The 57,671-nt window shown below is 60.6% G+C and carries 52 protein-coding genes and 2 pseudogenes (1 of these 54 running past the window's edge); 37 read left to right on the top strand and 17 right to left on the bottom strand.

Translation table 11 applies throughout. The features are described 5' to 3' along the window. From VSR34_RS25820 to groL, 6 genes are all read left to right on the top strand, one after another. Positions 1-751 carry the 3' portion of an alpha/beta hydrolase gene (locus VSR34_RS25820; protein WP_342963938.1) on the top strand. The gene continues 1,097 nt to the left of window position 1, outside the view, so 751 of the gene's 1,848 nt are visible here — the last part of the coding sequence; its start codon lies off the left edge, out of view; it ends in the stop codon at positions 749-751. Continuing rightward, positions 748-1,569, top strand: a complete 822-nt coding sequence (locus VSR34_RS25815) for a class I SAM-dependent methyltransferase (protein WP_342963937.1) — start codon at positions 748-750, stop codon at positions 1,567-1,569. The genes VSR34_RS25820 and VSR34_RS25815 overlap by 4 nt, the downstream gene beginning before the upstream one ends. A gap of 153 nt (positions 1,570-1,722) precedes the next feature. Beyond that, on the top strand, positions 1,723-2,250 hold the full coding sequence (locus tag VSR34_RS25810) for a flavin reductase family protein (RefSeq protein WP_342963936.1): 528 nt from the start codon (positions 1,723-1,725) through the stop codon (positions 2,248-2,250). A gap of 89 nt (positions 2,251-2,339) precedes the next feature. Then, a complete protein-coding gene (locus VSR34_RS25805) occupies positions 2,340-3,623 on the top strand; it encodes a glycosyltransferase family 87 protein (protein ID WP_342963935.1) in 1,284 nt (427 codons plus the stop codon). 632 nt (positions 3,624-4,255) lie between these two features. Beyond that, a complete protein-coding gene (locus tag VSR34_RS25800) occupies positions 4,256-4,546 on the top strand; it encodes a co-chaperone GroES (protein WP_028213162.1) in 291 nt (96 codons plus the stop codon). A 45-nt stretch (positions 4,547-4,591) separates the two neighbouring features. Further along, complete coding sequence (gene groL, locus VSR34_RS25795) at positions 4,592-6,232, top strand: chaperonin GroEL (protein ID WP_028213163.1); 1,641 nt, start codon at positions 4,592-4,594, stop codon at positions 6,230-6,232. 166 nt (positions 6,233-6,398) lie between these two features. Here the strand turns inward: groL and VSR34_RS25790 are convergent, their stop codons facing one another. Further along, entirely contained in the window at positions 6,399-7,244 is an 846-nt protein-coding gene (locus VSR34_RS25790) for a hydroxymethylpyrimidine/phosphomethylpyrimidine kinase (protein ID WP_342963934.1), read from the bottom strand. Between the two features lie 292 nt (positions 7,245-7,536). Here VSR34_RS25790 and VSR34_RS25785 point away from each other — a divergent pair, with 292 nt between their 5' ends. Then, positions 7,537-7,707, top strand: a complete 171-nt coding sequence (locus VSR34_RS25785) for a rubredoxin (RefSeq protein WP_025527884.1) — start codon at positions 7,537-7,539, stop codon at positions 7,705-7,707. A gap of 114 nt (positions 7,708-7,821) precedes the next feature. Here VSR34_RS25785 and VSR34_RS25780 read toward each other — a convergent pair whose 3' ends face one another. Continuing rightward, complete coding sequence (locus VSR34_RS25780) at positions 7,822-8,022, bottom strand: hypothetical protein (RefSeq protein WP_342963933.1); 201 nt, start codon at positions 8,020-8,022, stop codon at positions 7,822-7,824. Here VSR34_RS25780 and VSR34_RS25775 point away from each other — a divergent pair. The 6 genes from VSR34_RS25775 to VSR34_RS25750 all read left to right on the top strand — a co-directional run bounded on the left by VSR34_RS25775 (position 8,007) and on the right by VSR34_RS25750 (position 14,079). Further along, complete coding sequence (locus tag VSR34_RS25775) at positions 8,007-9,500, top strand: hypothetical protein (protein WP_342963932.1); 1,494 nt, start codon at positions 8,007-8,009, stop codon at positions 9,498-9,500. The genes VSR34_RS25780 and VSR34_RS25775 overlap by 16 nt on opposite strands. A gap of 239 nt (positions 9,501-9,739) precedes the next feature. Beyond that, on the top strand, positions 9,740-10,318 hold the full coding sequence (locus VSR34_RS25770; RefSeq protein WP_028213166.1) for a YqgE/AlgH family protein: 579 nt from the start codon (positions 9,740-9,742) through the stop codon (positions 10,316-10,318). Further along, positions 10,315-10,749, top strand: a complete 435-nt coding sequence (gene ruvX, locus VSR34_RS25765) for a Holliday junction resolvase RuvX (RefSeq protein WP_342963931.1) — start codon at positions 10,315-10,317, stop codon at positions 10,747-10,749. The genes VSR34_RS25770 and ruvX overlap by 4 nt, the downstream gene beginning before the upstream one ends. 152 nt (positions 10,750-10,901) lie before the next feature. Beyond that, positions 10,902-11,921: an aspartate carbamoyltransferase catalytic subunit gene (locus VSR34_RS25760; protein WP_342963930.1), complete on the top strand. Its 1,020-nt coding sequence runs from the start codon at positions 10,902-10,904 to the stop codon at positions 11,919-11,921. A 39-nt stretch (positions 11,922-11,960) separates the two neighbouring features. Continuing rightward, on the top strand, positions 11,961-13,250 hold the full coding sequence (locus VSR34_RS25755; protein ID WP_342963929.1) for a dihydroorotase: 1,290 nt from the start codon (positions 11,961-11,963) through the stop codon (positions 13,248-13,250). A 55-nt stretch (positions 13,251-13,305) separates the two neighbouring features. Beyond that, positions 13,306-14,079 (top strand): lysophospholipid acyltransferase family protein, encoded by a 774-nt coding sequence (locus VSR34_RS25750; protein ID WP_342963928.1) that lies wholly within the window; start codon positions 13,306-13,308, stop codon positions 14,077-14,079. Positions 14,080-14,116: 37 nt separating this feature from the next. On the opposite strand, the gene VSR34_RS25745 is transcribed toward VSR34_RS25750, so the two are convergent. Continuing rightward, on the bottom strand, positions 14,117-14,956 hold the full coding sequence (locus VSR34_RS25745; RefSeq protein WP_342963927.1) for a symmetrical bis(5'-nucleosyl)-tetraphosphatase: 840 nt from the start codon (positions 14,954-14,956) through the stop codon (positions 14,117-14,119). A 370-nt stretch (positions 14,957-15,326) separates the two neighbouring features. Between VSR34_RS25745 and rfbB the strand changes: the two genes are divergently transcribed. The 15 genes and pseudogenes from rfbB to VSR34_RS25670 all read left to right on the top strand — a co-directional run. Then, complete coding sequence (gene rfbB / locus VSR34_RS25740; RefSeq protein WP_342963926.1) at positions 15,327-16,388, top strand: dTDP-glucose 4,6-dehydratase; 1,062 nt, start codon at positions 15,327-15,329, stop codon at positions 16,386-16,388. Between the two features lie 11 nt (positions 16,389-16,399). Next, positions 16,400-17,293, top strand: coding sequence for a glucose-1-phosphate thymidylyltransferase RfbA (gene rfbA, locus VSR34_RS25735; RefSeq protein WP_342963925.1), 894 nt, complete (start codon positions 16,400-16,402; stop codon positions 17,291-17,293). Further along, entirely contained in the window at positions 17,278-17,829 is a 552-nt protein-coding gene (gene rfbC / locus VSR34_RS25730) for a dTDP-4-dehydrorhamnose 3,5-epimerase (protein WP_028213173.1), read from the top strand. The genes rfbA and rfbC overlap by 16 nt, the downstream gene beginning before the upstream one ends. A gap of 7 nt (positions 17,830-17,836) precedes the next feature. Next, positions 17,837-18,721, top strand: coding sequence for a dTDP-4-dehydrorhamnose reductase (gene rfbD / locus VSR34_RS25725; RefSeq protein WP_342963980.1), 885 nt, complete (start codon positions 17,837-17,839; stop codon positions 18,719-18,721). 65 nt (positions 18,722-18,786) lie between these two features. After that, entirely contained in the window at positions 18,787-19,986 is a 1,200-nt protein-coding gene (locus VSR34_RS25720; RefSeq protein ID WP_342963924.1) for a sulfotransferase family 2 domain-containing protein, read from the top strand. A gap of 212 nt (positions 19,987-20,198) precedes the next feature. After that, positions 20,199-21,644, top strand: a complete 1,446-nt coding sequence (locus tag VSR34_RS25715; RefSeq protein ID WP_342963979.1) for a mannose-1-phosphate guanylyltransferase/mannose-6-phosphate isomerase — start codon at positions 20,199-20,201, stop codon at positions 21,642-21,644. Then, on the top strand, positions 21,644-22,438 hold the full coding sequence (locus VSR34_RS25710) for an ABC transporter permease (RefSeq protein WP_342963923.1): 795 nt from the start codon (positions 21,644-21,646) through the stop codon (positions 22,436-22,438). The genes VSR34_RS25715 and VSR34_RS25710 overlap by 1 nt, the downstream gene beginning before the upstream one ends. Then, positions 22,438-23,658 (top strand): ABC transporter ATP-binding protein, encoded by a 1,221-nt coding sequence (locus VSR34_RS25705; RefSeq protein ID WP_342963922.1) that lies wholly within the window; start codon positions 22,438-22,440, stop codon positions 23,656-23,658. Before VSR34_RS25710 ends, VSR34_RS25705 begins: the two co-directional genes overlap by 1 nt. After that, positions 23,658-25,142 carry a methyltransferase domain-containing protein gene (locus VSR34_RS25700; protein WP_342963921.1) on the top strand — a complete coding sequence of 495 codons (1,485 nt, stop codon included), beginning with the start codon at positions 23,658-23,660 and terminating at the stop codon, positions 25,140-25,142. The genes VSR34_RS25705 and VSR34_RS25700 overlap by 1 nt, the downstream gene beginning before the upstream one ends. Next, a complete protein-coding gene (locus VSR34_RS25695) occupies positions 25,142-28,852 on the top strand; it encodes a glycosyltransferase (RefSeq protein WP_342963920.1) in 3,711 nt (1,236 codons plus the stop codon). Before VSR34_RS25700 ends, VSR34_RS25695 begins: the two co-directional genes overlap by 1 nt. A 14-nt stretch (positions 28,853-28,866) precedes the next feature. Next, a complete protein-coding gene (gene gmd, locus VSR34_RS25690) occupies positions 28,867-29,901 on the top strand; it encodes a GDP-mannose 4,6-dehydratase (protein ID WP_342963919.1) in 1,035 nt (344 codons plus the stop codon). Positions 29,902-30,049: 148 nt separating this feature from the next. Further along, positions 30,050-31,204, top strand: coding sequence for a glycosyltransferase family 1 protein (locus VSR34_RS25685; protein ID WP_342963918.1), 1,155 nt, complete (start codon positions 30,050-30,052; stop codon positions 31,202-31,204). Next, positions 31,192-32,307 carry a glycosyltransferase family 1 protein gene (locus VSR34_RS25680; RefSeq protein ID WP_342963917.1) on the top strand — a complete coding sequence of 372 codons (1,116 nt, stop codon included), beginning with the start codon at positions 31,192-31,194 and terminating at the stop codon, positions 32,305-32,307. The genes VSR34_RS25685 and VSR34_RS25680 overlap by 13 nt, the downstream gene beginning before the upstream one ends. Continuing rightward, a complete protein-coding gene (locus VSR34_RS25675) occupies positions 32,304-33,494 on the top strand; it encodes a glycosyltransferase (protein ID WP_342963916.1) in 1,191 nt (396 codons plus the stop codon). The genes VSR34_RS25680 and VSR34_RS25675 overlap by 4 nt, the downstream gene beginning before the upstream one ends. A 373-nt stretch (positions 33,495-33,867) precedes the next feature. Beyond that, positions 33,868-34,275: pseudogene (locus tag VSR34_RS25670) on the top strand (ATP-binding protein); the annotation flags it as partial. A 170-nt stretch (positions 34,276-34,445) separates the two neighbouring features. Here the strand turns inward: VSR34_RS25670 and VSR34_RS25665 are convergent. Next, on the bottom strand, positions 34,446-36,173 hold the full coding sequence (locus tag VSR34_RS25665) for a sugar translocase (protein ID WP_342963915.1): 1,728 nt from the start codon (positions 36,171-36,173) through the stop codon (positions 34,446-34,448). Positions 36,174-36,248: 75 nt separating this feature from the next. Beyond that, complete coding sequence (locus VSR34_RS25660; RefSeq protein ID WP_342963914.1) at positions 36,249-36,503, bottom strand: hypothetical protein; 255 nt, start codon at positions 36,501-36,503, stop codon at positions 36,249-36,251. 87 nt (positions 36,504-36,590) lie between these two features. On the opposite strand from VSR34_RS25660, the pseudogene VSR34_RS25655 reads away from it, so the two are divergent. Continuing rightward, a pseudogene (locus VSR34_RS25655) lies at positions 36,591-36,973 on the top strand (transposase); the annotation flags it as partial. Positions 36,974-37,193: 220 nt separating this feature from the next. On the opposite strand, the gene VSR34_RS25650 reads toward VSR34_RS25655, so the two are convergent. From VSR34_RS25650 to rfbF, 8 genes are read right to left on the bottom strand one after another with little or no spacing between them, the layout of a single operon-like run. Next, a complete protein-coding gene (locus VSR34_RS25650; protein WP_342963913.1) occupies positions 37,194-38,186 on the bottom strand; it encodes a glycosyltransferase family 2 protein in 993 nt (330 codons plus the stop codon). Next, positions 38,183-38,635, bottom strand: a complete 453-nt coding sequence (locus VSR34_RS25645) for a GtrA family protein (RefSeq protein WP_342963912.1) — start codon at positions 38,633-38,635, stop codon at positions 38,183-38,185. Before VSR34_RS25645 ends, VSR34_RS25650 begins: the two co-directional genes overlap by 4 nt. Continuing rightward, positions 38,610-39,539: a transketolase C-terminal domain-containing protein gene (locus VSR34_RS25640; protein WP_342963911.1), complete on the bottom strand. Its 930-nt coding sequence runs from the start codon at positions 39,537-39,539 to the stop codon at positions 38,610-38,612. Before VSR34_RS25640 ends, VSR34_RS25645 begins: the two co-directional genes overlap by 26 nt. Further along, positions 39,536-40,342: a transketolase gene (locus VSR34_RS25635; RefSeq protein ID WP_342963910.1), complete on the bottom strand. Its 807-nt coding sequence runs from the start codon at positions 40,340-40,342 to the stop codon at positions 39,536-39,538. Before VSR34_RS25635 ends, VSR34_RS25640 begins: the two co-directional genes overlap by 4 nt. Beyond that, positions 40,339-41,352 carry an NAD-dependent epimerase/dehydratase family protein gene (locus tag VSR34_RS25630; RefSeq protein WP_342963909.1) on the bottom strand — a complete coding sequence of 338 codons (1,014 nt, stop codon included), beginning with the start codon at positions 41,350-41,352 and terminating at the stop codon, positions 40,339-40,341. Before VSR34_RS25630 ends, VSR34_RS25635 begins: the two co-directional genes overlap by 4 nt. Before the next feature lie 41 nt (positions 41,353-41,393). Beyond that, positions 41,394-42,707 carry a lipopolysaccharide biosynthesis protein RfbH gene (rfbH, locus tag VSR34_RS25625; protein ID WP_342963908.1) on the bottom strand — a complete coding sequence of 438 codons (1,314 nt, stop codon included), beginning with the start codon at positions 42,705-42,707 and terminating at the stop codon, positions 41,394-41,396. 11 nt (positions 42,708-42,718) lie between these two features. Continuing rightward, complete coding sequence (rfbG, locus tag VSR34_RS25620; RefSeq protein WP_342963907.1) at positions 42,719-43,789, bottom strand: CDP-glucose 4,6-dehydratase; 1,071 nt, start codon at positions 43,787-43,789, stop codon at positions 42,719-42,721. Beyond that, on the bottom strand, positions 43,789-44,559 hold the full coding sequence (gene rfbF / locus VSR34_RS25615) for a glucose-1-phosphate cytidylyltransferase (RefSeq protein ID WP_342963906.1): 771 nt from the start codon (positions 44,557-44,559) through the stop codon (positions 43,789-43,791). The genes rfbG and rfbF overlap by 1 nt, the downstream gene beginning before the upstream one ends. 357 nt (positions 44,560-44,916) lie before the next feature. Here rfbF and VSR34_RS25610 point away from each other — a divergent pair, with 357 nt between their 5' ends. The 3 genes from VSR34_RS25610 to VSR34_RS25600 all read left to right on the top strand — a co-directional run bounded on the left by VSR34_RS25610 (position 44,917) and on the right by VSR34_RS25600 (position 49,112). Further along, complete coding sequence (locus VSR34_RS25610) at positions 44,917-45,900, top strand: NAD-dependent epimerase/dehydratase family protein (RefSeq protein WP_342963905.1); 984 nt, start codon at positions 44,917-44,919, stop codon at positions 45,898-45,900. Beyond that, positions 45,897-46,919 (top strand): glycosyltransferase family 4 protein, encoded by a 1,023-nt coding sequence (locus tag VSR34_RS25605; RefSeq protein WP_342963904.1) that lies wholly within the window; start codon positions 45,897-45,899, stop codon positions 46,917-46,919. The genes VSR34_RS25610 and VSR34_RS25605 overlap by 4 nt, the downstream gene beginning before the upstream one ends. 309 nt (positions 46,920-47,228) lie before the next feature. Further along, positions 47,229-49,112 (top strand): nucleoside-diphosphate sugar epimerase/dehydratase, encoded by a 1,884-nt coding sequence (locus VSR34_RS25600; RefSeq protein ID WP_342963903.1) that lies wholly within the window; start codon positions 47,229-47,231, stop codon positions 49,110-49,112. Between the two features lie 39 nt (positions 49,113-49,151). On the opposite strand, the gene cysC is transcribed toward VSR34_RS25600, so the two are convergent. Further along, positions 49,152-49,850, bottom strand: a complete 699-nt coding sequence (gene cysC, locus VSR34_RS25595; RefSeq protein WP_342963978.1) for an adenylyl-sulfate kinase — start codon at positions 49,848-49,850, stop codon at positions 49,152-49,154. Positions 49,851-49,977: 127 nt separating this feature from the next. Between cysC and gmd (VSR34_RS25590) the strand changes: the two genes are divergently transcribed. Together gmd (VSR34_RS25590) and VSR34_RS25585 are read left to right on the top strand one after the other, a co-directional pair. Further along, the gene (gmd, locus tag VSR34_RS25590; protein WP_342963977.1) at positions 49,978-51,015 is read left to right on the top strand and encodes a GDP-mannose 4,6-dehydratase; all 1,038 of its coding nucleotides are present in this window, start codon (positions 49,978-49,980) and stop codon (positions 51,013-51,015) included. Then, positions 51,015-51,902 (top strand): NAD-dependent epimerase/dehydratase family protein, encoded by an 888-nt coding sequence (locus VSR34_RS25585; protein ID WP_342963902.1) that lies wholly within the window; start codon positions 51,015-51,017, stop codon positions 51,900-51,902. The genes gmd (VSR34_RS25590) and VSR34_RS25585 overlap by 1 nt, the downstream gene beginning before the upstream one ends. A gap of 147 nt (positions 51,903-52,049) precedes the next feature. Here the strand turns inward: VSR34_RS25585 and galE are convergent, their stop codons facing one another. Beyond that, positions 52,050-53,081: a UDP-glucose 4-epimerase GalE gene (gene galE / locus VSR34_RS25580; protein WP_342963901.1), complete on the bottom strand. Its 1,032-nt coding sequence runs from the start codon at positions 53,079-53,081 to the stop codon at positions 52,050-52,052. A gap of 32 nt (positions 53,082-53,113) precedes the next feature. After that, positions 53,114-54,232 carry a glycosyltransferase family 4 protein gene (locus VSR34_RS25575; protein ID WP_342963976.1) on the bottom strand — a complete coding sequence of 373 codons (1,119 nt, stop codon included), beginning with the start codon at positions 54,230-54,232 and terminating at the stop codon, positions 53,114-53,116. A 248-nt stretch (positions 54,233-54,480) separates the two neighbouring features. On the opposite strand from VSR34_RS25575, the gene VSR34_RS25570 reads away from it, so the two are divergent. The 3 genes from VSR34_RS25570 (at position 54,481) to VSR34_RS25560 (ending at position 57,082) form a co-directional block, all read left to right on the top strand. Beyond that, entirely contained in the window at positions 54,481-54,852 is a 372-nt protein-coding gene (locus tag VSR34_RS25570) for a CidA/LrgA family protein (RefSeq protein ID WP_342963900.1), read from the top strand. Beyond that, positions 54,849-55,595, top strand: a complete 747-nt coding sequence (locus VSR34_RS25565; protein ID WP_342963899.1) for an LrgB family protein — start codon at positions 54,849-54,851, stop codon at positions 55,593-55,595. Before VSR34_RS25570 ends, VSR34_RS25565 begins: the two co-directional genes overlap by 4 nt. Before the next feature lie 443 nt (positions 55,596-56,038). Next, positions 56,039-57,082, top strand: a complete 1,044-nt coding sequence (locus tag VSR34_RS25560) for a class I SAM-dependent methyltransferase (RefSeq protein WP_342963898.1) — start codon at positions 56,039-56,041, stop codon at positions 57,080-57,082. Between the two features lie 328 nt (positions 57,083-57,410). On the opposite strand, the gene VSR34_RS25555 is transcribed toward VSR34_RS25560, so the two are convergent. Next, positions 57,411-57,671, bottom strand: a 261-nt coding sequence (locus VSR34_RS25555) for a hypothetical protein (protein WP_342963897.1), incomplete at its 5' end; no start/stop codon positions are given.

Below are 57,671 nucleotides of genomic sequence, written 5' to 3'. Positions count from 1 at the left end.
GGAATCCTGCTCGGATGCGGCGGCCGGCGCGGACTGGCTCGTCGCGCGCGGCCACGCGCGCGTGGTCGTGTTCGGCGTGTGCGGAGGCGCGTTCGTCGGGCTGCACGCGTGTGCCCAGCATCCGCATATCGTAGGCAGCTTTGGCGTGAACCTGCAGAAGTTCATCTGGGACGGCGCCGATCGCACGCCCGGAACGATGGGCCTCGCGTGCAACAGGGTGCTGCGCCAGTCGGCGCTCAGCCTCGAGAAATGGAAGAAGGTATTGCGTGGCGAGACTTCGCTGTCGCGCGTGGCGCGCGGGCTCTCGCAGCGCCTTGCCCGAACACTGACACGCCGTGTGGCGGACTTCGTCGACGCGACGACGGGCTGGTCGTTGGCCCCGAGCGAGGCGCGCCGCCTGATGCAACGCATCCACGCGAAGGGCGCCGAAGTGCGGCTCGTGTATGGCGAATACGATCTCGGCCTCGACGAACTAAAGATCCAGTTCGGCGCGCAGATGGGCGGCTTGCGCGCCTTTACGCGCGTGCGCGCCGCGGCGTTGCCGAAGCTCGATCATGCGCTGTTCACTCAGGCTGCGCGCGAAGCGGCGATGGCCGACGCGCGCCAGTGGTACTTCGAGCGCTTTTGCCAGCCGCAGTCGCAGGCGGAAGCAGCGTGGCACGGCCCGGTGCCGGTTGCGCGGCCGCGTGTGGCGGCCGAACGTGCAAGCCAGGTTACGTGCAGTTCTCATCTTGATGGAGCGCATCAATGAACTTCGAGCTTCCGCTTGACCAGATCAACCAGCGCGCGTGGAACTCGCAGGATGCGATGCGTGAATTCACGATGGGCAAGACGTTTACCGACCCTGGCGAAGAAGCCGCGTTCGACTGGGTCTACGCCGAGTGCGCCGGCGAGCCGATCCTCGACATCGGCATTGGCGCTGGCCGCACGATTCCGCTGATGATGCGGATTTCGCACAAGTACACCGGTATCGACTACACGCTGAAGCTGCTGGAACAGGCGCGTGCGCGCTTTCCGGGCCTCGATCTGCGCCACATGGACGCGCGCGACATGGCGGATCTCCCGTCGGACCACTTCGCACTCACCGCGTTCAGCTGGAACGGCATCGACTGCGTCGACTATGAAGACCGCGTTCGCATTCTCAAGGAGATGTACCGCGTCACGCGGCCCGGCGGCCTCGTGCTGTTCTCGACGCACAACCGCGAAGGCCCGGGCTTTCAGGAAACCATCTGGAAGCTGCTGCCGCGCTTTTCCCTGAATCCGTTGCGCTTCGGCTGGCGCATGCTGCGTTCGCTGCGCCTGTTTCCCGTTGCTGCCTACAACTACCTGCGGCACGTGCGATTTCATCGCGACTATCCGGGATATTCGATCAAGACCGCTGGCGCGCATTTCTTCGGCATTGTGATCGTCTATACGACGCTGCCCGAGCAGCGGCGCCAACTCACATCGCTTGGCTTCGAGATCGACGCGGTGTTCGGCAGCGGTGACGGCTTGCGCATTCCGGCGGAAAAGACCACCAGCGACGCTTTCTGGTTTCATTTCATCGCGCGCAAGCCGAGAGCGCACTAATGCCTCTGCTGCGCTGGCCGATCCGTGGAAGCACGCACAGGTCGCCACAGCGGCGCGGATCCATTGCGACTGAGACGTTGCACAATGGGAACGTTGCGTAGCGCCTGGAGACCACGGTTCGGCGATGATTGCAGCCGTATTCGGGAGAGCAACATGCACGCGAGCGTAATGCGCCACGCTGGGAGCTCCACGTCCTGTGGCGAACTGGACGAGCGGCGCTTGCGCAACGCGCTGGGCCGCTTCGCCACGGGCGTAGTGGTGATTTCCACGGGCACGGGCGACGAGTTGCATGCCATGACGGCGAACGCGTTCATGTCCGGGTCGCTCAGGCCGCCGCTGATTGTCGTGTCGGTCGGCCATCGCGCGCGCATGCACGAACGGTTGATGAGTACTCACCTCTTCGGTGTCAGTGTGCTTTCGGAGGAGCAGGAATCCCATAGCCGGCACTTCGCGGGCGAGCCGCAGAGCTGGCTGGCTCCGCGCTTCATGGAGGTCGAGGGGCTGGCCGGCGTCGCACTGCTGCATCGCGCTCTCGCCCGCTTTGCCGCGCGGGTCGTCGACCGGCACCCTTGCGGCGACCATACGCTGTTCGTCGGCGAGGTGCTTTCGTTCTCGCTGGAGGAGGACGCGCCGCTCGTGTTCTATAGCGGCCGCTATGCTTCGGTGGCGCAGGGGCGCTGAATGAGGCCACCCGAGCCTGTGTGTATCTGTACGTTCCGCACGCCAGGTCGGCGTCAGGCTCTCCGTGCACCGAGCGGGGAAGCGCAGCGATGAGTTCAAGGCTGGACCTCGAGCGCAATGACGGACGTTGGGCCGAATGGTTCGGCTGGCCGCGCAACAGGCGGTGGCTGCTGTTCAGCCTGCTTGCGCTCGCCTGTTTTGCGCTGAAGGTATGGATGACGGTGCAGAATTTCGCGCGGCTCGGCCTCTTGCACGATCAGCCGGACTTCAATTTTTTTTACTTCGCATTCGATACTGTCCACAATCATCTTACCGACATCGGGCGGCTATACGACCGGGGCTATCTGTTCGACCGTCTCGATGCGCTCGGCGTCGGCATCGACCGGCGCCGTCACGATATCTACGGGTATCCGCCGCAGTTCGCGGTGCTGCTGTCGCCGCTCGGCGCGCTGGGCCTCGGGGCCGCGAAGATCATCTGGCTCGTCTCGGGCGGCGTGCTCTTCATTGCGTCGCTGTGGATGCTCGCGGCGATATTGATGCCCGACGACCAGGCCGATGCGCGCCGGCGGTTTTTCCTGTTCTCGCTTGCGATTGGCGCGCTTAGCCACCCGCTCTATCTGGAACTGCAGTTCGGGCAATCGAACCTGCTGATCTTTTTTCTCGCGGTATCGACGTTCTATCTGCGCTATGAACGCCGCAACAGCTGGCTGGCCGGTGTGCCGATCGGCATTGCGATCATCCTGAAGATGAGTCCAGCCGCGATTGCGCTCTTCTTTCTGCTGCGCAAGGACTGGCGGCTCAATCTCTCGGCTCTGCTCGCCGCCGTAGCGGGCACCTTGCTGACGGCGGCGGTAGCGGGCTGGGATGTGCTGCTCCGCTATCCGTTCGAGTCGCTACCGGCGATGATGAAAGTCGCCGCGCGATTCGGCCCCGCGCCATGGAACAGCTCGTTTCGCGGTGTGCTCGAACGCGTGCTGGCCGACCTCGGGCTGGCCGTGCCGCACGCGCTGGTGTCGGCGGTGGTGGGCCTGTACCTGCTGCTGGTGCTCTGGGCGTTCGCGTCGGTCACCTGGAACACAAGAGCCGACCGGCATCGCGATATTGCGTGCGCCGCGTTGCTGCCTTTGATGGTGTCGCCGGTCGTCGAACGCACGCATGCGATGCTGTTGATCGTGCCCGTTCTTGCGATGACAGCGCTGGTGTGGAATCGCCCCTTGCCCGGGCCTTCCGGTCCGGAACGGGTCTGGCTCACGCGACACGTGATCGGGATCGGTGTCGTGGTGGCGATCGTCGCGATCAACCCGATATGGGTTTCTTATTATCTGGGTATCCTGGCGATGTTTTTTGTCATCGTGCGCGCACGGACATATTGACTCCCGATTGCCGTCGCACAAGGCGTGAAGAAACGCGACGAGCAGGACCTGGCATCTTGCTTGAGCGCATGATCGCGCCCGGGGCGCCTTCAGGTAGCCCTCGGCTGGCCGGCGGCCGCGGGCAGCGATGCATGCTGGCCCAACATTCGATTGGACTCCCCGAACGGGCTCTGGGCGCTGAGTCGCTGAGTGGGCGATGGCCGCGGCAAGTCTGACCCTTGAATCGACTGGCGCGTTATAGCGGCGATTGGGGATTTCACCAGGAGGCGACGGGTGCCTCCGCGCGCGGGTATTTGCTTCTCTGAAACGCTTTTCCACCTGACGTAGCGCGTCTGCAGGGCGAAGCCTTGGTGGTGGGATAGTGCATTGTTTTTATTAAAGAATTCTGCGGTTTTGCAACCCCGTTCCGGGCGCCCTGAAAGCGGCCAATGTTGCGGGTTGAACCGTTCTCGACACATCCATTTCCCCGTTCCGCCCCCCTCCTTGAATTTGTCACACCCCGTCCATATAATTAGCACTCACCGCACGAGAGTGCTAACAACTCTGGTGCTAACCGAATCTCTGGCTGGCGGTTACCGGCAGCCAGGTTTTCTTGAGTCTCTTCAAGTCCTAAATCAAGAGAGGATCTATCCATGAACCTTCGTCCTTTGCATGATCGCGTGATCGTCAAGCGCCTGGATCAAGAAACCAAGACCGCTTCGGGCATCGTGATCCCGGACGCAGCGGCAGAAAAGCCGGATCAAGGTGAAGTCCTGGCCACGGGCCCGGGCAAGCGCGACGACAAGGGCGCCCTGATCGCGCTCGACGTGAAGGTCGGCGATCGCGTCCTGTTCGGCAAGTACGCTGGTCAGACCGTCAAGGTCGACGGCCAGGAACTGCTCGTGATGCGCGAAGAAGACATCATGGCCGTGGTGAACAAGTAAGTTCAGACCACCGCACATTCATCAAGAATCCCAAGGAGTTAGAAGATGGCAGCTAAAGACGTCGTGTTCGGCGATTCCGCCCGTTCCAAGATGGTTGAAGGCGTGAACATTCTCGCCAACGCAGTGAAGGTCACGCTGGGTCCGAAGGGCCGCAACGTGGTTCTCGAGCGCTCGTTCGGCGGCCCGACGGTCACCAAGGACGGTGTCTCGGTCGCGAAGGAAATCGAGCTCAAGGACAAGCTCCAGAACATGGGCGCGCAAATGGTCAAGGAAGTCGCTTCCAAGACCAGCGACAACGCCGGTGACGGCACGACGACGGCTACGGTTCTGGCCCAGTCGATCGTCCGCGAAGGCATGAAGTACGTTGCATCGGGCATGAACCCGATGGACCTGAAGCGCGGCATCGACAAGGCCGTCTCGGCAGCGATCGAAGAGCTGCGCAAGATCAGCAAGCCGTGCACGACCAACAAGGAAATCGCGCAAGTCGGCTCGATCTCGGCAAACAGCGACACGTCGATCGGCGACCGCATCGCTGAAGCGATGGACAAGGTCGGCAAGGAAGGCGTCATCACCGTCGAAGACGGCAAGTCGCTGCAAGACGAGCTGGAAGTCGTCGAAGGTATGCAGTTCGACCGCGGCTACCTCTCGCCGTACTTCATCAACAACCCGGACAAGCAAGTCGCCGTCCTGGAAAACCCGTTCGTCCTGCTGTTCGACAAGAAGATCTCGAACATCCGCGATCTGCTGCCGGTTCTGGAACAAGTCGCCAAGGCTGGCCGTCCGCTCTTGATCATCGCTGAAGACGTCGAAGGCGAAGCGCTCGCAACGCTGGTCGTCAACAACATCCGCGGCATCCTGAAGACCGTTGCCGTCAAGGCTCCGGGCTTCGGCGACCGTCGCAAGGCCATGCTGGAAGACATCGCGATCCTGACCGGCGGCCAGGTCATCGCTGAAGAAACCGGCCTCACGCTCGAAAAGGCATCGCTGAACGAACTCGGTCAAGCGAAGCGCATCGAAGTGGGCAAGGAAAACACGACGATCATCGACGGCGCAGGCGAAGCCGTGAACATCGAAGCGCGCGTGAAGCAAATCCGCACGCAGATCGAAGAAGCGACGTCGGACTACGACCGCGAAAAGCTGCAAGAGCGCGTTGCCAAGCTGGCAGGCGGCGTGGCAGTGATCAAGGTTGGCGCTGCGACCGAAGTCGAAATGAAGGAAAAGAAGGCACGCGTGGAAGACGCGCTGCACGCAACCCGCGCTGCCGTTGAAGAAGGCATCGTCCCGGGCGGCGGCGTCGCGCTGATCCGTGCACGTACGGCGATCGCCAGCCTGAAGGGCATCAACGCCGATCAGGACGCAGGTATCAAGATCGTCCTGCGCGCCATGGAAGAGCCGCTGCGCCAGATCGTCACGAACGGTGGCGAGGAAGCGTCGGTCGTCGTGGCAGCGGTTGCAGCTGGCCAGGGCAACTACGGCTACAACGCAGCGACCGGCGAGTACGGCGACCTGGTGGAAGCCGGCGTGGTCGACCCGACGAAGGTCACGCGCACCGCGCTGCAAAACGCAGCTTCGGTTGCCGGCCTGCTCCTGACGACGGACGCAGCTGTTGCTGAAGTGCCGAAGGAAGATGCCCCGATGCCCGGCGGCATGCCCGGCGGCATGGGCGGCATGGGCATGGACATGTAAGGACGGCTTCGGCCCAATTACATCGACGTGCAGGAAACACACCGCGAGGTGTGTTTCCGGGCCCGAAGAAAAAGAGAAAACCCGCAGGGGCGCAAGCCCGTGCGGGTTTTTTCGTCTGTGCGTCTTTTGCGCAGCCCGGAATCCGGACGTAACGCTGGCTCTTGGCTTATTGCTGCACTTCCCCCGGCGATGCCTCGCCGTTATCCGCGTCATTGCTGCGCGCCCAGAAGAACCGGTCCGGCAGCCAGGCGCCCATGCCTGGGCGGAACGCGTTCTGCACCGCCTGATACACGTACTCCTGCGCTTCGCGCACGGCCTCCGGCACTTCCTGCCCGTTCGCGAGCAGCGCGGCAATTGCTGCGCCGAGCGTGTCGGTCAGGCCCATCATCGGCTGCGTGGCGCGGTCCCACAGGTCCTGGCGCAACTGGCCGTCTTCGCAATAGAGCGTGTTGACCACGCGATGCGTGCCCGTCTCCATCGCCAGGATGTATTCGCAGCCGGTGGCGAGCAGGTGCGCAATGGCGGCGTCGACGGTGGGCGCGTCCGCGTCGCCGTCCGGCTGGGCGAGCGCGATCAGCACCGAGGCGTCGGCGACGAGCAGCGTGGTCTGCGGCACGAGCAGGTCCGCCATGGTCTCGCGCAGCTCGTCGGCGGCGAGCACGTGTTCGTCGTCGAGCGTAAAGTCGGGGGCGAGGATGAGCGGCACGTCGTCGTAGTCGGCGACCACTTCGGCGATCGCGCTCACGACTTCGGCGCGCGCGCCCGCGCCCACCTTGAACGCGGCGATCGGCATGTCTTCGAGCAGCATGCGCGCCTGGGTGGCCACGGTTTCGGGATCGAGCCCCGTCACCTCGTCGCAGCCCGCGGAATCGCGCACGGTGTAGCCGGTCAGCACGGTAACGCCGTGGCAGCCCATGCTGGCGAGCGTGAGCAGGTCGGCCTGGAGTCCGCCGCCGCCCGTCGGGTCGGAAAGGCCGAAGGTGAGAACGATGGGAGGGGTGTCGCTGGGCATGAACGTGGCGAGATGGAGTGGACGTCGGCTGCGGCGCGCCGCGCCGTCGTATGAGATGCGTCAATTATGCGGCTTATCCGTGCATCCGGGGGACGGATGCCGTCGGCGGCCGAGGGTTTTTGTGCGTCGCACGAGCCGCCAGCGCCAGCCGGTCTCACTTGATCTTTTGCAGGCCAGGTCTCCTCTTGCTAGGCATGGAAACGGCAACAAGGTACCATCATGGCTCTCGATTTCCCCGAGTTTTCTCCGATTTTTTCCCGATTGGTTTCGGACTTTTCGACGCGGCATAAGAATGGAATATAGAAGCTGGATGTGCCTGATCTGCGGCTGGATTTACGACGAAGAAGCCGGTTTGCCAGAGGAAGGCATTGCGCCGGGCACGCGCTGGGAGGATGTCCCGATCAACTGGACCTGCCCCGAGTGCGGCGCGCGCAAGGAAGACTTCGAGATGGTCCAGATCTGAGGCCGCGCTAGCATCGGCTGGCGCGCCTCGGGGGCCGGCGCGCGGTCTGATGGCAGTTTCCTGAAGGATCGTGGGCGGAAATGGCGGTGCGGGCAAGGCGGGTACCGCAATTGCTCACGCCGCGAGCGGCCGCGCAGTCGGGCTGCGCTCCAGCGTTGCACCCGTCGTCGCTTTCGAGTCGCTGTCGTTGGTGTTTTCGTCGGTGTCGCTGTTGTCGATCCATCCGTCGACGCTGTTGTCGCGCTGTTGTCGATCTCCCCCGATCTGGTCGGCCCGCAAATTGTTCCCGGCGCTGCCCCATGAGCCTTCGTTCAACCACTGTTGTGCGGTTCGAAGCGTTGCCCAATCCGCGCGGCGGCCAGGTGCCGTTCGCGCACGGTGCGCTCGCCCAGGCGCTTGCCGCCCTAGACGACCAGCGCGACGTCGCCCGGCCGCTGCGCCAGGCGGCCCGCACGCTGCACGACGCCGGCTGGCTCGCGGCCGCGCGCTTTGCCGACACGCTGCTCGTTGCATCGCCACTCGCGTTGGCGGCGCCCGTTGCAGTCGAGCCGCCGCCCGGCATGCCGGCGCGCCCGCTCCATGCGCCCGAGGAGCCGGAGGGGGCCGCAATTCGCCCACTGTTCCGCGAGGCGCTAGGAGCGCTCAGCGGGGCGCTGGAGCGGCGCAATCTGCGCGAGCAGGCGTGCTCGCCTGCGCTTTTCGCGCAGCAGCACGCGCTCGTGGCCGCGCTTGCGGAGCACGTCCCGGGCATTACGCTGGCCTACGAGGACGTGGCGCTGCAAGGCCGGCCGCTCGCGCCCGCCACACTGCATCCGCAGCCGGCGCAGCGCTTTGGCCAGGTGCGAGCGCGTTACGAAGAAGCGCTTTTGCATGCGCTCAAATCGCGCCTCGGCAATGCCAGCCGCGCGGCCAATGCGCTCGCGCTCGCGGCGTTCGACGAGATGGACGCCTGCATGGCCGAACTCTCGAGTTCCGATCCCTACGACTTCTGGCGGCTTGCCGCGGCGTGCGGACGAACGCTGCGCCGCGGCGTGGCGTCATGGGGCGATGAAGAAGTGCGGCGCCTCTACGCGCGCTGCAATCTGCTGATCGGCGAGCATGCGCGCGGCCTGCGCTTCGCGCCGCAAACGCTCGTGCGCTCGACGCTGGCCTTGCTCTGGCGCGACTACGCGCTGTTCGGGGCCGCCGCGGAAGACACCGCCGATGTCGAACTGCTCCACGATCACGGATTGACCGTGGAATGGCATGTTGCCGGCACACAGGCGTCCGAGGCGCTCTGGGAAGCCGGCAGCGAGCAGGCGGTCGCCCTTGCGGCGCGGGTGGCGCCCACGCGCGAGCTCGGCGCGCTGGTGGTGAACGGCAACGCGTATGAAGATTTTCTGCAGACCGCCGATGCGTCGATGGTCGCGCTCGGCACGCACTCGCGCACGCTCGCGTTGCGCGGCGAGGGCGCGATCGCCGAGCCCGCCGAAGCGCTCGTCGCGGCTGAGGCGGCATACCGCATCGGTGCCGCCGCGTGGGCGCTCGGTCTCGGGCATGTCGGTCAGCTTGCCGACGCGCTAGGCCTCGCCTGGCGCCGCACCGCACACGCCGCGACGCTCGCGTCGCCCGCCGCGCGGGGCGCGCCGTCCATCACGCCGCCCGGCGCCGAGGCAATCGAGTACGCGAGCGAGGCGCTGCGGGCGATGCTGCACAAGGTCGCAGCGGGCGTTGCGCAGCCCGACGCGACGCCCGCGGTGCGCGCGCTGGCGGCGGCGATCACTGTCAGCGCCGTGCAAGGTGTGGCGCACTGAATACATTTGAGCTTCGAATCCGCGCGCCGGGCGCGCGGACGGTGCCGCGGTTGCGCCGGGCATCGCGCTTGCAACGCTGCCGATTGCCTTGCGGGGGCATCGTTCGCGCGTGGTAGAGTGAGCCATTCATGCAATGCGCAACGCGCAGCGTCTGGCAAGGGCGAGGCAGCCATCGGGCGCCCGCCGTTTGGCCGGTCAGCGCGCCGCCATTGCGCATCGTCTTTGCTAGAATTCAAACCATGTCCAAGAGTAACGATCGCATCAATCTGACCAACCAGTTCCTGATCGCCATGCCGAACATGGCGGATCCCACGTTTTCAGGAACGGTGGTCTACCTTTGCGATCATTCGGAGCGCGGTGCGCTCGGCCTCGTCATCAATCGGCCGACCGACATCGATCTGGAGGCGCTCTTTTCCCGCATCGACCTCAAGCTCGAAATCGAGCCGCTCCTGCATGTGCCCGTGTATTTCGGCGGCCCCGTGCAGACCGAGCGCGGCTTCGTGCTGCATGCACCCGCCCAGGGCACGAGCTATACGTCTTCCATGACGGTGCCGGGCGGGCTCGAGATGACTACCTCCAAGGACGTGCTCGAAGCCGTCGCCAACGGCAACGGCCCCGAACGCTTCCTGCTCACGCTCGGCCATGCCGGCTGGGGTGCGGGCCAGCTCGAGGACGAAATCTCGAAGAACGGCTGGCTCACGGTCGAAGCCGACCCGAAGATCGTTTTCGACGTGCCCGCCGAAGAGCGCTTCGAGGCGGCGCTCGCGCTGCTCGGCATTTCTTCGTCGATGCTCTCCGGCGAGGCGGGCCACGCATGAGCGTGGCTGTTGGGCGAGGGGCCGGCGAGGCCACCTTGCTTGCGTTCGATTACGGCGAGAAGCGCATCGGCGTGGCGCTCGGCAACGCGCTCACGCGCAGCGCCCGGGCGCTCACCGTCATTCCCAACAAGAGTCGCGATTATCGCTTCGAGGCGATCGGCGTGCTGCTGCGCGAGTGGCAGCCCGATCTGCTCGTGGTCGGCCTGCCGTGCCATCCTGACGGCACGCCGCACACCATGACGCAGCAGGCCAGGCGCTTCGGCAACCAGCTCAATGGCCGCTTCAATCTGCCGGTCGTGTGGGTGGACGAGCGCTATTCCTCAGTCGACGCCGAAGCGCGGCTGCGCGAGCGCGGTGCACGTGCCGAGCATGTGGACGCCGAAGCGGCCTCCGTGATTCTCCAGCAGTATTTCGACGAACTTCCGCTCTGACTTTCCCTCGAGTTGGCCGCGCATCGACCCATGAACGCCCCCGACGCTGAAAGGCTCTACTGCGCCCTGCTCGATGGCAGCGGTAGCGGCAGCGACGCATGCGCCCGGTGCGTCCCGCGTCGACACCGTCCATCACATCCAGAATTCACCCGATGAACAAACAGCCCATGCCCGCAGCGTCCCCAGCGGACGACAAGCGATTTCGATACGGCTTCCTGAAGGGCAATCCGCAGCTCACGAAGAACGGCGAACTCAAGCATCTCCTGTCGATCGAGGGCCTCTCGCGCTCGATCCTCACCCACGTTCTCGACACGGCCACGCAGTTCGTGAGCGTGACGGACGGCGACGTTAAGAAGGTGCCGCTGTTGCACGGCAAGTCGGTGTTCAACCTGTTCTTCGAGAACTCCACGCGCACGCGCACCACGTTCGAGATCGCGGCCAAGCGTCTTTCGGCCGACGTGCTCAACCTGAACATCAACGCTTCATCGACGAGCAAGGGCGAGTCGCTGCTCGACACCATCGGCAACCTTTCGGCGATGCACGCCGATATGTTCGTCGTGCGCCACGCGTCGAGCGGCGCGCCGTACCTGATCGCCGAGCACTGCGCGCCGCACGTGCACGTGATCAACGCCGGTGACGGCCGCCACGCGCACCCGACGCAGGGCCTGCTCGACATGTACACGATCCGCCACTACAAGCGCGACTTCACGAACCTGCGCGTGGCGATAGTCGGCGACATCCTGCATTCGCGTGTGGCGCGCTCGGACATTCATGCGCTGACCACGCTCGGCGTGCCCGAGGTGCGCGCGATCGGCCCTCGTACGCTGCTGCCAGGCGGCCTGGAGCAGATGGGCGTGCGCGTGTTCCATAACCTCGACGAAGGGCTCAAGGACGTCGACGTCATCATCATGCTGCGTCTGCAGAACGAGCGCATGAGCGGCGCGCTGCTGCCTTCGGCGCAGGAGTATTTCAAGAGCTGGGGCTTGACGCCCGAGCGCCTTGCGCTCGCCGCGCCCGACGCGATCGTCATGCATCCGGGGCCGATGAACCGCGGCGTCGAGATCGACTCGCAGGTCGCGGACGGCCCGCAGTCGGTGATCCTCGACCAGGTGAGCTTCGGCATTGCGGTGCGCATGGCGGTGATGGGTATCGTCGCCGGAAATAACGACTGAAGCAGACGATTGAAGCGGCGATAACAACCAAGGCAGCGCATGAAGATCCATATTCAACGCGGCACGCTGATCGATCCGGCGGCCGGCACCGAAGAGCAGCACGACGTGTATATCGAAGCGGGCAAGATCGCCGCGATCGGTGCGCCGCCCGCGGGCTACCAGGCAGACAGAACGCTCGACGCGCGCGGGCTCATGGTCGCGCCGGGTCTCGTGGACCTCAGCGCGCGGCTGCGCGAGCCGGGCTACGAGCACAAGGCCACGCTCGATTCGGAGATGAGCGCGGCGCTCGCGGGCGGCGTGACGGCCCTCGTGTGCCCGCCCGACACCGATCCCGTGCTCGACGAAGCAGGGCTCGTCGAGATGCTCAAGTACCGCGCGGGCAAGCTCGCGCGTGCGCACGTGCATCCCCTCGGCGCGCTCACGGTGGGCCTGCAGGGGCAGGTGATCACGGAGATGGTGTCGCTGACCGAGGCGGGTTGCATCGGCTTCACGCAGGCCGACGCGCCGATTACCGATACCCAGGTCCTGCTGCGCGCGCTGCAGTATGCGAGCACCTATGGATACGCCGTGTGGCTGCGGCCGCAGGACGCCTGGCTCTCGAAGGGCGGCGTGGCCGCGAGCGGCGCGCTGGCGTCGCGCCTTGGCCTCTCGGGCGTGCCGGTGAGCGCGGAGACGATCGCGCTTAATACGCTTTTTGAGCTGATGCGCGTGACGGGCGCGCGAGTGCACGTGCAGCATCTATCGTCGGCGGCGGGCGTGGCGCTCGTGCGCGCCGCGAAGGCCGAGGGTCTGCCCGTGACCTGCGACGTGACCGCCAACCACCTACATCTGATCGACATGGACATCGGCTATTTCGACGCGCAGTTCCGGCTCGATCCGCCGCTGCGCCAGCAGCGCGATCGCGAGGCGCTTCGCGCGGGCCTTGCCGACGGCACGATCGACGCGATCTGCTCGCAGCACACGCCCGTGGACGACGACGAAAAGCTCCTGCCTTTCGCCGAAGCGACGCCGGGGGCGACGGGCCTCGAACTGTTCCTCTCGCTCACGGTGAAATGGGCGCAGGAAGCGCGCGTGCCGCTCGCGAAGGCGCTCGCCCATGTGACGTCGGCGCCGGCCGCGGTGATGCAGCGCGAGGCGGGGCGCATCGCCGTGGGCGCGAGCGCGGACCTCTGCGTGTTCGATCCCCATGCGCATTGGCGCGTCGAACCGAGCGCGCTGAAAAGCCAGGGACACAACACGCCGTTCCTCGGCTACGAACTTCCCGCTGTGGTGCGCGCGACGCTCGTGGCGGGGCGGGTGGGGTACGAGCGTGGCTTCGAGCGTGCGTGACAGATTTGTGTCATGTGTGTCTGCTAGCATCGTGCGATTCAGCTATTCGTAGACCATGAGCCTTTTCATCCGCAAGACCCGTCTGCTCGCGCATATGCTGCGCGGCGCCTGCATCGTGGCGCTGCGCTTTCCGCGTGCCAGCGCCGATCAGCGCCACGCCATGAACCGTGCATGGTCGCTCAAGATGCTCGAACTGTGCGGCCTGAAGCTCGTCGTGCACAACGACTCGGCACGGCTCGACTCGGGCGCGCTCGTCGTGAGCAATCACATTTCGTGGATCGACATCTACGTGATCAACGCGTGGCGGCCCACGCCGTTCGTCTCGAAGGCGGAGATCCGCAACTGGCCGCTGATCGGCTGGTTCGCGCAGAGCCTCGATACGGTGTTCGTCGAGCGCGAGAAGCGCAGCGACGCGAAGCGCATCATGCACGAACTGGCCGATCGCCTCACGCGCGGTGAACTGATGTGCGTGTTTCCTGAAGGCACGACGACGGACGGCCGCGCGCTCAAGCCGTTTCACGCGAACATGTTCCAGGCGGCGGTATCGGCTGGAAGGCCTGTGCAGCCGCTGTGCATTTTGTATGAGGATGCGCAAGGGCGGCAGTCGGTGGCGCCGGCGTATATCGACGACGTGTCGCTCAAGCAGTCGCTCGACGCGATGCTAAAGGCCGGGCCGCTGACCGCGCATGTCTATGTGGGCGAGGCGATCGAGGCTGGGGACGATCGGCGCAAGCTGGCGGCGCGTGCGCAGGAAGCGGTCGGGCAGGCGCTGGAGGTGATGCGGGGTGAGGGGGCGTCGTCCCGGGAGGCAGTAGCACAGGCGACATGACGCCAGGCGGGCCGCGTCTGCGCGCCCGCGAGTGGCGCTAGCCGTTCGTTGCGCGACAGCTTTCGCAAGGCACTTGCGTGAGGATGCGCTCCTGCGGGTCGGAGACGAGGTGCACTGCGGAGAGTTGCTCGCCCCAAACGCAGCCCGAGTCGAGCCCGATCAGGTTCTTGCGCAACGTGAGGCCAAGCGCGGCCCAATGACCGAACACGATGGTGACGTCTTCCGTTTTGCGGCCGGGCACGTCGAACCAGGGCATGTAGCCCGGCGGCGCGGAATCGAGGCCGCCGCTCGTGCTGAAGTCCATCATGCCGTCGCGATTGCAAAAGCGCACGCGCGTGAGCGCGCTGCAGGTCACGCGCAGCCGGTCGATGCCCTTCAGGTCTTTGGACCAGCGGTTCGGCTCGTTGCCATAGAGGCCCGCCAGCGTCTCTCGCCAGTTGTCGCGGCGCAACGCCTTTTCGAGTTCGTGCGCGAGTTCCATCGTGAGATCGACGTCCCATTGGGGCAGCACGCCCGCATGCACCATCAGCATGCCGTTGTCGTAGTGCGCGATCGGGCGGTGACGCACCCAGTGCAGCAAGTCCTCGGCGTCGGGCGCGTTCAGGATGTCGTCGATGGTGTCGTCTTTCTTCGACTTGCGAATGCCTGCCGACACCGACAGCAGATGCAGGTCGTGATTGCCCAGCACCGCCACGCCGCGATCGCCGAGTTCGATTACCTCGCGCAGCGTCTCCAGCGACGCCGGACCGCGATTGATCAGGTCACCCGCGAACCAGAGCGGCGTGTCCGGCGAGGGCGCGGCCTTGGCGAGCAGCTCGCGAAAAGGGGAGAGGCAACCCTGAAGGTCGCCGAAAGCGAGAGGGGCGAGATGCGGCATCGTTGGGTTGGGATGGATTGCAGTGCGGCGTGGAACAAGAGCCTGTGACGGTATCACAGGAATAGCATCGACGCGCGATCGCGGAAATGTGATGAAAATTCTTTAAAGCTCGAGCGGTCTGACCCCAGCATGGCATGAAATATGCGGTCCAACGATTTTGTCAAGCTGTTTCAAGATGTTAGGGGGGTGGCGTTCGCGCTGGCGATCCTTATAATCTCTACGGATAAAATGAGAGCCAGAATATGCGGCGTGGATCTTTGAAAAAATTTGTCGCGTAACTGCCCACGCTGATCTCGCGTGCAACCTTCGTCGAAGCGTCTGGCGCTGGGATCTCAACAGTGAGTTTCACCACGCGCTAAACAGGAGTTCCATGATTCTGGTTACGGGCGGCGCCGGCTTTATCGGTGCCAATTTTGTGCTTGACTGGCTGCGTCAATCAGACGAAGCCGTGTTGAATGTCGACAAGCTGACCTACGCGGGCAATCTTGGGACGCTGAAATCGCTGCGCGATGACCCGAAGCATGTGTTCGCGCGCGTGGACATCTGCGACCGTGCAGCGCTGGATGCGCTCTTCGCCGAGCACAAGCCGCGCGCGGTGTTGCATTTCGCTGCCGAGAGTCACGTTGATCGTTCGATCCACGGTCCGGCCGACTTCGTTCAGACGAATGTCGTGGGTACCTTTACATTGCTCGAGGCGGCACGCCAGCACTGGAGCGCTCTACCCGAAGATGAAAAGGCCAGGTTCCGTTTCCTGCACGTCTCGACGGACGAGGTGTTCGGTTCGCTTTCCGCCACGGATCCGCAATTCTCCGAAAGCACGCCGTACGCCCCCAACAGCCCGTACTCGGCGACCAAGGCCGGTTCCGACCATCTCGTGCGCGCATACCATCACACGTATGGCTTGCCTACGCTGACGACGAACTGCTCGAACAACTACGGCCCGTACCAGTTTCCGGAAAAACTCATTCCGCTGATGATTGCCAATGCGCTGGCCGGCAAGTCGTTGCCGGTATACGGCGACGGCCAGAACGTGCGCGACTGGCTCTACGTGGGCGATCATTGCAGCGCGATCCGTGAAGTGCTCGCCCGCGGCAAGGTTGGCGAAACCTATAACGTCGGCGGCTGGAACGAGAAGAAGAATCTCGAAGTCGTGCACACCCTGTGCGACCTGCTAGACGAATTGCGCCCGAAGCCAGTCGGCTCGTACCGCGATCAGATCGCGTATGTGACGGATCGTCCCGGTCACGATCGCCGTTATGCGATCGATGCACGCAAGCTCGAGCGCGAACTCGGCTGGAAGCCCGCCGAGACGTTCGAAACCGGGCTTGCGAAGACTGTCCGCTGGTATCTCGACAATCAGGCCTGGGTGGAAGACGTCGTGTCTGGCGACTACCGCAAGTGGGTCGAGACGAATTATGCGAAGCGCGGGTGAGGGACAAGGCGATGGCACGTAAAGGCATCATTCTCGCGGGCGGCTCCGGAACGCGGCTGTATCCGATCACGCACGTCGTGTCGAAACAGCTGCTGCCGGTGTACGACAAACCGATGATCTACTATCCGCTGTCGACGATGATGATGGCGGGCATTCGTGACGTGCTGATCATCTCGACACCGCAGGACACGCCGCGTTTCGAGGCGATGCTCGGTGACGGCGGCCAGTGGGGCATGAACATCCAGTATGCAGTGCAGCCCTCGCCCGACGGACTCGCCCAGGCGTTCATCATCGGCAAGGATTTCGTCGGCAACGATCCCTCTGCGCTCATCCTTGGCGACAACATCTTCTACGGTCACGACCTCGCAAAGCAGCTCGAGCGCGCCTGCGCGCAAGAGACCGGCGCGACGGTGTTCGCCTATCACGTGCACGATCCCGAGCGTTATGGCGTCGTCGAATTCGATCAATCGTTCCGTGCGCTGTCGATCGAAGAAAAGCCCGCAAAGCCGCGCTCGAACTATGCGGTCACAGGGCTGTACTTCTACGACAATCGCGTGTGCGACATCGCGGCCGACATCAAGCCGTCGGCGCGCGGCGAGCTCGAAATTACCGATGTGAACTCGCGCTATCTCGCCGACGGCACACTCGATGTGGAGATCATGGGGCGTGGGTATGCCTGGCTCGATACCGGCACACACGATTCGCTGATCGAGGCGGCGACGTTCATCGCCACGCTGCAGAAGCGCCAGGGCCTCGTGGTCGCCTGTCCCGAAGAGATCGCCTATCGCAGGCAATGGATCGATGCAGAGCAGGTGCTGAAGCTTGCAAAACCGCTGGCGAAGAACAGCTACGGACAGTACCTCCAGAACATTCTCACCAATCAGGTCGCATGGCTATCCAGGTAACGGCTACGGCATTGCCCGAAGTCAAGATCATCGAGCCGAAGGTGTTCGGCGACGCGCGCGGGTTCTTTTACGAGAGCTTCAACGCGCGCGAGTTTGCCGAGCACGTGGAGAAGGGTGTCGAGTTCGTACAGGACAATCACTCGCGTTCATCGAGGGGGGTGCTGCGCGGACTGCATTATCAGATCGCTCATGCGCAGGGAAAACTCGTGCGCGTGGTCGAGGGTGAAGTGTTTGACGTGGTGGTCGACATTCGCAAAAGCTCGCCGCGTTTCGGCAAGTGGGTCGGCGTGAACCTGTCGGTCGACAATCACCGGCAATTATGGGTGCCGCCCGGATTTGCACACGGCTTTCTCGTGTTGTCGGAGTCCGCGCAGTTTCTGTACAAGACGACCGACTACTGGTATCCGGAGCACGAGCGCACCATCGTCTGGAACGATGCGGAGATCGGGATCGACTGGCCGATAGAGCGCGAACCCTTGCTGGCGGCGAAGGACGCTGCGGGTGTGCGTCTGGGCGTCGCTGAAGTCTACGCTTGAGGCGGATATGAGTCGGGAATTGACGATCCTCGTTACGGGTGTGAACGGCCAGGTTGGGTTCGAATTGTTGCGCTCGCTCCAAGGGCTCGGCCGAGTGGTTCCGTGCGACAGGTCCATGCTCGATTTGTCCGATCTCGAGCGCGTGCGAGCCTTCGTGCGGGAGCTGAAGCCGTCGCTGATCGTGAATCCCGCTGCCTATACAGCGGTGGACAAGGCCGAGACCGATGTCGAGGCTGCGCGACGTTTGAATGTCGACGTGCCGCGCGTTTTCGCGGAAGAGGCCGCGCTTGGCGGCGGCGCACTGATTCACTATTCGACCGATTACGTGTACGACGGTACGAAATCGGGCGCGTACGTTGAATCTGACGCTACGAATCCGCAGAACGTGTACGGGCAAACGAAGCTCGAAGGCGAGCGTGCGATTGCAGCGGCAGGATGCCCTCACTTGATCCTGCGTACGAGCTGGGTGTATGGCCGACGCGGCAAGAATTTCTTGCAAACCATGCTGAAGCTTGGCAGCGAGCGAACGGAATTGCGAGTTGTTGCGGATCAGATTGGCGCGCCGACCTGGGCGAAGACGATTGCCGCCGCTACGTCGCATATCGTCGCACAAGGTGCCGCGGCGAATGACAAGGACTGGTGGGCGCGTCGTTCCGGCGTCTACCATCTGTCGTCGGCCGGCGCCACGTCCTGGCATGGCTTTGCAGAAGCGATATTCGCGACCGCGATGGGTTCGCACGCGCCGACGGTCGTTCCGATTCCCTCGAGCGACTATCCGACGCCAGCGAAGCGGCCGGCAAATTCCAGAATGTCGCTGGACAAGCTGGCCGAGGTGTTCGGTTTGCAGATGCCCGATTGGGGCGATGCGATGCGGCTGTGTTTGGGTGAGTAGCCTGGGAAGCGTGGTTGCGAGCGTTGCGCTCGAAATCTCGAAGTTTTATGAACATGACTAGCTGAATGACGGATCCTCTTTACTACCTCCATATTCCGAAAACGGGGGGAACTTCGCTTATCTCCTTCCTGGACGATCAGTTCGCTCAGGAAGAGATCTGTCCGGCGCAATTGCTCCCGGACCTGTTCGAGCTCCCGCTGGAATCGATGGAGCGGTACAGACTGTTTCGCGGGCATCTTTGGCACGGCTTGGGCTCGTATATTGGGCAAAGCCTGACCTATATCACGATGCTGCGCGATCCGGTGCAGCGCACCGTTTCGTGGTACCTGCATGCTATGCGAGACGAAAACGCGTACAGGCACGAGCAAATGAAAACCGGGCGATGGTCGCTGCTGGATTTCGTTCGGGATGCGGAGACGAACTGGGATATCGTCAATACGCAGACGCTGTTTCTGGCGGCGGACCTTGACTATCAAAAACTGTCTCGCGATCCGGTTGGTTACGGACGCGTGGCCGTCAAGGAATTGGCGGCACGTGGAAACGATCGAAAATTGCTGGACCTCGCGAAAAAAAGGCTTGAATCATTTGCGTTTTTCGGTATCACCGAGCGAATGCGCGATTCAATGAGTCTTCTTGCGCACGAACTGAGGTTTTTTCCGAACTTCTGCGTACCCAGATTGAATACCTCGTCGAATCGATCAGGAATTGACACGTTGTCGGCGGCAGAGGTCGAAGCAATTCGCGAACTGACAGCGCTCGATCAAGAATTGTATGTTTGGGCTTGCCAGCTCTTCGAGGAGCGCATGGGCGAGATGATGAGCTCGCTGTTGATGGAGCGTTATCGATCGGAGGCATCGGTCAAGAAGTCGTGGCTCGAGCCTGTTGCCGAACAAGCCCGAACGCAAATCGGCGTGACCGTGCTTTCGGCGCCGTCGAGCGTGGCTGCCAATGAGCAGTTCTTCGTCCAGGTCGGATTGCGCAACCCGACGCACTACCAGGTTGCCAGTCGAACGCCCAATCCGGTGTACGTTGCCTATCACTGGATAGATGCGGACGATCGCCGGACCGTGGTATTCGACGGAGAGCGAACAAGCCTGCACGGATCGCTGCTGCCGGGCGACGAGCGGGAAATGCAGGCGTTCATCGTGGCGCCATCGAGCAGTGGGCGATATGTTCTGCGGGTGACCCTGGTTCAGGAAGGTGTCGCGTGGTTCGACGACAGCGATTCAAGGGCCTTTAGCGAAGTTGAAGTAATCGTCAGGTAAGTATTTACTTTCAGTCGTGACAGGTCGTTGTCAACCGGGCTTCACGGGCAGGGCGAACATTACGTCCCGTCGCGGGCGGCGGTAGTTCGCCGGATATAATTCGTGCCCAGCCCGGTTTGGCTTGCCGACGTTAAATTGGCGGTTCATCAATATCAATATAAGTGGCGGAGGGGCCTCCTTCGCACGCGGATACTGAATCTGGAGTGAATGTGATGTTAATCCCCGTCATCTTGTCCGGTGGTGCCGGCACCCGACTTTGGCCGGTTTCCCGTGAAGGGCATCCGAAGCCGTTCATGAAGCTCGCCGATGGCGAGAGCCTGCTCCTGAAAACGTACCGTCGCGCGGCGGCGGTGGTCGGCGGCAATGTGCAATCGCAACGCGGCGAGATCCTGACGGTAACCAATCGCGACTACTACTTCATGAGCAAGGACGAGTTCGCCAACGCGAAACTTGGCGAACTGCAGTCCGGCACGTTCATGCTCGAGCCAACAGGCCGAAACACGGCGCCTGCTGTGGCAATGGCGGCGCGTTATGTGGCGGAAAAGTACGGGCGAGATGCGCTGATGCTGGTTCTTGCGGCCGATCATCTGGTTCAGGACCAGGAGGGCTTTGTCGCTTCCGTTGCGAGCGCAGTCGAACTGGCGAATCGGGGCAAACTGGTGACTTTCGGCATCGTACCGACGAGCCCGGACACCGGCTTCGGCTATATCGAGGCAGGCGAGAAAATCGGAGATGGCCGTATTGCGCTGCGCTTCGTCGAAAAGCCGGACGCGGTGAAGGCCGCCGAATACGTTGCTGCGGGCAACTACCTGTGGAACTCGGGGATGTTCTGTTTCAAGGCGGGCGTCATTCTGGACGAGCTGGCTCGTTCTGCCGCTGACGTTGCACAGGCAACGGAGGCATGCTGGGCTGCGTTGCAGGCCAGCATGCCGTCGGCGCAGATGCTCGAAATTCCCGCCGAGTCGTTCCAGGCGGTTCCCGACATTTCGATCGACTACGCGGTGATGGAGCGCTCGTCTAACGTGGCGGTGGTGCCGTCCACCTTCGGTTGGAGCGACATCGGCTCGTGGGGCGCGATTCGCGATCTGGTCGCTCCGGACCAGGACAGTAACCGTGCCGTCGGCGACGCAATCTTCGTCGATACTCACAATACGTACGTGCAAAGCCCGGATCGCCTGGTGGCGGCCGTGGGCGTGGCTGACCTCATGATCATCGATACGCCCGATGCCTTGCTGGTTGCGCATCCTGATCGTGCGCAGGATGTCAAGCAGGTGGTGGCTTGCCTCAAGAAGCAAAATCACGACGCTTACAAACTTCATCGGACCGTTAGCCGTCCGTGGGGCACCTACACGGTGCTGGAAGAAGGCCCCCGCTTCAAGATCAAGCGCATCGAGGTCAAGCCGGGCGCGAGCCTGAGCCTGCAGATGCATCACCATCGCAGCGAGCACTGGATCGTCGTGTGCGGGATGGCGAAGGTCGTCAATGGCGATAAGGAAATCTTCGTTCGCACAAACGAGTCGACTTACATTCCTGCCGGGCACAAGCATCGCCTCGAGAACCCGGGCGTACTGGACCTCGTGATGATCGAGGTTCAGAGCGGGGAGTACCTGGGGGAAGACGACATCGTTCGCTTCCAGGACGTCTACGGGCGGGCTTGATGCAGGGAATGCTACGAGCTCTTTGGGCCTACCGCGGGTTCATTCTGGGAAGCGTCAAGCGGGAGTTTCAGTCCAAATACCGCAACTCGCTGCTGGGTGCGGCATGGACGGTACTCAATCCGCTTGCGATGATCGTCGTCTATACGGTGATTTTTTCCCAGGTGATGCACGCCCGGTTGCCGGGTGTAGATAGCACGTTTGCCTACAGCATCCACTTGTGTGCCGGTGTGCTGCCATGGGGCATGTTCGTCGAGATCGTCAGTCGCGCACAGAATACGTTCATCGAGAACGCCAACTTGCTAAAGAAGTTGAGCTTTCCCCGGCTCTGTCTGCCGGTGATCGTCGTGGTCAATGCGCTGGTCAATTTTGCGATCGTCTTCGGCTTGTTCACCGTCTTCGTGCTTATCACCGGCAATTTCCCCGGGTTGACGTACCTGGCCATCGTTCCCTTGCTGCTGCTGCTGATGCTGTTCGCCATCGGACTCGGCATTACGCTAGGGGTACTGAACGTATTTTTCCGTGACGTCGGACAGTTCTTCGGCATCGCGCTGAATTTCTGGTTCTGGCTGACGCCGATCGTCTATGCCATCAACATTCTGCCCAAGCGCGTCCAGACAGGCATGCAATTCAACCCAATGGCACCATTGATCGAAGCTTTCCAGGTCGTGATGGTTCAAGGCCGTTGGCCGGAATGGCCGCAGTTGTGGCTGGTTACACTATTGGGCGTTCTGCTGTGCCTGGCCGGCTTCAGCTTGTTCCGCAAACATGTGGGCGAAATGGTGGATGAACTCTGATGGGCACCATTACCGTTACCAATCTCGGCAAGGCATACAAGCAATACCCGACGCGCTGGTCGCGCCTTATCGAGTGGATCGACCCGCGCAACAAAATGCATCATACGCCGCACTGGGTGCTGCGGGACGTGAACTTCTCCGTCCGATCCGGCGAGGCGCTCGGCATCATCGGTATCAACGGTGCAGGCAAGAGCACGTTGTTGAAGATGATCGTTGGAACCACGCAGCCGACGATCGGTAGCGTGACCATGACGGGGCGCGTCGCCGCGTTGCTGGAACTGGGGATGGGGTTTCATCCCGACTTCACCGGGCGTCAGAACGTTATGATGGCCGGCCAGCTGCTTGGTCTTGGCGTTGACGAACTTCTCGCGCTGATGCCTGAGATCGAGGCATTCGCGGAAATCGGCGAGTACATCGACCAGCCCGTGCGCGTGTATTCGAGCGGCATGCAGATGCGTCTCGCATTCAGCGTCGCGACCGCCCGCCGCCCGGATGTGCTGATCGTCGACGAAGCGCTTTCGGTCGGCGACGCCTATTTCCAGCACAAGAGCTTCGACCGCATCCGGGAGTTTCGCAAGCAAGGCACGACACTCTTGATCGTGGCGCATGACAAGGCGGCGATTCAGGCAATATGCGATCGTGCAATTCTGCTGAATGCCGGGAGGCTGGAGATCGAGGGGCCCCCCGAAGAGGTCATGGATTACTACAACGCGATGTTGGCTGATCGCGCTAATCACTCCGTCAAGCAGGAAACCTCTGACGACGGAGCGGTGCAGACCATTTCCGGTACGGGCGAGGCCGTGATCGACGAAGTCGCGTTGCTGGACGAGTCCGGTCAACCCATCGAAGTTGTCGGCGTCGGGCAGCCAGTCGCGTTGCGCGTCAAGGTCAAGTGCGTGCATGCGATCCCCGAACTGGTGGTCGGGTACATGATCAAGGACCGCCTTGGGCAGACGGTGTTTGGGACGAATACCTATCACCTGAAGCAGGTGCTGATCGATCTGGCCCAAGGGCAGACGGTGGAGTTGTATTTCGACTTCACGGCCAACATTGGTGTGGGTAGTTATTCGGTCGCTGTGGCGTTGCATACCGGAGATATCCATCTCGCCAACAACTACGAATGGCGTGACCGGGTGTTGATGTTCAACGTCGTCAATATGAAAGTGGAAGATTTTGTCGGCGTAGCCTGGCTACGGACGACGGTGAGGAGTTTGCCGTAGTGGATAGCTTTTATCGTGCGTTTGAAGATCGCCATCGCGGCTCAAGAGATCTGATTAAAGGTCGATTGAGGAAGTACTCGCCGTTCGTTCAACCGCTGGCGGCGTTATACCCAGGGGCGAAGACATTCGATGTCGGCTGTGGCCGCGGCGAGTGGCTTGAGCTCATGGGCGAGGCCGGTTTTGCCGCGACGGGTTTCGATCTCGACGCCGATATGCTCGAAGCCTGCCGGGAGCGAAACCTGTCAGTGTTTCAGGGTGATGCGATCGAGCATCTCGCGACGCTCGAATCAGGTAGCCATGCATTGATTTCGGCCTTTCATGTCGTCGAACACGTGAGTTTCGAGCAATTGAAGAGGCTCGTAACCGAAGCTCTGCGCGTGTTGAAGCCCGGTGGCCTTCTTATTCTCGAGACGCCGAATCCAGAAAACATCTCTGTCGCGACCTGTAACTTCTACGTCGATCCATCGCACCAGAAGCCGGTTCCGCCGCTGTTGCTTTCTTTCGTCGCAGAATATGCGGGGTTTGATCGTGTCAAGGTCGTGCGCCTGCAGGAGCCCGCTGGGCTAAGCGATCCAAAGGCGGAGATTCACTTTCTGAATATCCTCGAAGGCGTGAGCCCGGACTATGCAATTGTCGCGCAAAAGGACGTCGGCTCAACCCATGGCGAATTTGACGCCGCATTCGACGTCGACTACGGACTTACGATCGATGCCTTGGCGCGTCGATATGAAGCACGGCTTGCGACGAGTGTTGCTCTTGTAGAGGCAAGACTGAAGACGGCGGAGGACGCGATGCAGCAATCCGAATATCAGTGGGGCAGGCTGACTGACCGGCTTCATTCGGTGACGGAGCAGTTGCAGATCGCCGAGGAGCAATACCGGCACTTTGAGGAGCGATGCCAACGCTCCGAGGAACGATACCAGCGGTCCGAAGAACGATACCAGCGCTCCGTGGAGCGATACCAGCGCTCCGAGGAACGATACCAGCATTTTGAGGAGCAATATCAGCACTCCCTGGAGCGATACCAGCTTGCCGATGCACAGCGCAAAGAGGTCGAAAGCCGGGTGCTGGAAATGCAAGCACGACTTCAGCAGGCCGAGGCCATGCTTCATCAAGCGCACACACAATTGCACGAGGTCTATGCAAGCACGTCCTGGCGAATTACCAGGCCGGTTCGAATCGTGGGGCTCATGCTAAAAGGGCAAGGGAAATCAGTTGGCAAGATCGCAATTAGGCGCTCCATCCAGCATGCCGCAAAGTTCGGGGAAAGCCATCCCTGGTTCAGGCGGCTCTCCGTATTCGCACTTGATCGGGTTCCCGGCGTCAAGCAACGATTGATTCCCATTGTTGCGGGCTCCGTGCGTCCGTATCCCAATCACGCCCGGCATGCTATGTCGCCAGAGGGATTGAGCCCGCGTGCACAACATGTCCATGCCGCATTGGCTTTTGCGGCGAAGAGCTACAAAAAGAAGGAAGAGGCTTGATGCGGATTGTTATCGATATGCAGGGTGCGCAGAGCACGGGTTCGCGCAATCGAGGCATTGGCCGCTATAGCCAGGCCATTGCCAAAGCGCTGGTGCGCAATCGCAGGGGCCACGAAATTGTTCTGGCACTTAGCGGCTTGTTCCCGGAGACGATCGAACCTGTTCGCGAGGCTTTTGCGGAGCTGCTGCCGTTCGAGAACATTCGGGTCTGGCACGCCGCCGCACCTGTGGCGCATGTCGAGCATTCCAACGATTGGCGGCGGCATACCGCAGAACTGACGTTTGAGTCTTTCCTGTGTGCATTGAAGCCTGACTTCATTTATGTCACAAGCTTGTTCGAAGGGCTTGAAGATGATGCGGTAACCAGCGTCCATCGCTTGCAACACGAAATTCCGGTTGCCGTCACGCTTTATGATCTGATTCCGTATATCAATCCCGACCCGTATCTTCAAAATCCGGTTGTTAAGTCATGGTATCTGCAGAAAATCGGGCATTTGCGCCGGACTGATCTGCTGCTCGGCATTTCGGAGTCCTCGCGACAGGAAGGCATTGCGCATTTGGGGCTATCGGCGGATTGGTCGGTCAATATCGGCACCGATGCCGATGATTCATTTCAGGCCATTGATGTTTCCCCGGAACGGGAATCGGCCTTACGCAAGCAATACGGACTGACGAAACCGTATGTGCTCTACACGGGTGGCATTGATCACCGCAAGAACGTGGAGGGCTTGATTCGAGCCTATGCGCTCCTGCCTGAAGAAGTGCGACGCGGCCACCAGCTGGCGATCGTGTGCTCGGTCCAGCCTGCTAGTCGGCAAGAACTCGAGCGCCTGGCGCAGCAACAAGGCCTAGGTAAAGGGGAGGTCGTGCTCACCGGCTTCGTGCCGGACGAAGATCTGCTGTTTCTTTACAACCTGTGCAAGTTGTTCGTGTTCCCATCGTGGCACGAAGGTTTTGGCTTACCCGCATTGGAGGCTATGCGCTGCGGGGCTCCCGTCATCGGCGCCAATACATCCAGTTTGCCGGAAGTCATCGGTTGGGATGACGCTTTATTCGATCCGCATTCCGACGTGGCCATTGCAGAGGCGATACAGCGTGGCCTGACTGATGCTGTCTTTCGTGAGGCACTCGTGCAGCACGGGAAAGAGCAGTCGCGTCGGTTTTCGTGGGACGAAAGCGCACGGCGTACGATTACGGCCATGGAGCAATGGCATATCCAGGGTAAGCAGCCGGCGTCTCAAAGCGAGTCGCGGCGCCTAAAGCTGGCTTATGTCTCTCCGTTGCCCCCTGCCCGTACGGGCATCGCAGACTATAGTGCAGAGTTGCTGCCCGAACTCGGGCAGTTTTACGACATCGATGTGATCGTTGACCCGGACACTGCAGGAAATCCCCAGTACAACGGGGTGACGGTGAGGTCTCATCAGTGGTTTCTGGAGAATGCCGATCAATATGATCGAGTGGTTTACCACTTTGGTAATTCACCATTCCATCGTTATATGTTCCCGCTCCTGGATGTCATACCTGGAGTGGTGGTTCTGCATGATTTTTTCTTGTCGGCCGTTGTCGCGGATATGGACGTCCAGGGATGGTTTCCGGGCTGCTGGTCGCAGGCGTTGTATGAGAATCACGGCTACGCGGGTTTGGCGGAGCGCCATCAAACAGCGGATACTGCCGATGTCGTCTGGAAGTACCCGTGCAGCTTGGGTGTCATTCAGCAGAGCCTGGGTTTGATTGTCCACTCCGATAATTCGAAACGCCAAGCCATGCGATGGTATGGCGGCGACGTCGAAGACTGGGTCGAGATTCCGCTTATGCGTGCCGTCGATGTCGATATCGACAAGGCTGCCGCGCGCGCAGCACTTGGTATTGGAGAAAATGACTACCTGGTCTGCGCCTTTGGACTGTTGGGCCCAACAAAGCTGAACCTTCAACTGCTGAGGGCTTGGTCTTCTTCGCCGTTGGCGAGGGACTCGACTTGTCATCTGGTTTTTGTTGGCGAGAATGATCCGGCGCAGTATGGGCAGGAGGTGTCTCGCCTGATACGTGAACTCGGTTCGAATGCCAATGTGCGGATTACGGGATGGGCGGATATTTCGGTCTTCCGTCAGTATCTGGCGGCCGCCGATGTCGGTGTGCAGCTCCGAACGCTGTCTAGAGGTGAAACTTCCGCAGCTGTGCTCGATTGTATGAATTACGGTAAGGCTGTCATTGTCAATGCCAATGGCAGCATGGCCGATCTCGACGAGGGCGCCGTCTGGAAATTGCCAGACACGTTTACTGAGCAGCAACTCATAGAAGCTCTCACCACCTTGCGTTCCGATGTCGGGTTGCGTACGAACATGGGGCGTATCGCAAGGCAGATCATTTTGGATCGCCATTCTCCAGCTTTGTGCGCCAAGCAGTATCGGGATGCGATAGAGCGGTTCCATAAGGCGGGATCGTCTCATCCCGGGCTACTGGCGCGCGCGATTGCGACGCAGGCAGGGGCGGCGGATGACGGGCAATTGCAGCAAGCCGCGGCGGCCATGGCCAAGAATGTTACGCCGCGCAATGGCAGGCGGCAGCTTCTGGTGGATATTTCGGTGCTTGTTCAGCACGATGCGAAAACCGGCATCCAGCGCGTGGTCCGCAGCCTGGTCAAAGAATGGTTGACGAATCCGCCCGAGGGTTTCAGGGTAGAACCGGTCTATGCGACAACTACGCAGTCCTATGCCTATGCACGGCGCTTTACGGCGCAGCTGATGGGATTTGAAGATGCGTGGCTGCAAGACGCGCCTATCGACTACGGGCCTGGAGACGTCCTTCTTGGCTTGGACCTGACGGCACATCTCGCGTCTGCGCAACGGATGTTTTACCAGAAGCTCAGGTTTCAGGGTGTGCAAGTCAAGTTTGTCGTGTATGACCTCCTGTGCATATTTCTGCCTCAGTATTTTGCACCCGGCCTCGCTGAAATGTTTGGTGAGTGGCTGGAGGTCGTCGCTGAAAGCGACGGCGCCTTCTGCATTTCCGAGTCAGTCGCGGGCGATCTTGCCAAATGGATGGGGCAACATGCTCCAGAACGCAAATCCCGCTTCGCTATCGACTGGTTCCACTTGGGTGCGGATATTCAAAATTCGATTGCTTCGACGGGAGTCCCTGCCGACGCCCCAGGTCTGCTCGCGAAGCTGCGAAAATCTCCGTCTTTTTTGATGGTCGGGACGCTGGAGCCGCGCAAAGGTCATGCCCAGATCCTGGATGCATTCGAGGAGCTTTGGCGAAAAAATGAACACGTCAACCTCGTCCTGATAGGTAAGCAAGGGTGGTTGGTAGACGATTTGGTCTCGCGGTTGAAGGGACACCGAGCACTCGGCCGTCACTTGTTTTGGCTGGAGGGTGTTAGCGACGAATATCTGGAGAAGATTTACGCCGCGTGCTCATGCCTGATCGCCGCCTCATACGGAGAAGGTTTCGGTCTACCTTTGATCGAGGCAGCTCAACATGGCATTTCTATCATTGCGCGAGACATTCCTGTGTTCCGGGAAGTCGCGGGCAATCATGCTTATTATTTTTCCGCTGAGACTGGCCAGGATCTGGCCGTTGAAATCAAGGCCTGGTTAGAGCTTAAAGACATCGGACGGGCGCCTTCGTCCGAGGGCATGCCTTTCTTGACCTGGGCACAAAGCGCGCAAGCGTTGGCGGAGCTTTTCACAAAAAGCGCATCACATTCGTAAGGAAAGAGCACACTATGAAGACAGCCATTATCACCGGCATCACTGGCCAGGACGGCGCCTATCTTGCGCAACTCCTTCTTGAAAAAGGCTACACCGTTTACGGCACCTACCGCCGCACGAGTTCGGTGAACTTCTGGCGTGTCGAGGAGTTGGGTGTTGCGAAGCACCCCAACCTCCATCTGGTCGAATACGACCTGACGGATCTGTCGTCGAGCATCCGCCTGCTGCAAACTACGGAAGCGACCGAGGTTTACAACCTCGCCGCGCAAAGCTTCGTCGGCGTATCCTTCGACCAGCCTGCCACCACTGCGGAAATCACCGGCATCGGCCCGCTGAACCTGCTGGAGGCCATCCGCATCGTCAACCCGAAAATCCGCTTCTATCAGGCGAGCACGTCCGAAATGTTCGGCAAAGTGCAGGCTATTCCGCAGACCGAGTCGACGCCTTTCTACCCGCGCAGTCCCTATGGTGTCGCGAAGCTTTACGCACACTGGATCACGGTGAATTATCGCGAGAGCTACGACATCTTCGGTTGCAGCGGCATCCTGTTCAATCACGAATCGCCCCTGCGTGGCCGCGAGTTCGTCACGCGCAAGATCACCGACTCCGTCGCCAAGATCAAGCTCGGCCAACTCGACGTGCTTGAACTGGGCAATATCGACGCGAAGCGCGATTGGGGTTTCGCGAAGGAGTACGTCGAAGGCATGTGGCGCATGTTGCAGGCCGATGAGCCGGATACCTACGTCCTCGGGACGAATCGTACGGAGACCGTGCGCGACTTCGTGCGCATGGCGTTCAAGGCAACCGGCGTAGACCTCGAATTCAAGGGCCGTGACGAGAACGAGACCGCGATCGACGCTGCGACCGGCAAGACGCTCGTCAAGATCAACCCGAAGTTTTACCGCCCGGCCGAAGTGGATCTGCTGATCGGCAATCCGGAGAAGGCAAAGAAGCAATTGGGCTGGGAGCCGAAGACCACGCTCGAGCAGTTGTGCGCGATGATGGTCGAGGCCGACTTGCGCCGCAACGAGCGCGGCTTCTCGTTCTGATGTGCCTCGGTCGCCGGCGACGGCTCGCCGGCTGCATGGGCCGTGATTTCGCACGGTCGTTTGCGGCAGCGGGTGAGCCGGCCGCCGAGCAGCTCAAAAAAATAATGCGGGAAGACACGCCGCGCTGGATGCACAACGAGGGGCAGGGGTGAAGGTAGGTTTCGGTACGACGGCATTGGCCCGTAGCATTGCGCACGGCGGGGTGGACGGCATTGGCTCGTACACGCGGGAGCTGGGGCGAGCACTGATTGCCAGGGGCGGGGTCGATCTCGTCCCTGCTGGCTATCGCACGTTCGTCGGCGATGACGTGTTGCCGGGCGCCCTGCCGCCCTTAAATCTCGGTCGTCATGCGGTCATGGCGACGCTGGGCGCTGTGGGCCCGTGGAAGTGCGCGGCCGAGGAGGAGCTTGTCACGGCGCACATCGACGTGTTCCATGCAACGGATCACCTGATTCCAAAGCTGTCTGCGATACCTGTTGTCGCGACATTGATGGACGCGATCCCGTTGTCGAATCCCGAATGGACGACCATGAAGCTGGCCACGCTGCGCCGTTGGCTGTTGCGGCGCTCGGGCGCGTGGGCGGATCATGTGATCACCATCTCCGATTATTCGAAGCGCGCGATTGCCGAACATTTCGACATCGCGCCGGAACGCATCTCCGTCGTGCCCCTTGGTGTGCACCCACGATTTTTTGAACAGATCGACCAGACGGCACGCGACGAAGTGCTGAAGCGGTTGAGCCTGCCCGAGCGGTTCTTTCTGTGCTTAGGGACCTTGCAGCCGCGGAAGAATCTCGAACGGGTCATGGATGCCCACGCCAGTCTGCCGGCCGCTTTGCGCCGCGAAGTACCACTGGTTGTCGTCGGACGGGCCGGGTGGGGGTGTGAAAGCCTTGTCGCCCGCCTGCGAGCGAGCGAAACGGAAGGCAGTGCCCGGTGGTTGCAGTATTTGCCGGACTTCGACGTGCGCGCCGTGATGCAATCGGCCAGCGCGCTGGTGTTCGCATCGCTGGGCGAGGGCTTCGGACTTCCGGTCGTGGAGGCATTCGCGTCGCGTCTGCTGGTGATTGCGTCCAATACCACCTCTGTGCCCGAAGTGGCGGCCGATGCCGCCATTCAGGTCGACCCCTGCAACGCAGGTGAGATCGCCGAGGCGATGCGCCTCGTGATCGAGGGGCCTCGCGAAGCTGACGTGCTCCGCGAAGCGGGGCTGGCGCGAGCGCGCGAGTTGACCTGGGAGGCATGCGCCGCGAAGACTGTGGCGGTCTATCAATCCGTTCTGGATGGTTCATGTCGCTTCTGACTCAATCTGCCTCGAGGCAATGCGGCGTAAAGTTGGGCGTGGATGTCACCTGGATGGTTGGCAACTACCGCGGCATGGGACGATTCGCGCGTCAGCTGATCGAGCCGGTTAATGCGTCCGTGCTGGGTCTCGCACCGAGCGGCGTGACGACGACGGACTGGCCATGCGTCAGCGATGGCCGCGGTTTCTTTCCATGGTGGGAGCAGGTCGAGTTGCCGCGCCTGTGCAAGGCGCAGAAGCTGGATTACCTGCTGTGTCCGTACAACACGGGACCATTGCGATCGACGGGCAGGACGCGCCTCATCTCGGTCATATACGACCTGATCTATCTGCAACCATGGCGAGTGCTGCCTCCGTCGCGATCCCTGTATCAGACGTTCGGGCGCGTGTACAGACGGCATGTCGTGCCACGGCTGGCTCGTCGCGCCGACGTCGTGCTGACCGTGTCCCGATTCACCCAGCGGGAGCTGGTGGATCAGTTCGGACTGTCGGAAGAGGACGTGCGCGTCATTCCGTGTTCGATTCCGGACGACTGGTTCGCACCCCCGCTCAGTCAGGCAGATCGCCAACCCTATCTGTTTACCGTGGCGGGCGAAGTGCCCAGCAAGAACGTCGATCGCCTCCTGCAAGCGTTCGCTTTAGCGCGGCCGACGCTGGACGAGGACGTCAGGTTGCGCATTGCCGGAATTAAATCGGCGCATCACGATCATTTTTTACAGCGGGCAACTGCACTGGGACTTGCGGGTCGTGTCGAACTGCTCGGGTATGTTTCCGACCAGGAGCTGAAGCTGCACTATCGCCAGGCTCGTGCGTTCATCTTTGCTTCGTTGTTCGAAGGGTTCGGCATACCGCTGCTGGAGGCGATGGCGTCGGGTACGCCTGTCGCGTGCAGCAACACGACGTCGATGCCCGAGATCGTGGGTGGGACCGGTCTACATTTCGACCCCTTCTCGGTTGCCGATATGGCCGAGCAGATCAGGAGCATATGCAGCGGTGGTGATACGTTCGAGACGAGGGTCCGCAGCGGAGTGGACCGCGCGCGTCTTTTTTCGGAATCGACCGTCGCTCCGGCGATTCAGCAATTCTGGGATCAGTTGTCGTGACCACAGACAGGAAAAAACTGCTGGTGCTGACGCCCAGACTTCCCTACCCCGTGATCGGCGGCGACAAGCTGAGGATCTATCATCTTTGCAAGGCGTTGTCGCGCCAATATTCGCTGACGCTGCTGAGCCTGTGTGACACGCGCGAAGACATGGACTGCGAACTGCCCGACGACGGCGTATTCGACCGGATCGAGCGAGTCTTCCTTTCGAAGGCGCATTCGTACATCAATACGCTGCTTGCGCTTCCCACGCGTACGCCGTTGCAGGTCGCCTATTACCGGAGTCGGGCATTTGCCGCCGCGGTTGAACGAATGATGCCGTCGCATGACGGCGTACTCGTCCATCTGGTGCGCTGCGCCGAGTATGTCCGCAAGTCGGACAAGCCGCGGGTTCTCGAAATGACCGACGCGATCTCGCTGAACTATAGCCGGGTCAAGCAGCTCAAGAATGCGCGGGGCCTCAAGTCGCATGTGCTCAGTCTCGAGGCGAAACGCCTGGGCGACTACGAGCGCACCATCGTCGACGACTTTGATTTGTCCGTGCTGGTTTCGCAGACGGATAAGGATTATCTGTTTCCCGGCTCGCGCGCCGAGAATGTGATGGTGTGCTCGAATGGGGTCGATCTGTCCGGGTTGCCTTATTCGGTGCGTAGCATGGCAAGTCGGGTGCTGATTTTCATCGGCGACATGCGGACGGTTCAGAACGAGGACATGTGCCACTTTTTTGCGCAAGAGGTGCTGCCGCTGCTGCGCAAGCGTGCGGATTACCGGTTCAGGATCGTGGGCTCGATTTCTCCTGCACTTGCCGAGCGGTTCAGGGCTTATGACGGTGTCGAGGTGACAGGGCGGGTTGCGTTGGTGGCGGATGCGGCCAAGGATGGCGCCATCGGCGTGTGCCCCATGCGAATCGGGGCGGGCGTGCAGAACAAGATTCTTGAGTATATGGCGCTGGGGTTGCCTGTTGTGGCGACTTCGTCCGGACATGAGGGCCTGCATGCCGAGGCTGGGCGAGATCTGGTGATCGCGAATACGCCGGAGGAATTTGTCGTTCGGATCGAATGGCTCGTGGTCAACGAGGCCGCGGCCGTTGAAATGGCGGCGCGTGCAAGAAGGTTCGTCGAGCAGGAGCACGGTTGGGGGCGAATGGTTGACCCGCTTCTTGCGCGGTTAGGAACTCTGCTCGCATGAGATGCGGCGCGCTCATCCTTGATGGACTAGCGCCAGCATCCTGAAATTTGTGAACCTGGTCGTTAGCAACATTGCCAAGTAGGCCGCTAGTCTACCAAGGGCAAAATGGGCGAATCGCATCGAGGCTGCGGGCGTGCTTCGGCACGTCGCACACTGGCAAGCCGGATACATGCATGGGTATTCGGTGTCCCCCAACGGGCAGCCTGGCTTCAATGAAACAGATGTTCGCCAGGCGGCCCATATGGCTGTTGTGTGATCATGACACTGCTTCGATCCACAGCCGCTGGAAGTCAATTGCGAGCATCCGGGTATCAGGGCTTAATCCGAGTGCGCTTGGCAGCACTGGCTGCGGCGGGCGAAATCTCGATGCATGCGTGCCGAGAATTTCTTGCTGCTCGGGCCCAGTGGTGTGGGCAAAACCCATCTTGCTGTGGCACTCGGATATCGGGCAACGCAGGCTGGGTTTCGCACCCGCTTCATCACTGCCGCCGATCTTCTGATGCAAGTGACGACGGCGTTGCGGCGTAACCAACTTGAGGAAGCCATCAAGCGGGTCACCAAGCCCTACAAGCTGATTATCATCGACGAAATGGGCTACCTTCCGATGGATCGCGAGCAGGCAAATCTGCTGTTCCAGGTGGTGGCCAAACGATATGAGAACGGCAGCCTGGTCCTGACGAGCAAATTGCCATTCGGCCAGTGGGACCAGACCTTCGCCGACGACGCCACGCTCACGGCGGCACTCCTCGATCTGCTGCTTCATCACGCACGGCTGTTGCGTCGCTTTTGGCGAAGAGAGCGTCGCGCGGCAGCGGCCGCCGAGTGTTCTAATATTCCACCCACGAACAAACTAGTGGTCAACTTTCCGCAGCAAGCCCGTTCAGATCGCGATTCTCGTCGGATCGCTCGTCCTCATCGAATGTGCGTGGAAGTTCGTGGGATCGTTTCCGCTCATCCCCTAGCCCCGACGATAAACAGCACCTGATTGCCATTGGGGCTGACGAGCGCGGGGCCGTGACCGAGCGCTTTCGCCAGATCTGCCTCGATCTGTGCGCCATGGTCAGCGTATCCGCGGCGGTCGACCCACACGGCTGAGAAGTCCTTATCGCGGATGGTCGCCACCTGCTGGTCGATGGGCTGCGTCGACAGTTGGCGCAGGAACAAATCGCCTTCCCTTCCCTTCATGCCGCCATAGCTCCAGCGAATCGCCTTCGTATTGAGGTAGCCAGCAAGCTGATCGTAGGCGTCGAGTTGATGCAGCGGCGGAATCTCCGGATAAGCCATATACGGGAGCTGGTAGACCATGCTTCCGGTAGGAAGGGCGCGCTCGACAGCCGCTCCGAAAGCCTTGTCACTCTCGTAGTTGGCACGGTAGGTATCAATCGGCGCAACGGGCGATGCCGGCGTCTGATCCCAGATGACCAGCGCGCACAACAAACCAGATAGCGCCATCGTGTGCGGTCGCTTCCATCCCTGTATCGCTCTCTGCAGCAGGAGCATAGCGGCTGAGATCGCGAAGAAAGCGACGAAGACGCTCGCGCGGTTCCACGCCCGTATCTTGGCCGACACCAGCATGGCAAAGAGGGATGACAGGCCGCCGATCGAGCAGAACAGGACAAAAATCAGCGCGAGCGCGGCGAGTAGCGAAACGGGCTCATGCCGGCGCGGTCCGATCAGCGTCAGCATGAGCGCGATAAATCCGACGCTGCCGATCATCCCCAGCGCGCCAGTCTGGTTTTCGTTGACGAGCGGGAACGTTTGCATGTACCGGTTCGTTATCCCGGCCAGAGTCGCAGAGCGGTGAGCCTGCCATGGAAGCAGCAATTGCGCGATCTTCATGCCGTAGGTCTCGGACTCTGACGGAATGCGATCAGCGACCTCACTGTTCATTCCGTGTGCGCGCTCATATGCAAGCGTAGGCGCGACGTTGGCCACGACGCCAGCAAGGAGGATGGCGCAGGCGATGATGCCGGCGCGGCCTGATGCGACGGATCGGGAGGCCAACACCCGGACGAGAGTTGCGGCGGCGATCGTCATTGCACCGAAGAATGCGTAGTAGACGCCGAAGCACGTCAGCACAAGCATTGCGGCTGCATGCATCAATCCCCTGCGGCCGGAAAACTTCAGGTCGCCCCGGTATGCCTTGCGCGCGTACCACGTGAAGATAGGCGCCACGAAATACCAGGTGTAGAACAGATGCATGACGCGCATGAAGTGGAACGGCAGCATCGTGAAAGCGAACGCGCCGGCAAAGCTCAGGGAGCGCCCCACTTTCAGGTAGCGCAGCACCGCATAGGCGAAGACAGCGTTGAGCGCAAACCCAGCGAGATAGAAGATGTTGTAAGCTGCGCCGGCACTATGGAATAGCTTGCCGATGGTCTTGAGCGCGAGCAGAGTGCCGGAGTCGGGAACCGGGTAGTCGTAGAGAGCCGAGCCAAAAGGGGCACCGAGCCTCGGCGAGACATACACCCAGCCGCCCTCGATGATGTGCTGGATCGTGCCCAGGATAAGCATCCCGTCGCCACCGTAGTAGAACGGGCTCCCAAGGATGTGCAGTGCCCGGCCTCCCGCAAAGTGCCAGCCAAGAATCGATGTGGCCAGCGCCAGCGCGACGCCGACCACGATATCGGGCCTGATATTCGATTTCTTGAGGGAAGCCACCCTTCCGATGCTAGCCATGTCCGATCCGGTTGCCAATGAGAGATCGGTATTCTAACTGACGATAGCCGGGCCATCTTTGGGCAAGGTGCCAGATCAATAGTTGTTCTTCTGGTTACATCCGGTCGTGGTGTGAGCAGAAGTCACCAGCCTGTTATTCGAGATGATGCGGGAGGTGTCGGCAGCGTTATTGATGTAAATCGTCGTGGCTTGCAGCGTGTTCCCATACGCCACCACGTTCGAAGCCCCGGAATAGTTAATCGAGATCCCGGCGTTGAAAATGGTGGAAGTGGAACCGATCGCGTTCCCCGAAATAATCGTCTGGAGTGGAGCTACGGCATTCGTGGACAAAATGCCGGTTCCACTACTCGGGGTGTAGTTGTAAATCGTAAGCCGCGGGAATGCTGACCACTACACCACTGGCGTTCGATCGCTGCCGCCATCAACGTGCACGACATCAATGCAGCCGAAGCGTTGTTGCACGGCCAGGAAAAAGGATGTGTACTCTGACGCCGGATATCAGGGGATTGAAAAGCGATGTCAGGCGAACCCGGTACGCTGGCATGTCGCGATGCGAGCGGGCAAGCGTCGACACTGGACCTGACCAATCGTCTGGACGCGACATGCAACCAGATTGAGCGCCTGAAGGCTGGCGTGCGCGCTAACGTTGAACATCCGTTTCGCGTGCTCAAGCAGCAGTTTGGTTATACGGTTATACGAAGACCCGCTACCGAGGATTGGTGAAGAACACCGCGCAGATCACGACCCTGTTTGCGCTGGGCAACCTCTGGATGGCGCGCAAGGCTTTAAGCAAAGCGTAAAACGCCCTGCGCATCAGGCCGTGAGTCTCGGCAAACGAAGGTCATCCTGCTTCAAAAGCCGGACGACCAACGTGCTAGCAGACTCTGCGGCCGATACGCCCAACCTGAAAAAAGATCGGCGCTCCGAAAACATGTTGTGCAAATCTTCCCTAGCTTTTATTAGTGAATGGGTAGCCGATGTATCCTTTACGGTGAGATCTGTCATGGAATTCAATTCAGGTTAGGCTGCAGGCGCAATAGAGTCCGATTCTTTAGTAGCGACCGAATCTGCATCGGCAGACCCGGTGCCGTTGATCCTCTCTCGTTCGATCACTAACGGTCGTTTCTGCGCATAAGTCAGAATTGCGCCGACGTACTCACCCAGCAAGCCGATGAAAAACAGTTGAACCGAGGAAAAAAAGAACAACCCGATGAGCATCGGGGCGCTTCCCATGCTGAAACTATTCCAGTACAGCAACTTCAACACCAGGTAGACGAGCGACAAACAAAGGCTTACGCCCGACAGGAAAAACCCGCCGATCGCTGCAAGCCTGAGCGGCACCTTCGAATGCGAGGTGATGCCAAGCATTGCTATGTCGTACAGCGTATAGAAGTTGTTCTTCGAAATCCCGCGTTTGCGTCGCGGTTGCACGTACGGCAACTGAATCACATCGAAGCCGATCTCGCAGATGAGCCCCCGGAAATACGGATAGGGATCGTCGATTTTCCTCAGGATTTCAATAATTTTCCGATCATAGAGCCCAAACCCCGTGAAATTTTGAATGAGCTTGACGTTTGCAATGCGCGTGACTAGACGGTAGTACATGCGACGCAGAGCAAAAAAGAGCGCGGACTCTTTCGACTCAGGCTTCACTCCGATCACGATCGGCGCGCCCGCAAGCCACTTCTCGACAAAGTCACGCATCAAATCGGGAGGGTCCTGGAGATCGGCTACGAGGAGAATGACGGCGTCGCCCTTGGCCTGCATCAGTCCATACATCGGAGAGCGAATATGGCCGAAATTTCGCGCATTGACGATCACGCTGACGGCCGGGTCAGTCGCGGCGATGTTGCGCAACTTGCTGACAGTCGAATCGGTGGATGCATTGTCGATGAACAGGTGGTCGTATGTCACACCAGGAATCGTCGAGAATACTCGGCGAGCCTCGTTGTAGACCGTCTCCACGTTCTCTTCCTCGTTGAAACAAGGGGTGACGACCGTAACATGCTTCATGGGAAATTGAAAACAAACTGACGGTTAAGGATGAATGCAAGCAGGCTGAGCGGAATCAGCATAAGCGCGTTTGCGACGTAAATGCCGGCGCCATGATCGAGCAGCAAACGTACGCCGCCGAGATTCACCAGATAGACGACACAGTAGACGCCCACGAAACGCCAGAAACGCGAGCGGGGAGCGCCGGAAAAAACCAGTCGCCCAACGCTCTGGAAGTTGAACATCACGCCACCGACCGTTGCGAGGCCAATTGCGATTGGGTAAACGACACCAACATAGGTGAGTAGGGCGAACAACGTGTATCCGAACGCGGTGTTGAGTCCGCCAACAATCAGAAAGCGAACAAGCTGAATGGCCGTGTTTCGCATTGGCTCGCCAGCGAGACGACGCTCGCTTCCCGTCCCGGCTACAAAATCGTCAGGCTTACTGTTGGAGTTGGGCGCTTGCATCAAGTGCCTTTCTGATCCGTTTCTCGACTGTCTCAGGGGCCAATCCGTGGCTCTCCATCAGATACGCATAGTTACCGCATATCTCGCTGAAACGATCCTGAATGCCGACCCGCACAAATGTTCCCAGATAATGCCCCATGAGCGTTTCAGCGACGAGTCCGCCAAGTCCGCCGTAGATCGAATGCTCCTCGAACGTGACAATCGCCTCTCGGCCTTTTGCCAGTCTGCGAAGTGACAATTCCGGGAACGGCTTTAGACAAGGTACGGAAACGACGTCTGCATTGCCCAGCGTTGCTGCCACTTTTTGCGCAAGCTTGAGGCCAGAGCCAGTACCAACAAACAGATAGGGAGCGTCGGTGTTAGTCGCCGCAATCAAATCGCCGTTTGACCAGTTGATGAGCGGCGCACTATGGATGTCACCGAGATCTGCCTTGCCGATCCGAAGGTAAGCGGGACCCGGATTGCGCATGATGCGTTCCGCGCATGCAGTCAATTCGAATCGGTCGCCAGGCGAATAAATCGAAATGTGGGGTATGGCACGCAACGCGGCGATATCTTCGGTGGACTGATGGCTTGTGCCAAGCTGAGCGTAAACGACTCCAGCCCCGTCGCCGATAAAGGTAACAGGCAAATTCTCATAGCAGACATCAATCTTGATCTGCTCGAGCACGCGGATCGGTACGAACGCTGCCAGGCCATAAACGATCGGGCGGAACCCCGCCTTCGCCAGCCCGGCCGCGACGCCAACCATATTTTGCTCGGCTATGCCGCAATTCAGATACTGATCGGGGCACGCGTGTCGAAATGCATCGAAGAGCGCGTAACCGTGGTCGCCTGTCAGCAGCAATACCTTGGGGTCTTGTTTGGCTGCAGCTACCAATGCGTTCGAGAATGCATCTCTCATTGCCGGCCTCCCAGCTCAGACACGGCAGCTTCATACGTCTGTGGTGTAAGCCGTGTGTAGTGCCAGATGTTGTCGTGTTCCATGAACGAGACGCCTTTCCCCTTAACCGTCTTGGCGATTAGCGCCTTTGGGCGGCCATTCTTCTTATCTTTGAATTGCTGGTAGGCGGCGCCGATCGCAGCTTCGTCGTGGCCGTCGATGCTCAATGTGTCGAATTCGAAAGCCGCGAACTTCGCGGCGATGTCGCCGAGTCCAATGACCTCGTCGGTCGAGCCCATGGCTTGAAAACCGTTCACGTCTACGATTACGACGAGGTTGTCCAGTTTGAACTGCGCAGCGAAAAGGGCCGCCTCCCAGATCGTCCCCTCGTTCAATTCGCCGTCTCCAACAAGCGCGTAGCACATTTGCTCCGACTTGTTTCTCTTCGCACCTAAAGCGAGTCCGACACCAACAGACAGACCATGCCCCAACGAACCGGAAGTGACTTCGATACCCGGCACGTGTGCATCTGCCAGCCCCTTAAGGTGGGTGCCATTTCCGAAATACCGGGCGATGTCCTGAGCCGCTAGCCAGCCGATCTCATGCAGGCAGGCATATTGCGCCATAACGCCGTGCCCCTTACTGAGCACCATGTAGTCGCGCTGTGCGGCGCGTGGGTCGTTCGCATCGAAGCGCAGATGGTCTCGATAAAGCACAGCAAGCAACTCCACGATCGAAAACGCGCATCCGATATGGACTGTCGAGCCCGCAAATGCCATGCCCAGTATGGTCTTGCGCAGGTGAGTTGCATCGAATTTCTTCATGCTGTGACCGCCATGCGGTTCCAGTTGATCGTCTTGAGTAAGGCGCGTTCGAAGGGCGTTATTTCTTCGACATCGAGGGCGCTGCGCGCCTTTGCCGTAGCCGGAACGTACCTCGGGGCGGGAGCGTCTGTTGGAGGTATGCGCGGTATCGCACGGGTGTTGGATCCGCACAGCGACTCGATCATACGTGCCAGATCAATGATCGAAATTTCGCGTTCGGATCCTACGTTATAAGCATGGCCGCATTCGCCGGAATGCAACATCCGAAGGAGCCAAATGCAGGCGTCAGCCATATACAGATAACTGCGCACCGGGCGCCCGTCGCCGTTGATCGTGATAGGGCGACCAGCCAGCGCATCGCGAATGAAATTTCCCGCCGCAAATGGCCCGTCAAGCGGAATGCCCGGACCAATGAGAGCGTAGATCCGTGCAATTGTCACGTGCAGGTTGCTGTGGCGTCCGTACGCCGACGCCAGCCATTCTGCCGCACGCTTACCTTGACCATACGCAGCGTCCACGTCGAGCGGATCGGGTGCTCCGCTAAATGTCTCCGGCATGTGGCTAAGCACTGGCGGCTGAGTGCCGTATATTGCACCGCTCGAGGTGAGCAGAAAGCGAGATGCGCCGTGCGCTTGAGCGAAGTCCAGTGCATTTCGCGTGCCGATTACATTAGTGTCGAAAACACGCAGTCTGTCTGAGGCTTTCGCGGGATCGGCAACGTCGGTTGCCGCATGAATGCATAAGTCAATTGACCCGACGTCGGTCTTGAAATCTGTCACGTCGCCTTTGACGAGCGTAACATCGGTGCCAGCGAACAAATGAGGCGCGTGGGCGCGCGCCTTGTCTGGGTCGCGGCTCAGTGCGACGATCTCGATTTCGCTGCCTCTTACGCGATTGGCATGCTGTACCACCTCAAGCAGCCAGGAACCGATAAAACCCGTTCCTCCGGTGATAAAAAGCCGCGCGCGATCGAACGCGGACCAGACCGCGGCGGTCTGGTCGACGATCAAATCGAGATCCTCAGTGGGTAGCGGCTTTCGCATATCGTATTTCAGAAGTTGACGCCCAGAAACGTCTCAATCTTTTCAGCGACGAAGTCGAGCATCTCTTTGCTGAGGCCAGGATACACGCCGACCCAGAAAGTACGATTCATGACGATGTCCGTATTTGTGAGTTCACCGCTGACGCGGTACTCCCGGCCGATCATGTAAGGCTGACGCGTGAGGTTGCCTGCAAAAAGCAGTCGCGTACCGATTTTGTTCTGATCGAGGTAATCCAGCAGGTCCACCCGATTGAATTCGGCTTCCGGCTTCAACGTAATAGGGAAGCCAAACCATGAGGGATCGGAGTTCGGCGTCGCGTGGGGAAGAATCAAAAATTCCTTGCAGCTTTGCAGACGGTCGTGGAGGTATGCGAAGTTCTCGCGTCGAGCCTTTACAAAACCTTCTAGACGATCCATCTGTGCAAGCGCACACGCTGCCTGCATGTCTGTGATTTTCAGGTTATAGCCCAGGTGCGAGTAGGTATATTTGTGGTCGTAGCCTTCTGGCAAATTGCCAAGCTTCCAGCAAAACCGCTTGCCACAGGTGTTGTCTTTGCCCGGTGCGCAGTAGCAGTCGCGACCCCAGTCGCGGAACGATTCCGCGATCAACTTGAGCTCGGGGTTGTTCGTGAACACGGCGCCGCCTTCACCCATGGTGATGTGGTGTGCGGGATAGAAGCTGAGCGTGCCGATGTCGCCGAACGTACCTACGAGTTGGCCGTTATAGGTTGCGCCCAGCGCGTCGCAGCAATCTTCGATGAGCCAGAGATTGTGCTTTTTGCAAAGGGCTGCAATGACCTCGAGATTGTAAGGATTGCCCAGTGTATGGGCGAGCATGATCGCTTTCGTCTTCGGCGAAATGGCTGCTTCGATCTTGCTTGCGTCGATGTTGTACGTACCCAGTTCCACGTCGACAAAAACGGGGACTGCGCCGAACTGAATGATGGGATTGACCGTGGTGGGGAAGCCCGCCGCAACTCCGATCACTTCGTCACCGCGTTTGATCGCCCGGTCGCCGAGCTTCGGGGAGGTCAGTGTGGAGAACGCAACGAGATTGGCGGACGAGCCCGAGTTGACGGTAATCAGGTAATTCACGCCGAGATACGCCGCGAGCTTTTTTTCGAACTCGTCGTTGAAACGCCCGGTCGTTAGCCAGCCGTCAAGCGATGCTTCGACCATGAGCTCCATTTCGCGGGCGCCTATCACTTTGCCGGAGGGAGGGACCACGGTTTTTCCGGGCTCGAATTCTGGCCGTTGCGTCGCAAGCGAACCGTATTGCTGCACGAGTTGGATAATCTGCTCTCGGATCTGATCTTTATTCATGGCGGGTAGTCTTAAGACTGAGTGTATTCGTCAATTTGGGCCAAACTGACTGCTCGCATATCTTCACCGCGGGCGGCGGCCTTGTACCAACTGACGATATTGTCGATCGTCCGGTCGAGATTCCACCGGGGGCGCCAGCCAAGGCGCGCACGCGCTTTCGAGCAGTCGAGTTTCAGATAAGTGGCTTCGTGCGGGTGCTCATTGCCGTCCAGTTCCCAACGCGCATTGTCACCCCATTGTGATGTGAGCCGCTCGACGATCGCCTGAACCGGCTGAGCATCCGAATCGTTTGGGCCGAAGTTCCACGCTTCGGCGTGACGCGGCCCCGCGGTATAAAGGCTTTCCGCGAGGACCAGGTAGCCACTCAGTGGTTCAAGGACGTGTTGCCATGGCCGAATCGCGTTTGGATTGCGGATGCTGACCGTCTCTCCATCAGCGATTGCACGCATGATGTCGGGGATGAGCCGGTCTACTGCCCAGTCCCCGCCCCCGATGACATTGCCGGCGCGGGCGCTCGCGATCGCGACGCCGTGTTTATCGTACGCTGCGGGATTGAAGAAAGAACTACGGTAGGCGGCAGTGACCAGTTCGGTACAGCCCTTGCTGCTGCTGTAAGGGTCGTAGCCACCCATTGCTTCATTCTCGCGGTAGCCCCATTCCCATTCCCGATTCTCGTAGCACTTGTCGGTGGTGACGATCACGACGGACCGCACGCTTGGCACATGTCGAACAGCCTCGAACAAGTGCACGGTACCGAGAACATTCGTCTCGTAGGTTTCCACCGGATTCACGTACGATTCGCGCACGAGCGGTTGGGCTGCCATATGAATGACGACTTCTGGCGCAGCCTCCCTGATCGCATTGAATAGCGATTCGCGGTTGCGGATGTCCCCAATGATCGATTCGATGCCGTCACCGATCCGCGCGAGCGTGAACATGTTCGGCTCTGTCGAAGGGGCGAGAGAATAGCCCGTGATTCTGGCGCCGAGCGCCTGCAGCCAGAGCGTCAGCCAGCTGCCTTTGAAACCGGTATGCCCCGTAATAAAGACCTTTTTGCCACACCAGAATGCACTGTCCGTCATCACCACACCTTCCAAGGCGCCTTGCCGCTCTGCCAAAGCTCTTCCAGATAATTTTTGTCCCTCAACGTGTCCATGGGCTGCCAGAAGCCTTCATGCTCGTACGCGGAAAGTTGACCATCATTGGCGAGTTGCTCCAGCGGTTCGCGTTCCCATATGCATTGGTCGTCCGAGATAAGATCGATTACCTTCGGGGAGAGCACAAAGAATCCGCCATTGATCATTCCGCCGTCGCCCTTCGGCTTTTCCTTGAACGAACTGACCTTGCTTTCCTTGATATCCAGTGCGCCGAAACGGCCCGGCGGATAGGTGGCGCTGAGCGTGGCAAGGGTTCCACGCTGCCTGTGATATTCCGTGAGCGTATTGATGTTGATGTTGCTAAGTCCGTCGCCGTACGTGAAGCAAAAGGCTTCATCGTCCTTAACGAAATCTCTCACCCGACGCAGACGGCCACCCGTCATCGTCGATTCTCCCGTGTCGACTAATGTGACCTTCCAGGGCTCGGCATATTGCTGATGAACCTTCATTTCATTCGTACGCATATCGAACGTCACGTCCGACATATGAAGGAAATAGTTCGCAAAGTACTCCTTGATCACGTAGCCCTTATAACCGCAGCAGATCACGAAATCATTGACTCCGTAAGCCGAGTAGATCTTCATGATGTGCCACAGAATCGGTTTGCCCCCGATCTCTATCATCGGCTTTGGGCGATTGGCCGTGTCTTCGGAAATTCGAGTCCCAAGTCCGCCTGCGAGAATGATGGCTTTCATCGAAATCCTGTGGTCTATCGGTAGATTCTGAAGGCAGTGATCTGGCTTACTGGTCAACGCGACAGCAGTCGCAGAACCACGCCGCGATGCGCTGCGCGCACTACGCGGCTATTGGGGGCGTCATTCCGATTGTTCCGCTCGGAAGATCGCGGAAGACCTAGTAAGGTCCGTGCATTATATTGTTACACCCCAACGTTGCATAGCAACCGAGGAATCGCAAGGGGGCCGGATCCGGGGGCAATGATCCGTTACACTAGATGTTCTGCGTCACAATCGAGTGCAGAGACCGTACTAGCGTGTTCCTTTACCGGACATATTCGTATTTCCTTCGACTAGCCTTACCTGGAACCAACACCGATGCATGTCGTGGTCACGGGCGCGAACGGCTTCGTGGGCCGCGCCCTTTGCCGAACTCTTGTCGATAACGGGCACCGCGTAACCGGTATTGTCCGCCGTGCCGGCACAGCGCCGGCGGGTGTCACCGAATCGGTCCATACATCTCCAGATTTCACTGATATCGACGCCCATTGGCCCGGGAAGTCCGGCGCCGTCGACTGTGTCGTGCATCTCGCCGCCCGTGTGCATGTCATGAACGAAGTGGAGACCGACGAGACACAGCGCGCATTCGATCAAACCAACCTCGAAGGCACCCTGCGCGTCGCGCGCGCCGCGCAACGCAATGGCGTGCGGCGTTTCATCTACGTCAGCAGCATCAAGGCGATCGCCGGCAGCGCGAGCACGCGCGAACCGCTGCGCGAAGACGCGCTCGCACAGCCGGACGACGCTTATGGACGTTCTAAGCTGGCCGCGGAACGGGCACTGGCAGAACTGCGGCGCGAGACGGGGCTTGATGTCGTGATCGTGCGGCCGCCGCTCGTCTATGGCCCCGACGTCGGAGCCAACTTCCGCAAGATGCTCGACGCCGTCTGGAGAGGGACGCCATTGCCGCTCGGCGCCGTGGATGCACGGCGCAGCCTGCTCTTCGTCGACAATCTGGCCGATGCGCTCATGCATTGCGCATCCGACGCGCGCGCGGCGAACAGTTGCTTTCATCTGGCTGACGATGGCGCGCCTTCGGTTGCCGAACTGCTGCGGGAGATCGGCAAGCATCTTGGTCGCCCGGCGCGGCTTGTACCGGTGCCCGTGTCGTTGCTCAAGCTCGCTGGCCGTCTCACGGGAAGAGCCGCACAGATCGAGCGCCTCACGGAAAGCCTGGTTCTCGACTCATCGGCGATCCGGCGACAGTTGTCTGGCTGGCAACCGCCATACACGCTGGACGAGGGACTACGCGCGACGGCCGACTGGTACCGCGCATGGCGCATGGAGCAGGGGCGCGCATGAGGGAGGCTCTTGACGTATTCGGAACATCCGCGTGGACCGTGCTACTCACGGCTGCTGCGTCGGCTCTTGCAAGTTTTCTGATCCTGCGCTGCCTGCTCTCGACCGGCCTCGCCTGGCGTATTGCGACCGACGTGCCGAACCATCGCTCGCTTCATGCCAAGCCGATTCCGCGCGTTGGTGGTTGGGGGATCGTACCGGTCGCGCTCGCAGCGCTTTTCTGGCATGTGTCGGACACGTGGTTGATCGCCGTGGCGGCGGCGGCGCTCGCCCTGGTGTCGCAGATCGACGATCGTCGCGATTTACCCGCGCGCATCCGGTTTGCGGTCCATTTCGGGGCAGTGGTCGCGCTGGTCGTCATCTGGCCTGCGGATGCGCCTTGGTGGCTGCTCGCAGGCATCGGCTTTCTGATGCTCTGGATGATCAATCTGTATAACTTCATGGATGGGGCGGATGGCCTCGCGGGCGGCATGGCGCTGTTTGGTTTCGGCGCCTACGCGGTGGCGGCTCTGGCCACGGCGCATCCGTCCTTGGCGTTGGCGGAGGCTGGTGCCGCCGTCGCCGGCGCATCGCTCGGCTTCTTGTTCCTCAATTTTCATCCTGCGAAATTGTTTCTGGGTGACGCCGGTTCGATCACGTTGGGCTTCCTGGCGGGCGCACTCGGCTATTGGGGTTGGCGCGGCGAAGTCTGGCCGCTCTGGTTCCCAGCCCTGGTTTTTTCTCCTTTTATTGCGGATGCGTCAATCACATTGCTGAAGCGTCTGTGGCGTAGGGAAAAGTTCTGGCAAGCGCACCGGGAGCACTACTATCAGCGCATGGTGCGCTCAGGTGTCGGTCACGCCCGCACGGCAATCTGCTGGTATGCCGTGATGCTCGCGGGCGTCGTCATCGCGCTGTGGGCGCTGGAGAGGCAAACATGGCAGCAATGGCTGATCCTCGCTGCGTGGTACGCCGTTCTTGGTTGCTGTGGCGCGGTCGTCGATTTGCGCTGGCGAAGCTTTCAAAAATCTTGCGTCGACTAGCGACACCCTCTTGCGCATTGGGAAAAGACGTATTTGTAACGCTGTTGAGACGTTTGTTTCGCATGCGAAACTCTCCCCGCGCATCGCAACCATTAAGATGAGAGCGCGGTGACGCCAATTTGGTACACGATCAAGGTTGCGGGCATAATATCTGCTGCGGCGCCGCGGCATGGAGCGGGTCCCCTAAGGCAGCAATGGCCAGGTTTGTTGCGCGTGGTATGGAGATTGGCCTCCAAAGAGATCGTCACCGATTTTTAAGGGCCGAGCTTTCCATAATCTGACGCCAAATAATTTCGAGGTTTGCCGCCAATGTTGCGATCCAAGGCTTCTTGGTTGTCGTTCGGTGTTTTTTTCTTCGACATGCTGGCCGCCGTGGCCGCGTGGCTTGTCGCGTATGTCGTTCGCTTCAACGGTGAAGTTCCGGCTTCCTTTCTCAAGGGCGGATGCATTGCGCTCCTCTGGGTGCTCCCCGTCTACGGCGCGATGTTTCGCACCTTCGGCTTGTACCGTGGCTTGTGGGTATTCGCGAGCCTGCCTGATCTGATGCGCATCGCGAAGGCGATCATGGTCGGCGCGCTCATCGTGATGATCGGCGCGGTCATGTTTCAGCCAAAGCCGATCATTCCCCGCTCGGTCCTCGTGCTCACGCCAATGCTGCTCTTCCTTGCGATGGGCGGTGCTCGGGCGATCTATCGGGCGAGCAAGGAGTTCTATCTTTACGGCGGCCTCGTTGGCCGGGGCAAGCCCGTGCTGATCCTCGGAGCCGGAGGGGCGGGCGCGAGCCTTGCCCGCGAACTGTCGCGCTCGGGCGAATGGCGCCTTGTTGGCCTTCTCGACGACGATGTCGCGAAGCAGGGCCGCGAGATCTATGGGTACAAGGTTCTCGGCCCGATCAATGACATTGCACGCTGGACCGAAACGCTCAAAGTTGAGCACGTCATCATCGCGATCCCGTCCGCGCCGGTGGAGACGCAACGACGCCTCGCCACGCTCTGCGTGCGCCTTGGCGTCAAGGCGATGGTCTTGCCTTCGCTCACCGCCCTAATGCCCAGCCAGGGTTTCCTGTCGCAGATCCGGCAGATCGATCTCGAAGACCTTCTTGGCCGTGACGCAGTCAACATCGACACCGCCCACGTTGAGGCGTTGCTGCGAGACCGTGTGGTGATGGTCACGGGCGCGGGCGGCTCGATTGGTTCCGAACTCTGCCGCCAGATCCTGAAGTTCCAGCCTGCGCAACTCATTGCGTTCGACCTTTCCGAGTATGCGATCTACCGGCTCACCGAGGAGATTCACGAGCGCTTTCCTGAACAGGCACTGATCTCGTTCATCGGCGACGCGAAGGACTCGTTGCTCCTTGACCATGTGATGTCGCGTCACGCCCCGCATATCGTCTTCCATGCGGCTGCGTACAAGCACGTGCCGTTGATGGAGGAACTCAACGCATGGCAGGCGTTGCGCAACAACGTCCTTGGCACGTATCGCGTTGCAACCGCAGCGATTCGCAATGGCGTACGCCATTTCGTGCTGATCTCGACTGACAAGGCCGTGAATCCGACCAACGTCATGGGCGCAAGCAAGCGTCTCGCCGAGATGGTGTGCCAGGCGTTGCAGCAGACGAGCGAGCGCACGCAGTTTGAGACGGTCCGCTTCGGAAACGTTCTGGGTAGCGCTGGAAGCGTCATCCCGAAGTTCCAGCAGCAGATCGCGAGAGGCGGCCCGGTCACTGTCACCCATCCGGAGATCACGCGCTTTTTCATGACGATTCCCGAGGCGGCGCAGCTCGTGCTGCAGGCATCGAGCATGGGGCAGGGCGGCGAGATCTTCATTCTCGACATGGGCAAGCCGGTCAAGATCGTCGATCTGGCGCGTGACCTGATCCGTCTTTATGGCTTCGCCGAAGATCAGATCCGTATCGAGTTCAGCGGCTTGCGTCCTGGCGAGAAGCTCTATGAGGAACTGCTGGCCGATGACGAGATGACCGCACGTACGGCGCATCCTAAGCTGCGCATTGCGCGGGCGCGCGAGGTGCCGGTCAATCTGCTGGACGAATTGCTGCCGTGGCTGATGCAGCACCGGGTTCCGGGCGACGATGAAGTGCGCCGAGACCTACGGCGCTGGGTTCCTGAATATCAACCGGCAAGTGTGTCCAAGCTACAAAGTGTGGGTGGGACGTCGGTGAGGGCCGCCAGCTGATTCCTCAAACAGAACTGCAAGAGCTGCGCCAGACATTGATCATTTTCCGCCAATGGCGACGTAACGAGTCGCCATCTTGAGCGCTCGTTCTCCGACACGGCGAATAGCGATCTGGCGTTCACGTACCAGGTAATCGACGATCAGGTCGACACAACGTTCGACCGTATGGTCTTGCGTGCGCAGTGTGAGATCTGAATGGACTGGCGGGCGATAGGCTGAGCTGATGCCGGTGAACTGTGGAATTTCACCGCGGCGAGCGCGTTGATAGAGTCCTTTTGGGTCGCGCTTCTCACAAACTTCAAGTGGGGTATCGACGAACACCTCGACGAAAGACGCATCTCCGATGATTCGCCGCGCATTCTCTCGATGCTCGGGCTCGGGGGAAATGGTCGCCGTGATGGCCACAAACCCCTCATTGCAAAAAAGTGCTGCCACGTGGGCGATGCGCCTGAGGTTTTCGCTGCGCTCGCCGTTGCTAAAGCCAAGATCTGAATTGAGGCCCATGCGCAACTCGTCGCCGTCGAGCATCGTTGCTCGCACTGCAAACGTTTGCAGTCGACTGACCAAAGCGCGCGCGATGGTCGACTTGCCTGCTCCCGACATGCCGGTGAGCCAGATAACAACTCCTGCGGACGTTGCTGTATTCACTGCTTGTTGCCTCGATCGATAAGCCGATTTGTCCGAAGCCCATTGTAACTTTCGAAATTTTTTTTGTAACGGTCGTGTAATAAGCTGCAACAAATTCGCAGGCGTCTAACATTGGCAGACTTGCGCGGCGCGAGTCGAATCCTGGCTTGATAGATGTTTACTTACCGCTCGCGAAGCATCTCCGCATGGCATTATTGGAACACTCAAGGGAAAGAATATCGTGAAATCGGCAATCATTACGGGTATCACCGGCCAGGACGGCGCGTACCTGGCGGAGCAGCTTCTAGAAAAGGGCTACATCGTCTACGGCACCTACCGTCGGACGAGCTCCGTCAATTTTTGGCGTCTCGAGGAACTGGGCGTCGCCCATCATCAAAATCTGCGCCTCGTCGAGCACGATCTGCTGGACGCGGGCAGTTGCATCCGACTGGTGGATCGCGCTCAGCCGGACGAGGTCTATAACCTCGCCGCCCAAAGCTTCGTGGGCGTCTCCTTCGAGCAGCCTGCGCTCACCGCACAGGTGACCGGGGTCGGCGCGCTAAATCTGCTCGAAGCGCTGCGCATCATCAATCCGAAGGCACGTTTCTACCAGGCCAGCACGTCCGAAATGTTCGGCAAGGTGCAGGCCATTCCTCAGACGGAATCGACGCCGTTCTACCCGCGTAGCCCGTATGGCGTCGCGAAGCTCTACGCGCACTGGATCACGGTGAACTACCGCGAAAGCTACGACTTGTTCGCGTCGAGCGGCATCCTCTTCAATCACGAGTCGCCGCTGCGCGGCCGCGAGTTCGTGACGCGCAAGATCACCGATTCGCTCGCGAAAATCAGCCTCGGCCAGCTCGATGTGCTCGAACTCGGCAACCTCGACGCGCGCCGCGACTGGGGCTACGCGAAGGAATATGTCGAAGGCATGTGGCGCATGTTGCAGGCCGACCGGCCCGATACCTATGTGCTCGCAACCAACCGCACGGAAACCGTGCGCAATTTCGTCAACGCGGCGGCCAGGTGCCTCGGTTTCGACATCGAATGGGAAGGCAGCGCGGATAACGAAATCGGACGTGACCGCAAAAGCGGCAAGACGATCGTTCGCGTGAATCCCGCGTTCTACCGTCCGGCGGAGGTCGATCTCCTCATCGGCGATCCGCACAAGGCGCACGAGGAGCTTGGCTGGGCACCGAAGACTTCACTGGAAACGCTGTGCCAGATGATGGTCGAGGCTGATGTTGCGCGCAACAAGAAGGGGATGTCGTTCTGATGGCTTCAGTTCTCATTACAGGAGCCGAAGGCTTCACGGGGCGTTACGTTGTTGATGCATTGCGCGCTCGCGGTCATCAGGTCTCGAGTCTCGTTCGTCGCTGCGACGTGCCCACACCCGATGTGTACGCGTGCGATCTGCAGGATCGCGCAGGGCTTGCCGAGGTGGTCGACCGTGTGCGGCCCGACTGGGTCGTGCATCTCGCCGCGATCTCGTTCGTCGGGCACGGCAATCCTGGCGAGATCTACGCGACCAACGTCGTGGGATCGCGCAATCTGATCGAGGCGCTCGCAGCATGCGAAAAGAAGCCTTCCGCCGTGCTGCTGGCAAGTAGTGCGAACATTTATGGCGCGGGCCCGCTTGGCCTGCCGATCCCGGAGACTGCGCCGTATCATCCCGCGAACGATTACGCGGTGAGCAAGGTCGCGTTCGAGTACATGGCGCAACTCTGGATGGATCGTTTGCCGATCATCATCGTGCGTCCGTTCAATTACATCGGCGTTGGCCAGTCGCCAAGCTTTCTTGTTGCGAAAATGGCGGATCACTTCCGTCGGCGTGCGCCGGTCATCGAACTGGGCAATCGCGACGTAGCTCGCGACTTTTCCGATGTGCGCTGGGTGGCCGACGTGTATTGCAGGCTGCTAGAAAAGGCGCCGGTCGGCGAAGTCTTCAATGTGTGCTCGGGCCATGCAGTCACGCTCACCCACGTGCTGCAAACGATGTCCACGATCACCGGTCACGATATCGAGGCGCGGACCAATCCCGACTTTGTGCGTCAGCACGAGGTGAAGTCGCAGTGCGGTGATAACCGGAAGCTGTTGAACGCCATCGGCCAGTTCGACGCGCCAACGCTCTACGACACGCTGAAGTGGTTGTTGTCCGAGTAGCGATTCGTCCGGAAGGCGGCGCGGCCAGGGGGCGGCGAGGCCTCCAGGCGGGCGGTAAGCGCCCTCATGTGCCGCCAGCAGTGCCACGCCTGGCGGCCAGCTGGCCGCCGGCGCGCCAGCCCGAAAATCACGCAGGCGCCATTGAACTTACTCAAACCCCAGCGGATTCCTCTCCTGCCAGCGCCAGTGATCGACACACATGCGCTCGATCCCGAACTCCGCCTTCCACCCGATGAGCTTTTCCGCTGCAACCGGATTCGCATAGCACTCAGCGATGTCGCCGGGCCGACGCGCCACGATCTCATACGGCACGGGCCTGCCCGATGCCTGTTCAAACGCCTTCACGACATCCAGTACGCTATAGCCGCGTCCAGTACCCAGATTCACGACGAAACCCTCGCCGCGCGAGGCAAGCGCGTCGAGTGCCTTGAGGTGGCCCTTCGCGAGATCGACCACATGGATATAGTCGCGCACGCCCGTGCCGTCCGGTGTCGGATAATCGCCGCCGAACACGCGCAGCTTCTCGAGCTTGCCCACCGCGACTTGCGCGACATAGGGCATGAGGTTATTCGGAATGCCTGCCGGATCCTCGCCGATCAGCCCGCTTTCATGCGCGCCCACCGGGTTGAAATAGCGCAGCACTGCAATACGCCACGACGGGTCCGAGATCTCGACGTCGCGCAGAATCTGCTCGGCGATGAGCTTCGACTGGCCGTACGGATTCGTCGCCGAGAGCGGAAACGTCTCGTCGATCGGCGAGCGCTCGGGCATGCCATACACCGTGGCCGAAGAGCTGAACACGAACTGCTTGACGCCATGCTGGCGCATCACGTCGAGCACCACGAGCAGTCCGTCGACGTTGTTGCGGTAATACTCGATCGGCTTCGCCACCGATTCGCCCACGGCCTTGAGCGCAGCGAAATGGATCACGCCCGTAATGCGGTGCGCCTCGAAAATGCGTGAGAGTGCGGCCGCGTCGCGCACGTCGGTTTCGTAGAACGCGACCGGCTTGCCGGTAATCCGTTCCACGCGCTTGAGCGATTCACTGCGGCTGTTCACGAGATTGTCGATGGCGACCACGTCATAGCCGCCATTGAGCAGCTCGACGCAGGTGTGCGAGCCGATGTAGCCCGCGCCGCCGGTGACGAGAATGGTGCCCTTTGAATTCGTCGCAGTCATGCCGTGTTCGTTCCCGTGAGATCCAGACTCGATCAAAAAGTCGATCCGGTAATTTCCCGGATCAGTTCCCGGTAGCGTTGTACCACAACGCGTTCATCGAATTCTTTCTCAATTTTTTTTCGGCCGCGCTCCGCCATCGCGGCGCGCGCCGCCTGGTCGAGGTCCAGCATGCGCGCGAGGCTGGCGGCGAGCGAGGCGGTGTCGCGCGCTTCACAGAGCAGGCCGTTCACGCCGTCGGCGACCACTTCGCGGCAGCCGGGCACATTGGTGGCGACGATCGGGCGGCCCATCGCGCTCGCTTCCATCAGCGTGCGCGGCACGCCTTCGCGGTACGAGGGCAGAACGACACAGTCCGCATCGGCGATATAGGGACGCACGTCGGCCGTCTCGCCGAGATAGTCGATCACGCCTTCGCGTTCCCACGCCGCGACCTCGTCGCGCGAGATGGCGCTCGGGTTGTCTACGCCTACCGGGCCGAGCAGCCTGAACCGCGCGTGCGGATAGCGCGCGCGCAGCGTGCGTGCAGCTTCGACGTACTCGCCCACGCCCTTGTCCCAGAGCAGCCGGCCGATCAGAACGAAAGCAAACGCTTCGCGCTCGGGCAGCGGCGTGAAAGGGAAATCTTCGAGATCGACGCCTTCGCCGTGCAGCAGCCTCGCGCGCTCGGGGTGCGCCAGGAGGTTGCCTTCCTTGAAGGCGGCTTCATCGTCCCGATTGAGGAACCACACTTCGCGCGGGAAGCGGAACGCAAAGCGATACAGCCGCTTGGCGACCTGCGCGGCGCGGCTCTTCTGGATGAACACGTAGCCCAGGCCCGTCGTGACCGCCACCGAGGGCGTGCGCGCGAGCCAGGCAGCAATCGACCCGTAGATGTTCGGCTTGATCGTGTAATGGAACACGACGTCCGGCTTGAGCGCGCGATAGTGGCGATAGAGCGCAAGCAGGGTGCGCAGGTCGTCGAGCGGGTTCGTGCCTTTCGATGCGACCGGCAACTCGACGCATTGGCAGCCCATGGCGGCGAGCGGCTCGAAGGTACGGTCGCGCGGGGCGATCACGGTGACCTGCGCGCCGGCACCGGTCAGCGCACGCAACAGGCCACGCCGATAGGTATAGATTGCCCAGGCGGTGTTGCAGACGAGGGCGACATGCAGCGCACGCCGATGGGTGGCGGACTGGGGCGCGTTGGCGGCGGCAGCGGTTCGGGCGGGCGAGGAGTTCACGAAGGCGGGAGCGTCGATGGCGGGCGATGGCGTCAGCGGCCGGGGCGCACATTTTAGCCGACGGGCGTCGAGATCCGCCCGAGCCGGGCGCCGGCAGGCTGAACGATTCCCTGCGCCTCGTGCGCCGTTGGGCTACACTGCGCGCCGCGCCTATTCCCAGCCTCGCTCGACCCTCAGCCATGCTTCGTTCCCTAGCCGCCCTCCTGATCTTCCAGTGTCTCGGCGAGAGCGTGTCCTACGTGTTCTCGCTGCCCGTGCCCGGCCCCGTGATCGGCATGCTGCTGCTGTTCGCCTTCGCGATGATGCGACCCGCCGCCGTGGAGGCCATCGAGCCGACCGCGCTCGAATTGTTGCGCCATCTATCGCTGCTCTTCATTCCGGCCGGCGTCGGCATCATGGTGTCCGCACAGGCGGTGAAGGGCGAGGCGCTCGCCGTGATCGCGAGCCTCGTCGTGAGCACGACGCTCGGCATCGCCGTGACGGCGCTCGTCACGCGCGCGCTGCTGCGCCGCCAGCGCCGCGGCGATACGGCCGGGGAGGGCACATCGTGAACAGCCATCTGCCGATTACGAAGCTCGATGCCATCTGGGTCTATCTCGCCGCCACGCCGCTGCTCGGCTTGACGGTCACGCTCGTCGCCTATCTCATCGCCATCAACATCTACGCGCGCGCGAGGCACAATCCGCTCGCGAACCCGGTGCTGATCGCCGTGGCGCTCGTCGTCGCCGCGCTAAGGATCACCGATACGCCATATCGCACCTATTTCGAGGGCGCGCAGTTCGTGCACTTCCTGCTCGGCCCCGCAACGGTCGCGCTCGCATTGCCGCTGTATCGCCAGTGGGACAAGCTTAAGCGCGGCGCGCTGCCACTCCTCGCAGGTCTCGTTGCCGGCTCGCTTACGGCGATCGTCTCGGCAGTGGGCGTTGCCAAGCTCTTGGGCGCCTCGCATCAAACGCTTGCCTCGCTCGCGCCGAAGTCTGTTACAACGCCCATCGCCATGGCCGTCGCCCAGAAGGTAGGTGGTATTCCTTCTCTCACCGCCGTGCTCGTCATTTCAACGGGCATATTCGGGGCCGTGAGCGCGCGCTGGATCCTCGATTTCGTACGTGTGCGCGAGCCTGAAGTGCGCGGCTTTGCGATCGGCGTGGCGTCACACGGCATTGGCACCGCGCGTGCCTTTCAGGTGAGCGAGGAGATGGGCGCTTTTTCGGGGCTCGGCATGGGCCTCAACGGTGTGTTCACCGCGTTCGTCGTGCCGGTTGCGCTGCCAGTGCTTCTGCGGTGGTTGGCTTAGCGTTCCCGCCATCCGGCTTGAAACCGACCATAGACATGAGCAAGCCGCTTAGTCCGTCATGGCTAAATGACCGGGCAGCGAACAACCAGGCGATCAACTTTTTTATCTTGTTTTTCTGTATCAATTCACTCTAAAAGTGCTTCATTCGACGGTATATTTTGCATTGGATGCGGATGTACCGTGCAGGCGCATAAACCACGGGATCACGGAGGGTTACCCTATAGTTGATGCGCAGCAACAGCTGGCTAGGGAGGGAAAAATGCGAGATGCATTTGGGTCATTCGCTTCTGGGCTACGCGCAATTCTCCTCCGAGGCCTGGATCGCTTATGCTGGCGACTCTCAATGCTAGAGACCTATTTAGCACTTCCACCAGGGCGAGAAAGATTTGTTCCGGTGGCCTTCATGACACGCGACCGCACACGCGATGTAGGAGTGAAAAGGCATGACCTTGATGAAAAGCCTTGGCCGTTCGATCGGCCCGATCCGCAGACTGCACGATAACCGTAATGCACTAGCTGCGGCACTTCAATCGGCAGAAGAGCAAGTTCGCAAGGCAGAAGAGCGAGTTCGCAATCTGGAAAATCTGGTGGAGGCCACGCGCCGCACACCCTTCTTCGCCTATTACACCAACTTCGACGCGCTCGAATGCATGCGCCGCCACGAAGTGCATGACCGAAAGCCCACACCGGGATTCCAGACGAATTGGCTTGGCGTGCTGGTGGACCCCAAGATTCTCCCCTTCCTGGCAGATCAGGGTGGCAAGCTGGACCCGTTCCCGCTGCCAGCCAACTGGCATGCAGACATCGCGGAATGGGCCTCCGCGTTGCATGCGGTGGAATTGGCGCGCCCTGACACCTTCAATATGATTGAACTGGGCTGTGGATGGGGTTGCTGGATGAATAACGCCGGCGTGGTGGCAAAGCGTACCGGCCGCAAGGTGCATGCTATCGGCATTGAGGCCGACGAAGGCCATATTGAGTTCGCCCGCGAGGCACTGGCACGCAACGGGTTCTCACAGGACGAATACACGCTTCACCGCGGCATCGCTGCAGCCACCCATGGGACCGCACTATTCCCGCGTCAAGAGCACGCTGGCCACCATTGGGGGCTGGAACCGGTCTTCGGTGCTACGCAAGAGCAGCAAGACCAGGCCGTGGCCACCGGTAGCCACGACTTGTTGCCGATGGTTTCCTTGGAGGCGGCTATTGGCGACCGAGATCGAATCGATCTCCTGCACATCGACATCCAGGGCGGCGAGGCGGACCTAATCGAATCGTGTATGGACATCCTCAACGAGAAGGTGGCCTACGTTCTGATCGGGACTCACTCGAAGCACATCGAAGGGCGCCTGTACGACATTCTGAAGCCCAGCGACTGGTTGATTGAGATGGAGCGTCCCGCCTTCTACCAGGTGAAAGACTGGAAACCCGAGCTGAGCGTGGATGGCGTGCAAGCTTGGCGTAATCCACGTTTCCTTCCGCTGTGATCCCGTCACTAGAAGGCAGCCCTAGCAACGCTGCATGAGCAGCACCTTGACTACTGCTAGCGCGCCGATGGATGCCCGCGGCGGCGCGTCGATGAAAGGCTCTACTGGATCGACGTGCAGGCAATCTTCTCGCACCTTGCCTGCACGGGATCGATGCCGTGATCTGCGAACCTGCCGGCTCCAGGCCACTGGCTAGCTGGAATTTCAGCAAAGCCCGAGCTTTTGAGTCAGATGCCAGCGACGTTCACCTGATGCAGACAGCCGCAACCAGGACAGTCGAAGGACATCGTGCGCGTACCGTCGTCGCGCTTCAGTTCCTTGATCTTCATCACTGGCTCGCGGCGACCGGCGCGGACGCGGCGGCAGGAGCCGATGCCTCTTTCATGTACTTCATTTCGCGCATTGCGGCAGCCCTCAAGCCGGGATGTTCTGAAATGTGCGGGAGTCCACAGAAGACAATGACTGTCATGGCCAGATACAGATGTCCGGTCTCCGGCTCAATAGAAATGTCCGGTTTTTTGCGAGATTTGCTTCCGTCTTTCCCGGGTTTAATCTCCATTCCGTGTTGAAGGATAGCGTCTGGAGCAGC

Origin of the sequence: Paraburkholderia sp. JHI2823 (genome assembly GCF_038900695.1) — a bacterium.
GTDB classification, from domain to species: domain Bacteria; phylum Pseudomonadota; class Gammaproteobacteria; order Burkholderiales; family Burkholderiaceae; genus Paraburkholderia; species Paraburkholderia mimosarum.
This window is presented reverse-complemented; position numbering and strand designations above follow the sequence as displayed.

Excerpts from the sequence above, each read along its gene's own strand:
- VSR34_RS25815 (WP_342963937.1), top strand. The coding sequence starts at position 748 with ATGAACTTCGAGCTTCCGCTTGACCAGATCAACCAGCGCGCGTGGAAC.
- VSR34_RS25810 (WP_342963936.1), top strand. The coding sequence starts at position 1,723 with ATGCACGCGAGCGTAATGCGCCACGCTGGGAGCTCCACGTCCTGTGGC.
- VSR34_RS25805 (WP_342963935.1), top strand. The coding sequence starts at position 2,340 with ATGAGTTCAAGGCTGGACCTCGAGCGCAATGACGGACGTTGGGCCGAA.
- VSR34_RS25800 (WP_028213162.1), top strand. The coding sequence starts at position 4,256 with ATGAACCTTCGTCCTTTGCATGATCGCGTGATCGTCAAGCGCCTGGAT.
- groL (WP_028213163.1), top strand. The coding sequence starts at position 4,592 with ATGGCAGCTAAAGACGTCGTGTTCGGCGATTCCGCCCGTTCCAAGATG.
- VSR34_RS25790 (WP_342963934.1), bottom strand. The coding sequence starts at position 7,244 with ATGCCCAGCGACACCCCTCCCATCGTTCTCACCTTCGGCCTTTCCGAC.
- VSR34_RS25785 (WP_025527884.1), top strand. The coding sequence starts at position 7,537 with ATGGAATATAGAAGCTGGATGTGCCTGATCTGCGGCTGGATTTACGAC.
- VSR34_RS25775 (WP_342963932.1), top strand. The coding sequence starts at position 8,007 with ATGAGCCTTCGTTCAACCACTGTTGTGCGGTTCGAAGCGTTGCCCAAT.
- VSR34_RS25770 (WP_028213166.1), top strand. The coding sequence starts at position 9,740 with ATGTCCAAGAGTAACGATCGCATCAATCTGACCAACCAGTTCCTGATC.
- ruvX (WP_342963931.1), top strand. The coding sequence starts at position 10,315 with ATGAGCGTGGCTGTTGGGCGAGGGGCCGGCGAGGCCACCTTGCTTGCG.
- VSR34_RS25760 (WP_342963930.1), top strand. The coding sequence starts at position 10,902 with ATGAACAAACAGCCCATGCCCGCAGCGTCCCCAGCGGACGACAAGCGA.
- VSR34_RS25755 (WP_342963929.1), top strand. The coding sequence starts at position 11,961 with ATGAAGATCCATATTCAACGCGGCACGCTGATCGATCCGGCGGCCGGC.
- VSR34_RS25750 (WP_342963928.1), top strand. The coding sequence starts at position 13,306 with ATGAGCCTTTTCATCCGCAAGACCCGTCTGCTCGCGCATATGCTGCGC.
- VSR34_RS25745 (WP_342963927.1), bottom strand. The coding sequence starts at position 14,956 with ATGCCGCATCTCGCCCCTCTCGCTTTCGGCGACCTTCAGGGTTGCCTC.
- rfbB (WP_342963926.1), top strand. The coding sequence starts at position 15,327 with ATGATTCTGGTTACGGGCGGCGCCGGCTTTATCGGTGCCAATTTTGTG.
- rfbA (WP_342963925.1), top strand. The coding sequence starts at position 16,400 with ATGGCACGTAAAGGCATCATTCTCGCGGGCGGCTCCGGAACGCGGCTG.
- rfbC (WP_028213173.1), top strand. The coding sequence starts at position 17,278 with ATGGCTATCCAGGTAACGGCTACGGCATTGCCCGAAGTCAAGATCATC.
- rfbD (WP_342963980.1), top strand. The coding sequence starts at position 17,837 with ATGAGTCGGGAATTGACGATCCTCGTTACGGGTGTGAACGGCCAGGTT.
- VSR34_RS25720 (WP_342963924.1), top strand. The coding sequence starts at position 18,787 with ATGACGGATCCTCTTTACTACCTCCATATTCCGAAAACGGGGGGAACT.
- VSR34_RS25715 (WP_342963979.1), top strand. The coding sequence starts at position 20,199 with ATGTTAATCCCCGTCATCTTGTCCGGTGGTGCCGGCACCCGACTTTGG.
- VSR34_RS25710 (WP_342963923.1), top strand. The coding sequence starts at position 21,644 with ATGCAGGGAATGCTACGAGCTCTTTGGGCCTACCGCGGGTTCATTCTG.
- VSR34_RS25705 (WP_342963922.1), top strand. The coding sequence starts at position 22,438 with ATGGGCACCATTACCGTTACCAATCTCGGCAAGGCATACAAGCAATAC.
- VSR34_RS25695 (WP_342963920.1), top strand. The coding sequence starts at position 25,142 with ATGCGGATTGTTATCGATATGCAGGGTGCGCAGAGCACGGGTTCGCGC.
- gmd (WP_342963919.1), top strand. The coding sequence starts at position 28,867 with ATGAAGACAGCCATTATCACCGGCATCACTGGCCAGGACGGCGCCTAT.
- VSR34_RS25680 (WP_342963917.1), top strand. The coding sequence starts at position 31,192 with ATGTCGCTTCTGACTCAATCTGCCTCGAGGCAATGCGGCGTAAAGTTG.
- VSR34_RS25665 (WP_342963915.1), bottom strand. The coding sequence starts at position 36,173 with ATGGCTAGCATCGGAAGGGTGGCTTCCCTCAAGAAATCGAATATCAGG.
- VSR34_RS25650 (WP_342963913.1), bottom strand. The coding sequence starts at position 38,186 with ATGAAGCATGTTACGGTCGTCACCCCTTGTTTCAACGAGGAAGAGAAC.
- VSR34_RS25645 (WP_342963912.1), bottom strand. The coding sequence starts at position 38,635 with ATGCAAGCGCCCAACTCCAACAGTAAGCCTGACGATTTTGTAGCCGGG.
- VSR34_RS25640 (WP_342963911.1), bottom strand. The coding sequence starts at position 39,539 with ATGAGAGATGCATTCTCGAACGCATTGGTAGCTGCAGCCAAACAAGAC.
- VSR34_RS25635 (WP_342963910.1), bottom strand. The coding sequence starts at position 40,342 with ATGAAGAAATTCGATGCAACTCACCTGCGCAAGACCATACTGGGCATG.
- rfbH (WP_342963908.1), bottom strand. The coding sequence starts at position 42,707 with ATGAATAAAGATCAGATCCGAGAGCAGATTATCCAACTCGTGCAGCAA.
- rfbG (WP_342963907.1), bottom strand. The coding sequence starts at position 43,789 with ATGACGGACAGTGCATTCTGGTGTGGCAAAAAGGTCTTTATTACGGGG.
- rfbF (WP_342963906.1), bottom strand. The coding sequence starts at position 44,559 with ATGAAAGCCATCATTCTCGCAGGCGGACTTGGGACTCGAATTTCCGAA.
- VSR34_RS25610 (WP_342963905.1), top strand. The coding sequence starts at position 44,917 with ATGCATGTCGTGGTCACGGGCGCGAACGGCTTCGTGGGCCGCGCCCTT.
- VSR34_RS25605 (WP_342963904.1), top strand. The coding sequence starts at position 45,897 with ATGAGGGAGGCTCTTGACGTATTCGGAACATCCGCGTGGACCGTGCTA.
- VSR34_RS25600 (WP_342963903.1), top strand. The coding sequence starts at position 47,229 with ATGTTGCGATCCAAGGCTTCTTGGTTGTCGTTCGGTGTTTTTTTCTTC.
- VSR34_RS25585 (WP_342963902.1), top strand. The coding sequence starts at position 51,015 with ATGGCTTCAGTTCTCATTACAGGAGCCGAAGGCTTCACGGGGCGTTAC.
- galE (WP_342963901.1), bottom strand. The coding sequence starts at position 53,081 with ATGACTGCGACGAATTCAAAGGGCACCATTCTCGTCACCGGCGGCGCG.
- VSR34_RS25570 (WP_342963900.1), top strand. The coding sequence starts at position 54,481 with ATGCTTCGTTCCCTAGCCGCCCTCCTGATCTTCCAGTGTCTCGGCGAG.
- VSR34_RS25560 (WP_342963898.1), top strand. The coding sequence starts at position 56,039 with ATGACCTTGATGAAAAGCCTTGGCCGTTCGATCGGCCCGATCCGCAGA.